The 57671-nt window shown below is 64.5% G+C and carries 50 protein-coding genes (2 of these 50 cut by a window edge); 28 read left to right on the plus strand and 22 right to left on the minus strand.

The window, feature by feature from the left end:
- On the minus strand, window positions 1-392 hold the 5' end (the start) of the coding sequence (ddaR, locus tag VQ067_RS20000; protein WP_033990235.1) for a transcriptional regulator DdaR. Its footprint begins 1009 nt before the window's first position; 392 of the gene's 1401 nt are visible here — the first part of the coding sequence; the start codon lies at window positions 390-392; its stop codon lies beyond the left edge, outside the window.
- 210 nt (window positions 393-602) lie between these two features.
- Between ddaR and ddaH the strand changes: the two genes are divergently transcribed.
- Both ddaH and VQ067_RS20010 read left to right on the plus strand, forming a co-directional pair.
- Entirely contained in the window at window positions 603-1367 is a 765-nt protein-coding gene (ddaH, locus tag VQ067_RS20005; protein ID WP_003162635.1) for a dimethylargininase, read from the plus strand.
- Window positions 1368-1471: 104 nt separating this feature from the next.
- Window positions 1472-2890: a basic amino acid/polyamine antiporter gene (locus VQ067_RS20010; RefSeq protein ID WP_003082465.1), complete on the plus strand. Its 1419-nt coding sequence runs from the start codon at window positions 1472-1474 to the stop codon at window positions 2888-2890.
- A gap of 1 nt (window position 2891) precedes the next feature.
- Here VQ067_RS20010 and VQ067_RS20015 read toward each other — a convergent pair whose 3' ends face one another.
- The gene (locus tag VQ067_RS20015; protein ID WP_033990238.1) at window positions 2892-3563 is read right to left on the minus strand and encodes a DNA-3-methyladenine glycosylase I; all 672 of its coding nucleotides are present in this window, start codon (window positions 3561-3563) and stop codon (window positions 2892-2894) included.
- Between the two features lie 46 nt (window positions 3564-3609).
- Window positions 3610-4434 (minus strand): tRNA 2-thiocytidine(32) synthetase TtcA, encoded by an 825-nt coding sequence (ttcA, locus tag VQ067_RS20020; protein WP_009315486.1) that lies wholly within the window; start codon window positions 4432-4434, stop codon window positions 3610-3612.
- A 102-nt stretch (window positions 4435-4536) separates the two neighbouring features.
- Here ttcA and VQ067_RS20025 point away from each other — a divergent pair, with 102 nt between their 5' ends.
- From VQ067_RS20025 to VQ067_RS20035, 3 genes are all read left to right on the plus strand, one after another.
- Window positions 4537-5130: a DNA-J related domain-containing protein gene (locus VQ067_RS20025; RefSeq protein ID WP_023103342.1), complete on the plus strand. Its 594-nt coding sequence runs from the start codon at window positions 4537-4539 to the stop codon at window positions 5128-5130.
- A gap of 158 nt (window positions 5131-5288) precedes the next feature.
- Entirely contained in the window at window positions 5289-5888 is a 600-nt protein-coding gene (locus tag VQ067_RS20030; RefSeq protein ID WP_003082455.1) for a Yip1 family protein, read from the plus strand.
- A gap of 167 nt (window positions 5889-6055) precedes the next feature.
- Window positions 6056-6553 (plus strand): SprT family zinc-dependent metalloprotease, encoded by a 498-nt coding sequence (locus tag VQ067_RS20035; protein WP_003140522.1) that lies wholly within the window; start codon window positions 6056-6058, stop codon window positions 6551-6553.
- A 1-nt stretch (window position 6554) separates the two neighbouring features.
- Here the strand turns inward: VQ067_RS20035 and VQ067_RS20040 are convergent, their stop codons facing one another.
- The 4 genes from VQ067_RS20040 to VQ067_RS20055 form a co-directional block, all read right to left on the minus strand.
- The gene (locus VQ067_RS20040) at window positions 6555-7736 is read right to left on the minus strand and encodes a CaiB/BaiF CoA transferase family protein (RefSeq protein ID WP_003082450.1); all 1182 of its coding nucleotides are present in this window, start codon (window positions 7734-7736) and stop codon (window positions 6555-6557) included.
- An 88-nt stretch (window positions 7737-7824) separates the two neighbouring features.
- Window positions 7825-8964 (minus strand): acyl-CoA dehydrogenase family protein, encoded by a 1140-nt coding sequence (locus VQ067_RS20045; RefSeq protein ID WP_003082447.1) that lies wholly within the window; start codon window positions 8962-8964, stop codon window positions 7825-7827.
- A 101-nt stretch (window positions 8965-9065) separates the two neighbouring features.
- Window positions 9066-10085 carry an LLM class oxidoreductase gene (locus VQ067_RS20050; protein WP_003116343.1) on the minus strand — a complete coding sequence of 340 codons (1020 nt, stop codon included), beginning with the start codon at window positions 10083-10085 and terminating at the stop codon, window positions 9066-9068.
- The gene (locus tag VQ067_RS20055) at window positions 10082-10711 is read right to left on the minus strand and encodes a glutathione S-transferase family protein (RefSeq protein WP_033940665.1); all 630 of its coding nucleotides are present in this window, start codon (window positions 10709-10711) and stop codon (window positions 10082-10084) included. Before VQ067_RS20055 ends, VQ067_RS20050 begins: the two co-directional genes overlap by 4 nt.
- A 201-nt stretch (window positions 10712-10912) precedes the next feature.
- Here VQ067_RS20055 and VQ067_RS20060 point away from each other — a divergent pair, with 201 nt between their 5' ends.
- Window positions 10913-11803, plus strand: a complete 891-nt coding sequence (locus VQ067_RS20060) for a LysR substrate-binding domain-containing protein (RefSeq protein ID WP_003140526.1) — start codon at window positions 10913-10915, stop codon at window positions 11801-11803.
- 74 nt (window positions 11804-11877) lie between these two features.
- Here VQ067_RS20060 and dctA read toward each other — a convergent pair whose 3' ends face one another.
- On the minus strand, window positions 11878-13188 hold the full coding sequence (gene dctA, locus VQ067_RS20065) for a C4-dicarboxylate transporter DctC (RefSeq protein ID WP_003133810.1): 1311 nt from the start codon (window positions 13186-13188) through the stop codon (window positions 11878-11880).
- Between the two features lie 335 nt (window positions 13189-13523).
- On the opposite strand from dctA, the gene VQ067_RS20070 reads away from it, so the two are divergent.
- Complete coding sequence (locus VQ067_RS20070) at window positions 13524-14525, plus strand: AraC family transcriptional regulator (RefSeq protein ID WP_015503315.1); 1002 nt, start codon at window positions 13524-13526, stop codon at window positions 14523-14525.
- Between the two features lie 3 nt (window positions 14526-14528).
- Here VQ067_RS20070 and VQ067_RS20075 read toward each other — a convergent pair whose 3' ends face one another.
- The 4 genes from VQ067_RS20075 to VQ067_RS20090 all read right to left on the minus strand — a co-directional run bounded on the left by VQ067_RS20075 (window position 14529) and on the right by VQ067_RS20090 (window position 20695).
- Entirely contained in the window at window positions 14529-17891 is a 3363-nt protein-coding gene (locus tag VQ067_RS20075) for a diguanylate cyclase (RefSeq protein WP_033990240.1), read from the minus strand.
- Window positions 17892-17992: 101 nt separating this feature from the next.
- Window positions 17993-19339 carry a two-component system sensor histidine kinase PhoQ gene (phoQ, locus tag VQ067_RS20080; protein ID WP_003082438.1) on the minus strand — a complete coding sequence of 449 codons (1347 nt, stop codon included), beginning with the start codon at window positions 19337-19339 and terminating at the stop codon, window positions 17993-17995.
- Window positions 19336-20013, minus strand: coding sequence for a two-component system response regulator PhoP (gene phoP / locus VQ067_RS20085; protein ID WP_003082436.1), 678 nt, complete (start codon window positions 20011-20013; stop codon window positions 19336-19338). The genes phoQ and phoP overlap by 4 nt, the downstream gene beginning before the upstream one ends.
- Window positions 20014-20092: 79 nt before the next feature.
- Window positions 20093-20695 (minus strand): outer membrane protein, encoded by a 603-nt coding sequence (locus VQ067_RS20090; RefSeq protein WP_003082431.1) that lies wholly within the window; start codon window positions 20693-20695, stop codon window positions 20093-20095.
- A 221-nt stretch (window positions 20696-20916) separates the two neighbouring features.
- Between VQ067_RS20090 and napE the strand changes: the two genes are divergently transcribed.
- Genes napE through VQ067_RS20120 form a run of 6 tightly spaced genes read left to right on the plus strand, consistent with a single transcriptional unit; the run spans window position 20917 to window position 25500 of the window.
- Entirely contained in the window at window positions 20917-21084 is a 168-nt protein-coding gene (gene napE / locus VQ067_RS20095; protein WP_033940667.1) for a periplasmic nitrate reductase, NapE protein, read from the plus strand.
- 8 nt (window positions 21085-21092) lie between these two features.
- On the plus strand, window positions 21093-21584 hold the full coding sequence (gene napF / locus VQ067_RS20100; protein WP_003116340.1) for a ferredoxin-type protein NapF: 492 nt from the start codon (window positions 21093-21095) through the stop codon (window positions 21582-21584).
- A complete protein-coding gene (locus VQ067_RS20105; protein ID WP_033990241.1) occupies window positions 21577-21906 on the plus strand; it encodes a chaperone NapD in 330 nt (109 codons plus the stop codon). The genes napF and VQ067_RS20105 overlap by 8 nt, the downstream gene beginning before the upstream one ends.
- Window positions 21887-24391 carry a nitrate reductase catalytic subunit NapA gene (gene napA, locus VQ067_RS20110; protein WP_033940668.1) on the plus strand — a complete coding sequence of 835 codons (2505 nt, stop codon included), beginning with the start codon at window positions 21887-21889 and terminating at the stop codon, window positions 24389-24391. Before VQ067_RS20105 ends, napA begins: the two co-directional genes overlap by 20 nt.
- A 10-nt stretch (window positions 24392-24401) precedes the next feature.
- Window positions 24402-24893, plus strand: coding sequence for a nitrate reductase cytochrome c-type subunit (locus VQ067_RS20115; protein WP_003082414.1), 492 nt, complete (start codon window positions 24402-24404; stop codon window positions 24891-24893).
- Window positions 24894-24903: 10 nt separating this feature from the next.
- Entirely contained in the window at window positions 24904-25500 is a 597-nt protein-coding gene (locus tag VQ067_RS20120; RefSeq protein WP_003082412.1) for a cytochrome c3 family protein, read from the plus strand.
- 31 nt (window positions 25501-25531) lie between these two features.
- Here the strand turns inward: VQ067_RS20120 and VQ067_RS20125 are convergent, their stop codons facing one another.
- A complete protein-coding gene (locus tag VQ067_RS20125) occupies window positions 25532-26728 on the minus strand; it encodes a lytic murein transglycosylase (RefSeq protein ID WP_003133821.1) in 1197 nt (398 codons plus the stop codon).
- A gap of 456 nt (window positions 26729-27184) precedes the next feature.
- Here VQ067_RS20125 and VQ067_RS20130 point away from each other — a divergent pair, with 456 nt between their 5' ends.
- Entirely contained in the window at window positions 27185-27919 is a 735-nt protein-coding gene (locus VQ067_RS20130; protein WP_003086563.1) for a TerC family protein, read from the plus strand.
- Window positions 27920-27962: 43 nt separating this feature from the next.
- On the opposite strand, the gene loxA is transcribed toward VQ067_RS20130, so the two are convergent.
- From loxA to VQ067_RS20145, 3 genes are all read right to left on the minus strand, one after another.
- Window positions 27963-30020, minus strand: coding sequence for a lipoxygenase LoxA (gene loxA, locus VQ067_RS20135; protein ID WP_033990243.1), 2058 nt, complete (start codon window positions 30018-30020; stop codon window positions 27963-27965).
- Window positions 30021-30097: 77 nt separating this feature from the next.
- On the minus strand, window positions 30098-30418 hold the full coding sequence (locus VQ067_RS20140) for a hypothetical protein (RefSeq protein WP_003082401.1): 321 nt from the start codon (window positions 30416-30418) through the stop codon (window positions 30098-30100).
- 499 nt (window positions 30419-30917) lie between these two features.
- Window positions 30918-31589 carry a polysaccharide lyase family 7 protein gene (locus tag VQ067_RS20145; protein ID WP_019486594.1) on the minus strand — a complete coding sequence of 224 codons (672 nt, stop codon included), beginning with the start codon at window positions 31587-31589 and terminating at the stop codon, window positions 30918-30920.
- Window positions 31590-31764: 175 nt separating this feature from the next.
- Here VQ067_RS20145 and VQ067_RS20150 point away from each other — a divergent pair, with 175 nt between their 5' ends.
- Both VQ067_RS20150 and VQ067_RS20155 read left to right on the plus strand, forming a co-directional pair.
- Complete coding sequence (locus tag VQ067_RS20150) at window positions 31765-32553, plus strand: dienelactone hydrolase family protein (protein WP_017001461.1); 789 nt, start codon at window positions 31765-31767, stop codon at window positions 32551-32553.
- A 227-nt stretch (window positions 32554-32780) separates the two neighbouring features.
- Window positions 32781-33509, plus strand: a complete 729-nt coding sequence (locus VQ067_RS20155) for a 4'-phosphopantetheinyl transferase family protein (protein ID WP_033990245.1) — start codon at window positions 32781-32783, stop codon at window positions 33507-33509.
- Here VQ067_RS20155 and tcdA read toward each other — a convergent pair whose 3' ends face one another.
- A complete protein-coding gene (gene tcdA, locus VQ067_RS20160; RefSeq protein WP_003086553.1) occupies window positions 33510-34322 on the minus strand; it encodes a tRNA cyclic N6-threonylcarbamoyladenosine(37) synthase TcdA in 813 nt (270 codons plus the stop codon).
- Window positions 34323-34533: 211 nt separating this feature from the next.
- On the opposite strand from tcdA, the gene ndvB reads away from it, so the two are divergent.
- The 4 genes from ndvB (at window position 34534) to VQ067_RS20180 (ending at window position 39613) form a co-directional block, all read left to right on the plus strand.
- Window positions 34534-37143 carry a glycosyltransferase NdvB gene (gene ndvB / locus VQ067_RS20165; protein WP_019486584.1) on the plus strand — a complete coding sequence of 870 codons (2610 nt, stop codon included), beginning with the start codon at window positions 34534-34536 and terminating at the stop codon, window positions 37141-37143.
- A gap of 114 nt (window positions 37144-37257) precedes the next feature.
- Entirely contained in the window at window positions 37258-38409 is a 1152-nt protein-coding gene (gene dapE / locus VQ067_RS20170) for a succinyl-diaminopimelate desuccinylase (RefSeq protein ID WP_003082377.1), read from the plus strand.
- Window positions 38409-39212, plus strand: a complete 804-nt coding sequence (locus VQ067_RS20175; protein WP_015503323.1) for a putative RNA methyltransferase — start codon at window positions 38409-38411, stop codon at window positions 39210-39212. Before dapE ends, VQ067_RS20175 begins: the two co-directional genes overlap by 1 nt.
- A gap of 17 nt (window positions 39213-39229) precedes the next feature.
- Entirely contained in the window at window positions 39230-39613 is a 384-nt protein-coding gene (locus VQ067_RS20180; RefSeq protein WP_003082373.1) for a hypothetical protein, read from the plus strand.
- Between the two features lie 105 nt (window positions 39614-39718).
- Here VQ067_RS20180 and VQ067_RS20185 read toward each other — a convergent pair whose 3' ends face one another.
- From VQ067_RS20185 to VQ067_RS20195, 3 genes are all read right to left on the minus strand, one after another.
- Window positions 39719-39928, minus strand: a complete 210-nt coding sequence (locus VQ067_RS20185) for a cold-shock protein (RefSeq protein WP_003082372.1) — start codon at window positions 39926-39928, stop codon at window positions 39719-39721.
- A 319-nt stretch (window positions 39929-40247) separates the two neighbouring features.
- Window positions 40248-41864: an ATP-binding protein gene (locus tag VQ067_RS20190; protein ID WP_003109067.1), complete on the minus strand. Its 1617-nt coding sequence runs from the start codon at window positions 41862-41864 to the stop codon at window positions 40248-40250.
- A gap of 83 nt (window positions 41865-41947) precedes the next feature.
- Window positions 41948-42658, minus strand: coding sequence for a winged helix-turn-helix domain-containing protein (locus VQ067_RS20195; RefSeq protein ID WP_003082360.1), 711 nt, complete (start codon window positions 42656-42658; stop codon window positions 41948-41950).
- A gap of 732 nt (window positions 42659-43390) precedes the next feature.
- On the opposite strand from VQ067_RS20195, the gene VQ067_RS20200 reads away from it, so the two are divergent.
- The 8 genes from VQ067_RS20200 to VQ067_RS20235 all read left to right on the plus strand — a co-directional run bounded on the left by VQ067_RS20200 (window position 43391) and on the right by VQ067_RS20235 (window position 55406).
- The gene (locus VQ067_RS20200; RefSeq protein WP_033990246.1) at window positions 43391-46282 is read left to right on the plus strand and encodes a ribonucleoside-diphosphate reductase subunit alpha; all 2892 of its coding nucleotides are present in this window, start codon (window positions 43391-43393) and stop codon (window positions 46280-46282) included.
- Between the two features lie 191 nt (window positions 46283-46473).
- Window positions 46474-47670 carry a tyrosine-type recombinase/integrase gene (locus VQ067_RS20205; RefSeq protein ID WP_164713983.1) on the plus strand — a complete coding sequence of 399 codons (1197 nt, stop codon included), beginning with the start codon at window positions 46474-46476 and terminating at the stop codon, window positions 47668-47670.
- Complete coding sequence (locus VQ067_RS20210) at window positions 47667-49121, plus strand: tyrosine-type recombinase/integrase (protein WP_103518203.1); 1455 nt, start codon at window positions 47667-47669, stop codon at window positions 49119-49121. The genes VQ067_RS20205 and VQ067_RS20210 overlap by 4 nt, the downstream gene beginning before the upstream one ends.
- 5 nt (window positions 49122-49126) lie before the next feature.
- Window positions 49127-51256, plus strand: coding sequence for a hypothetical protein (locus VQ067_RS20215; RefSeq protein WP_103518202.1), 2130 nt, complete (start codon window positions 49127-49129; stop codon window positions 51254-51256).
- On the plus strand, window positions 51257-51670 hold the full coding sequence (locus VQ067_RS20220) for a hypothetical protein (RefSeq protein ID WP_103518201.1): 414 nt from the start codon (window positions 51257-51259) through the stop codon (window positions 51668-51670). It abuts the gene before it with no gap.
- 508 nt (window positions 51671-52178) lie between these two features.
- Window positions 52179-53426, plus strand: a complete 1248-nt coding sequence (locus VQ067_RS20225; protein ID WP_003086547.1) for a ribonucleotide-diphosphate reductase subunit beta — start codon at window positions 52179-52181, stop codon at window positions 53424-53426.
- 359 nt (window positions 53427-53785) lie between these two features.
- Entirely contained in the window at window positions 53786-54319 is a 534-nt protein-coding gene (locus tag VQ067_RS20230; protein WP_033990247.1) for an REP-associated tyrosine transposase, read from the plus strand.
- 532 nt (window positions 54320-54851) lie between these two features.
- Window positions 54852-55406, plus strand: coding sequence for a BRO-N domain-containing protein (locus VQ067_RS20235; RefSeq protein WP_033990250.1), 555 nt, complete (start codon window positions 54852-54854; stop codon window positions 55404-55406).
- A 465-nt stretch (window positions 55407-55871) separates the two neighbouring features.
- Here VQ067_RS20235 and VQ067_RS20240 read toward each other — a convergent pair whose 3' ends face one another.
- Both VQ067_RS20240 and pys3 read right to left on the minus strand, forming a co-directional pair.
- On the minus strand, window positions 55872-56339 hold the full coding sequence (locus VQ067_RS20240; RefSeq protein WP_071534445.1) for a DUF6392 family protein: 468 nt from the start codon (window positions 56337-56339) through the stop codon (window positions 55872-55874).
- On the minus strand, window positions 56339-57671 hold the 3' portion of the coding sequence (gene pys3, locus VQ067_RS20245) for a pyocin-S3 (RefSeq protein WP_033990326.1). It continues 968 nt past the right edge of the window; only the last 1333 of its 2301 coding nucleotides appear in the window; its start codon lies beyond the right edge, outside the window; it ends in the stop codon at window positions 56339-56341. The genes VQ067_RS20240 and pys3 overlap by 1 nt, the downstream gene beginning before the upstream one ends.

The raw sequence follows: 57671 nt of genomic DNA on the forward strand, positions 1-57671 counted from the left end.
ACGACTTCGCCGAGCTCCATCGCGCCGAGCAGGGAACCGTCGCGCCCGCGCAGCGGGATCGCCCGGTGGCGATACTGCAACAGCTCGCCGCCGGCCCCCACGTAGGCCTGCAGCGTATCGATCGACGGCCGCCCTTCGGCCAGGCAACGCAACAGCGTGCTTTGCTCGGCCGCCAGCCAGGGAGCGCTCTGCAACAGGTGCATGCCCAGCGCCCGCTGCGGGTCGAGACCATCGAGCAGGCCGCTGGCACGGTTGTAGTAGACGAAGCGACCGGAGGGGTCGACCACCGTGACCGGTTGCCGCAGGCCGTCGAAAATCGGCGCCAGGCAGTCCACCAACCAGGCCAGTTCACCGCTTCGCGTGGAAATCGTCGGCTCCTCGACAAGCGCCATGCTCTCCCCCTCGGTTTCCCGGATGTCGAAATCTCGTCAGTTGTCCCATCTTCGACGCAGCGCGACCGAGCATCCTTGGCGTGGATCAACCAAGTCCTCGGAAAACCAGGAAAATCCTCCGATTTATCAAGGATTTCCAAGGCAATTCCCGGGCGTTGGCTGGCGCGTGGCTTGCAACGACCTCGTCGTCCCCACACGAGGAAAATCGTCATGTTCAAGCACATCATCGCTCGCACGCCCGCCCGCAGCCTGGTCGACGGCCTGACCTCCAGCCACCTCGGCAAGCCGGACTACGCCAAGGCCCTGGAGCAGCACAACGCCTACATCCGCGCCTTGCAGACCTGCGACGTGGACATCACCCTGCTGCCGCCGGACGAACGCTTCCCCGACTCGGTGTTCGTCGAGGACCCGGTGCTCTGCACCTCGCGCTGCGCCATCATCACCCGCCCCGGCGCCGAATCGCGGCGCGGCGAGACCGAGATCATCGAGGAAACCGTGCAGCGCTTCTATCCGGGCAAGGTCGAGCGCATCGAGGCACCCGGCACGGTGGAAGCCGGCGACATCATGATGGTCGGCGACCACTTCTACATCGGCGAATCGGCCCGCACCAACGCCGAGGGCGCTCGGCAGATGATCGCGATCCTGGAGAAACATGGCCTCAGCGGCTCGGTGGTGCGCCTGGAAAAGGTCCTGCACCTGAAGACCGGGCTCGCCTACCTGGAACACAACAACCTGCTGGCCGCCGGCGAGTTCGTCAGCAAGGCGGAGTTCCAGGACTTCAACATCATCGAGATCCCCGAAGAGGAGTCCTACGCAGCCAACTGCATCTGGGTCAACGAAAGGGTGATCATGCCCGCCGGCTATCCCCGGACCCGCGAGAAGATCGCCCGCCTCGGCTACCGGGTGATCGAAGTGGACACCTCCGAATATCGCAAGATCGACGGCGGCGTCAGTTGCATGTCGCTGCGCTTCTGAACCATGCCGCGGCGGACCGACCCGCCGCCTCCCGCCGTCGCACCCCGGCGCAGGCTCCGCCTGCGCCTGGCGCGACATACCGGATGCAGTTTCGGAGGTGCCACATGGCCGATTCGGACAAGGGAAAACTGGGGCTGCCGGCGCTGACCGCGCTGGTGGTGGGCGGCATCATCGGCAGCGGCATCTTCAGCCTGCCGCAGAACATGGCTGAAGGCGCAGGCGCCGGCGCGATCCTGATCGCCTGGGCGATCACCTTCGTCGGCATGCTGACCCTGACGCGGATATTCCAGTGGCTGTCGACCACCCGCCCCGAACTGGACGACGGCGTCTACGGCTACGCCCGCGAAGGCTTCGGCGAATACCTGGGGTTCAATGCCGCCTGGGGCTACTGGATTTCCGCCTGGGTCGGCAACGCCGGCTACCTAGTGGTGCTGTTCAGCGCCCTCGGCTCGTTCGGCGCGCTGGCCTTCTTCGGCGACGGAACCACCTGGCCGGCGCTGCTCGGCGAATTGACGGTGCTCTGGCTGATGCATGCCTTCGTCCTCCACGGCGTGCACAACGCGGCGATCACCAACGCCATCGTGACCCTCGCCAAGGTGGTGCCGATCGCCCTGTTCATCCTCTGCGTAGCCCTGGCCTTCCGCATCGAGACCTTTCACCTGGACTTCTGGGGCAGCCCGGCCCTGGGCAGCGTCACCCGCCAGGTGGAAACCACCATGCTCTACACCGTCTGGGTATTCCTCGGCATTGAGAGCGCCACGGTCTATGCCAGCCACGCGCGGCACGCGGCCGATGTCAGCCGTGCAACCCTGCTCGGCTTCGTGGTCACCCTGCTGTTGCTGGTCTGCGTCTCGGTGCTGTCGCTGGGCGTGGTGCCGCAGCACGAACTGGCGCAGATGAAGAACCCCTCGATGGCCCAGGTGATGGCCGCGGCGGTGGGCCCCTGGGGCGCCACGCTGATCAACGTCGGGCTGATCGTTTCGGTCGGCGGCGCGCTGCTGGCCTGGACCATGCTCGCGGTGGAAATGCTCTACCTGGCCAGCCGTGGCCCAACGCACACCGCGCCGGCACTGTTCGGCCGCACCAATGCGGTGGAAACCCCAGCGCCGGCACTGTGGCTGACCAGCACGCTGATCTCTGCGCTGCTGCTGGTGGCCTTCCTCAACGCCTCGGGCTACAACGCGCTGATCCAGTTGGCCACCTCGATGGCGCTGATCCCCTACCTGCTCTGCGCCGGCTTCTGCCTGAAGCTGGTGGCGCGCCGCCCGCACTCGGGCGCGATGCTGGCGCTGGCGCTGTTGGGGACGCTCTACGGGGTTTGGCTGATCTACGCCGCCGGGCTGAAATACCTGCTGCTGTCGATGATCCTCTACGCGCCGGGCCTCGGCTTCTTCCTGCATGCCCGTCGCCAGCGCGGCCTGCCGGCGTTCGGCAATCGCGCCGAAGGCAGCGTCGCGGCGCTGGTGCTGGTCCTCGCGCTGGCGGCGCTGTGGATGATCGGCAGCGGTCGGCTGAGCCTCTAGCTCAGTGATTGACCGTATGCGCCAGCATCACCGACAGCTGGCACAGCGGCCGACCGCTCTCCTCGCGCCACTGGTTGAAGGCTCCCTGGACGGCCGCCAGGTCCTTGAGGCTGGTGGGCGGTTTGTCGATGATCTCCTGGGCCTTCAGCGCGGCGACCATGTCGTCGCTGGAAATGAAGGTGTCCTTGCCGGCCATCCGCAGGAAACGCGGCGCCGACAAGCCGCCGAGCTGGTTGCCGCGCTTGCTCAGCAGCTTCCACAGGCCGACGATGTCGGTTTCCGGCCAATCCGCGAGGAAGTTGCCGAAGCTGCCATGCTCGCGGGCCAGGTCGAGCACCATCTGCGCATTGCGCGGCACGCTCTTGAGCTTGCCCAGGTGGCGGATCAGGCGGGCGTCCTGCATCAGCCGCTCGAGATGCTCGGCGCTCATGAGCACGACCTTCTGCGGATCGAAGCCGAAGAACACTTCCTCGAAGGCCGGCCACTTGGCGTCCACCAGGCTGTGCTTGAGGCCGGCGCGGAAGATCCGCAGGCTGATCAGCGACAGGTAGCGGTCGTCACCCACCGTGCGCAGCTCGGCGGCGCTCTTCGGCTGCGGCAGGCGCGCTTCCAGCGCCTCCCTGGAGCCGAAGCGGTTCAGGCAGTATTCGTACATCCAGGCGTAGTCGCGCATCGGGAATCCTTGCAGACCGTAGGGAAGAACTGACCGGCGGCGCGGCTCAGAGGTTCATCACGTCGAGGAAGCGCGGCGCGGCGTTCTCGTCGATGCGCAGGTTGGCGAAGTCGAACAGGTTGCGGTCGGCCAGTTGCGACGGCACCACGTTCTGCAGGGCGCGGAACATGATCTCGGTACGCCCCGGCGATTTGCGTTCCCATTCCAGCAGCATTTCCTTGACCACCTGGCGCTGCAGGTTCTCCTGCGAACCGCAGAGGTTGCAGGGGATGATCGGGAACTCCTTGAGCTGGGAATAGGCCTCGATGTCCTTCTCGCTGCAATAGGCCAGCGGCCGGATCACCACGTTGCGCCCGTCGTCGGCCAGCAGCTTCGGCGGCATGGCCTTCAGGGTGCCGCCGTAGAACATGTTGAGGAAGAAGGTCTCGAGGATGTCGTCGCGATGGTGACCGAGAGCCATCTTGGTCGCGCCGATCTCGTCGGCGAAGGTGTACAGCGTGCCGCGGCGCAGGCGCGAGCACAGCGAGCAGGTGGTCTTGCCTTCCGGGATCTTCTCCTTGACCACCGAGTAGGTGTCCTTCTCGACGATGTGGTACTCCACGCCGATCGACTTCAGGTACTCCGGCAGGACGTGCTCGGGAAAACCGGGCTGCTTCTGGTCCATGTTCACCGCGACGATCTCGAAGCGGATCGGCGCGACCTTCTGCAGGTAGAGCAGGATGTCGAGCATGGTGTAGCTGTCCTTGCCGCCGGACAGGCAGACCATGACCTTGTCGCCATCCTCGATCATGTTGAAGTCGGTGATGGCCTCGCCGGCCAGGCGGCGCAGGCGCTTCTGCAGTTTGTTCTGATTGACCGAAAGGGTGCCCATGGTGCTCTGGAATCCGGGTGTTCGAGGAGAAAAGCTGGCTATTTTACGCACAAAGCGACGCCGACCCCAGCCCCTCCCGACGCCCGATGCTAGTCTTGCCCCATGACTCCCGACCTCGACCACCGCCTCGACCTCGCCGAGCAGATCCTCTGCCTGCTGCGCGAGCATCCCGAGGGGCTTTCCGAATACCAGTTGATCCAGCTGCTGAAGGCCCGCCATTCGACGCATATCCCCCATCGCGAACTGGCCGACAAGCTGGTGCTGTTCCGCACCCATTTCCTCCTGTTCAACGCGCTCTACCACCTGCGCGACCACCTCTGGGCCGAGCGCGAGGCGCACCTGGAGATCAGCCCGCTGAGCCTGCGCCTGCATCCTTACGTGGATGGCACGCAGGCGCTGGAACAGGGCGATCCGCTGCGCGACTACTACCTCGACCTGCGCCACCTGGGAGAGACCAGCGAGGCCGACGTCGAGCGGCTGCTGCAGAGTTTCTGGACGCGCATGCAGGGCAGCGAGGAGAAGGCTGCCGCCCTCGCCCTGTTCGAGCTGGAGGGCGCGGTCGACTATCCCGCCATCAAGCTGCGCTACCGGCAACTGGTCAGCCAGCACCATCCCGACCGCGGCGGCAGCACTGCGCGCCTGCAATCGATCAACAAGGCGATGGAAATACTGCAACGCTATTACAGCCGGCCGTGAAGCTTCGATTTGCTCTAACCCCGCGAGCGACGCGGGGTCGGGCCGTTCCTATACTGCGACATAAGGTCGCATAGGTCGGCCGAGCACCGGGTGGCGCTGTCCATGCGCGCCCGGCGCTTCGCTGGGGGGCGACCACATAAGAACGAGGAGGAAACGGCATGATCCATCATGTATGGGGGCTCTTCACCCATCCCGATCAGGAATGGCAGGAAATCCGTGGCGAAGAAGAAAGCATCAGCCACATGTACCTGACCCACATCCTGATCCTGGCTGCCATTCCGGCGATTTCCGCCTATATCGGCACGACCCAGGTCGGCTGGGTGGTCGGCGGCGGCGATCCGGTCAAGCTGACCCAGGCCAGCGCGTTGCAGATGACGGTCCTCACCTACCTGGCGATGCTCGCCGGGGTGGCGGTGATGGGCGCGTTCATCCACTGGATGGCGCGGACCTACGACGCCAACCCGAGCCTGACCCAGTGCATCGTGTTCGCCGCCTACAACGCCACGCCGCTGTTCATCGCCGGGCTGGCGGCGCTGTATCCGCACCTCTGGCTGGGAATGATCGTCGGGGTGGCGGCGATCAGCTACACGGTCTACCTGCTCTACGTAGGGATTCCCACCTTCATGAACATCCACAAGGACGAAGGCTTCCTGTTCTCCAGCTCGGTGCTGGCGGTGGGCCTGGTGGTGCTGGTGGCGATGATCGCCCTGTCGGTGATCCTCTGGGGCAGCGGGGTCGGCCCGGAATACACCAGCTGACGTCCAGCGAACGCATCGTACGACCGGGCCGCGGGCAACCGCCGCCCGGTTTTTTCTTGCCCGCCGCCGCGCTTGCCTGATCCTGCACCCCGGACGAGCGGTCGTCCCGACGCCTGCGCCCGCCCTCCTGTCTCCGGCATAATCGCCCGCTGCTGGAGTCTTCCCGAATGCCCGAACACCTCAACGCCCGCGTCGAGGCCTGCTATCGGCAGGCCGAACACTTCTTCCAACGCAGCTTCCCCCGCCCGACCGTCAGCTTCCGCCTGCGCGGCCAGAAAGCCGGGGTCGCCCATCTCGACGAGAACCTGCTGCGCTTCAATCCCCAGCTGTACCGCGAGAACCGCGAGCACTTCCTGGAACAGACCGTGGCCCACGAAGTCGCGCACCTGATCGCGCACCAGTTGTTCGGCCCGCGCATCCGCCCCCACGGCGAGGAGTGGCAGTTGATCATGCGCGGCATCTACGGCCTGCCGCCGGACCGCTGCCACACCTACGCGGTCAAGCGCCGCGCCACCACCCGCTACCTGTACCGCTGCCATTGCCCGGAGCACAACGAGTTCCCGTTCTCCCCGCAACGCCACACCCTGGTGGCCAAGGGGCGCCGCTACTACTGCCGGCGCTGCAAGGCGACCCTGGTGTTCACCGGCGAAGTGCTCCGCGAGTGATTCAGGCGATGGCCCCGGCCGCCTTCAGCTCGGCGATCCGTTCGGCGGAGTAGCCCAGGCCTTCGAGCACCGCCACGGTGTCGGCGCCGAGCGCCGCGCCGATGTGGCGAGGCGCCGGCAGGCCGGCGGAAAACTTGATCGGACAGGCCATCTGCGCCTGGCTGCCGCCGTCCGCCAGCGGCACCCGGGCGACCAGCCCGCGCGCCTGCAACTGCGGGTGTTCCAGCGCCTCGGAGAGCGGCAGCAGCGGCTCCACGCAGGCATCCAGGGCGGCGAACACCGCCTGCCATTCGGCGAAGTCGCGTTTCTCGAACTCCATCTCGATCTCGCGCTTCAGCGCCCGCTGCTCTTCCGGCTTCGGCGACAGGCCGCGGGCGGCCAGTTCCGGGCGGCCGATGGCGGCGCAGAACTGCTGCATGAACTGCGGTTCCAGGCTGCCCACCGAGAACCAGCGGCCATCGCGGGTGCGGTAGTAGTCGTAGAAGCTGCCGCCGTTCAGCGCCAGCGCCTCCATCTCCGGCTCGACCCCGGCCGCGAGATAGCCTGCACCGGCCATGCCGTTCAGGCTGAAGGCGCAGTCGGTCATGCTGATGTCGACGAACTGCCCCTCGCCGGTCTGCTGCCGGTGGATGACCGCCGCCAGCAGGCCCATCACGCCATGCAACGAACCGCCGGCGAGGTCCGCCAGTTGCACCCCCAGCGGCAACGGGCCACGCTCGCGGCGCCCGGTGTAGCTGGCGACGCCGGCCAGCGCCAGGTAGTTGATGTCATGCCCGGCGCGCTCGCGGTACGGCCCGGTCTGGCCGTAGCCGGTGATGGCCACGTAGATCAGCCGCGGGTTCGCCGCCTTCAGCGCCTCGTAGCCGACGCCGAGCTTGTCCATCACCCCCGGACGGAACTGTTCGAGGACGATGTCGTATTCGCGTACCAGCTCCAGCACCACCTCGCGTGCGCCCTGCCGCTTCAGGTCGAGGCCGATGGAACGCTTGTTGCGGTTCAGGTAGGCATGGCTGGCCGAGGTGCCATCGACGTGCGGCGGCAGCACCCGCACCAGGTCCATGCGCCCGGGCGACTCCACGCGCAGCACGTCGGCCCCCATGTCGGCCAGCAGCAGCGAGGCGAACGGCCCCGGCAACAGGGTCGAGAAATCCAGCACTTTCAACGATGACAACGGGCCTTTCATGCTCCCTCCTCTGGGTCGCCGGGCATTGGTCGGGATCGCCTGCGGAGCAGCCTATCCACCCGCCGCGCGGCGCGACATGGCCGTGGCGTCAGAGCTTCATGCCGCGGCTGATGATCTCTTTCATGATCTCCGAGGTACCGGCGAAGATCCGCTGGATGCGGGCGTTGGCGTACATCCTGCAAATCGGATACTCCCACATGTAGCCCCAGCCGCCATGCAGTTGCACGCCTTCGTCGACCACCTTGCCCAGCAGCTCGGTGGTGAACAGCTTGGCTTCGGCGGCGACCTCGGGGGACAGCTTCTTCTGGTTGTGGTCCATCACGCAGCGGTCGGTGAAGACCTGCGCCACGTCGATCTGGGTACGCATTTCGGCGAGCTTGAAGCGGGTGTTCTGGAAGTGCGCCACCGGCCGGCCGAAGGCCTGGCGCTCCTTCACGTAGTCGATGGTCGCCTGCAACGCCGCCTCGGCCCCGGCCACCGCGCCGCAGGCGTTGGTCAGGCGCTCCTGGGCGAGCATGTTCATCAGGTAGAAGAAGCCGCCCTTGGCGTCGCCCAGCAGGTTTTCCTTCGGCACCCGCACATTGTTGAAGAACAGCTCGGCGGTGTCCTGGCTCTTCATGCCGAGCTTCTTCAGGTTGCGCCCGCGCTCGAAGCCTTGCATGCCGCGCTCCACCAGGAACAGGCCCATGGCGTGCTTGTTCGCCGGATCGGTCTTCGCCGCGACGATCACCAGGTCGGCCAGCAGGCCGTTGGAGATGAACACCTTGGAGCCGTTGAGCAGCCAGTGGTCACCCTTGTCCACCGCGGTGCTGCGCATGCCGGCCAGGTCGGAGCCGGCGGACGGCTCGGTCATGGCCACGGCGAGGATGGTCTCGCCACGGACGATCCCCGGCAACAGGCGGGCCTTCTGCTCGGCGCTACCGTATTCGGCGATGTACGGCCCGCACAACGCCGAGTGCAGCGGGATCATGAAGCCCGGTTCGTTGATCCGCGCCAGCTCCTCGCACATGATCTGCTCGTAGCGGAAGTCCTTGAGCCCGGCGCCACCGTACTCCTCGTCCGCCCAGGGCAGCAGGAAGCCCATCTCCCCCGCCTTCCTCCAGACAGCGCGGTCGACCACCCCGGCCTCTTCCCAGGCGTCCTGGTGCGGTACCACCTCTTTGTCGAGAAAGGCGCGGAAGGCATCGCGGAACAGGTTGTGTTCGGTCTCGAAGATCTGCCGTTGCATGTACGGGGACTCCCTGCGGTCAGTGGTTCCGCAGGGTAGGCGGCGCCGGCCGGCGCCCTCAATGACGCGAGCGCTCAGGCTCGGTTGACCGAATCGGTCAGCTACCAGTCCATGCTCGCCGGCTGCACGCCCGGGTGGGACGGGAACAGCGGCAGCACCTCCTCGGCCAGTTCCTGGATGACTTCCGCTGCCGGCCTGGCGGAGAACTGGATGCCCAGGGCGGCATGGTTGACGCCCGCCGCACGCCATTCGCCGAGCAGCTCGATCAGGCCGTTGCGCCCGGTGCGCAGGACGTAGCCGCCGTGCAACGGCGTACGCGGATACGCCGGGTCGTCCACCAGGTCCAGCCATTCGTTGGTCATGTGCGGGCGGAACCCGCCGTCTGCGATGGACATCCTCCAGGCGCGGATCTTCCCGGCCAGGCGACGTGGTCCGGACGCATCGACAGTCGACTCCGGATAGGTCAGCCAGCCATCCGCCTGGCGTGCCAGCCAGTCCGCCGGCTGCCGCGCGGAGCCGGTGACGACCAGCGGGATGGCGCCGGCCGGCGGACGCGGCAACAGTTCGGCGTCGTCCAGCGTACCGAGCGGCGAGGCGACGTGCCGGCAGCCGTGCAGCAGCTGGCGCAGGTAGTCCAGGCCCTGGGCGAACCGCTCGCCGCGCTGCGCATGCTCCAACCCGTAGGCGGGGAACTCCACCGGCCGGTCGCCGGAGGCGAGGCCCAGCACCAGGCGTCCGCCGGACAACCGGTCGACGCTCGCCGCGGCCTTGGCCAGGTCGACCGGTTGGCGCAGGGAAAGCACCGCGCTGCCGGTGGCCAGGGCGATACGGCGGGTCCGCGCGGCCAGATAGCCAAGGTAGGTGAACGGGTCGAACACTTGTCCGGCATCGCCGAAGCGTGGGTCGAACAGCGGTACGTCGCGTACCCAGACGGCGGCGAATCCCAGTCGATCGATTTCTTCGACCAGCCGCGCCTGGCCCAGCAGCACCCGCATGTCGCCCTGGTAGAAACGCAACGGCAGGAACAGGCCCAGGGTCAGCGCGTCTGCGGCGAACATGCGCCGATAGCCAGGGTGCCCGACGAAGGCCGGCGCCGAGGCGCCTTGCAGCAGGGCGCTCATGGACCCACCGCCGGTTCCGGCAGGAGGATCCCGCGCTGCACCGCAGGCCGCAGGGCCATGCGCCGGTGCCAGTCGTCCAGGTGGCGATAATGGCTGAAGTCGAAGTCGACGATCCGCACCGTATGGGTCCAGCCGAAGGTGGCGATATCGGCGATGGAGTATTGCTCACCGGCCAGCCAGGGCCGTCCGGCCAGGCGCTGGTCGAGGGTGGCGAAAACCTCCTCGGAGAGCCGCTGATAGCGTTCGATGGCCGGCGGGTACCGCTCTTCGGCGAAGATCTCGAAATGCACGCGCTGGCCGAGGATGGGCCCCATGCTGGAAGCATGGAAAGTCAGCCAGGTCAGGGCCTCCCAGCGTTCCCGGGGGGCGTCGGGAAGCAACCGCCCGCTGGTCTCCGCCAGGTACTGCAGGATCGCCGCCGACTCGAACAGGGTGATGCCGGCGGCCCGGTCTACCAGCACCGGTATCCGGCCATGTGGATTCAGGCGCAGGAATTCCGGACGGCGTTGCTCGCCATGGTCGATGCGAACGTGGTGCAGTGCGTAGGGCAGCCCCAGTTCCTCGAGGGCGATGGTGATCTTGAATCCGTTGGGTGAACTGTCGCTGTAGAGCTGGAGGGAAGGCATGGCAAGTATCCTTGCAGCGCTGGACTATCCGGCGCCTGGGCGATGGGGGCGGCGCCGACCGGGGAAACCGCCTCGGCCGCTTCCCGCACACCGAAGAAAGCAGCTAGGCTAAAGTCTCTCGTTTCGCCACACATGCTGAAGCCCAGGTCGGCGGATGAAAAACGATCCTTTCTACAACCTGTTTATAGAAAAACTGAATTCATGGGTGCCGTCCTCCCGCTCCTCGCGCTACGCGCTTTCGTCGAAACCGCCCGCCATGGCAATCTCACCCGCGCGGCCGCGGCCATGGGCGTCACTCCCGGCGCGGTAAGCCAGCAGCTCAGGGCTCTGCAGGCGCGCACCGGCGTCGTCCTGTTCCAGCGCTTCAGCCATGGCATGCGCCTGACGCCGGAGGGCGAGCAGGTCTATCCCGGCCTCCGCCAGGCCTTCGAGCAGATCACCGCGAGCCTTGCCCAGCTGGAGGCGATCAATGCCCGCCAGACCATCACGGTCAGCACCGAGCCCTCCTTCGCCGCCACCTGGCTGGTGCCGCGCCTCGGTCAATTCAGCGCGTCGCACCCGCAGGTGGAAGTCCGCGTGGAGGCTACGGCACTGCTCGCCGACCTGCGCCGGGAACGAATCGACGTCGCCATCCGCCACGGGCTCGGCGACTACCCCGGACTCGACGTGCAGGCGCTGATGGCCCCGCCGCTGATCCCGGTGGCCAGCCCGCGCCTGCTGGCGGAAGGCCCTGAGATCCGCGAAGCGATCGATTGCCTGGCCTACCCGCTGTTGCAGGAGTCGGAGCGCAATGACTGGCGCCTGTGGCTGCGGGCGATGGGGGTGGAGGACGACCCGCGCAGCGAGAGAGGTCCGGCTTTCGCCGACGACCTGCTGCTGGTTCGCGCCGCCGAGGCCGGCCAGGGTATCGCGCTGGTACGGGAGATCCATGCCCGCGCCGAGATCGCCAGCGGCCGCCTGGCGGTCGCCCTCGAGCGGCCCTGGCCGAGCCGCTTCGCCTATTACGCGGTGAGCCTGCCAGGAGCGGCGCAACGAGCACCCCTCTCGCTGTTCCTCGCCTGGCTGCGCGAGCAGGCCGCTGCCGAGGCATAAAAAAACCCGCCACGAGGGCGGGTTCGAAGGGCGGCAGGGAGCTCTTCACTTCCCCCTGCCGAACAGGTTTGAGCTTAGACCGCTTCGCGGCCGCCCACCGGAATATCGCTGGCAGGCGACGAAGCGTTGCCCTCGCCGGCCAGTTCGCGCTGCAAGGTGCCCTCGTCGAGCTGCTTGCACCACTTGGAAACCACTACCGTGGCCACGCCGTTGCCGACCAGGTTGGTCAGCGCGCGGGCTTCGGACATGAAGCGGTCGATGCCGAGGATCAGCGCCAGGCCGGCGACCGGCAGGTGGCCGACGGCGGAAAGGGTCGCGGCGAGCACGATGAAGCCGCTGCCGGTGACGCCGGCGGCGCCCTTGGAAGCGATCAGCAGCACCAGCAGCAGGGTGATCTGGTGGGTGATGTCCATCGGCGTATCGGTGGCCTGGGCGATGAACACCGCGGCCATGGTCAGGTAGATCGAGGTGCCGTCGAGGTTGAAGGAGTAACCGGTGGGAATCACCAGGCCGACCACCGACTTGTTGCAGCCGAGCTTCTCCATCTTGTCGATCATCCGCGGCAGGGCCGACTCGGAAGACGAGGTGCCCAGCACGATCAGCAGTTCCTCGCGGATGTACTTGATGAAGCGCAGGATGCTGAAGCCGTGGGCGCGGGCGATGCCGCCGAGGACGATGAGCACGAACAGGATGCAGGTGATGTAGAAGCACAGCATCAGTTGGCCGAGCTGCACCAGCGAACCCACGCCGTAGGCGCCGATGGTGAAGGCCATGGCGCCGAACGCGCCGATCGGGGCGACCTTCATGATCACGTTGATGATGTTGAACATCACGTGGGAGACGCGCTCGATGAACTCGAACACCGGCTTGCCGTAGCTGCCCAGGCGATGCAGGGCGTAGCCGAAGAGCACGGAGAAGAACAGGACCTGGAGGATGTCGCCGTTGGCGAACGCGCCGACCACGGTGCCGGGGATCACGTTCATCAGGAAGTCGACAGTGCTCTGCTTCTCGCCGGCAGCGGCGTAGGCAGCGATCTTGCTGGTGTCGAGGGTGTTCGGGTCGACGTGCATGCCGGCGCCCGGCTGGACCACGTTGACCACTACCAGGCCGATGATCAGGGCCACGGTGGAGACGACCTCGAAGTACAGCAGCGCCATGCCGCCGGTCTTGCCGACCGACTTCATGCTCTGCATGCCGGCGATGCCGGTGACCACGGTGCAGAAGATGATCGGCGCGATGGCCATCTTGATCAGCTTGACGAAGCCGTCGCCGAACGGCTTCATCGCCACCGCCGTTTCCGGGTACCAGTGGCCGAGCGCGATACCGATGGCGATGGCGACCAGAACCTGCACGTACAGGCTCTTGTAGAAGGGTTGTTTGGTCATGGGCAGAGTCCTCACGGGGGCGCTTCGCCAGTTCCCTGGAACGCGCTCACCGGTAGCGTTACCCCCCTTGCTGGGGAGATTTTTTGTCGTGAACCGCCGCGGCGGAACCTTGCCCAGGCATTGCAGAGGCTGTGCCAGGATGCTCTTTATCTAAATAAAATCCTTATATATCAACAAGTTAAATAAAAAATGAAAATTGCATAGCGGGCTAAGCGTGGCGGATTACCGCCCGGCGGGCCGGCTGTGCCGCGCGAGCATGGCGGGAGTCCGCCACCACCCTTGTCGTCTTCCGGGTGGCGCCCTACCATCGCCGTTCCAACAACAAGGACGCCGCCATGCGTGAGCGCACCATCGCCAGCCATTTCGTCCGCGCCGCGTTGCGCGGGGCCACGCGCCAAGGCCTGGACGGCCCCGCCCTGCTGCGTCGCGCCGGCATCCAGCCGGCCCTGCTGGACGAACCGCGGGCACGCATCGCGCCGGAGCAGTTCACCCGCCTGATGCAGTTGCTCTGGGAAGTGCTGGACGACGAATACATGGGCTTCGGCGAAGTCCGCAGCAAGCGCGGCACCTTCGCCATGATGTGCCACACCCTGATTCATTGCCGGACCCTGGAAAAGGCCCTGCAGCGCGGCGAACTGTTCTACGGCCTGTTCCCCCAGGCTCCGCTGATCCACCTGCGGCGCGACGGCGAACTGGTGCGCCTGAGCCTCGAGGAACGCCACCTGTCGGACCCGGATCACTTTCTCGCCGAAAGCCTGCTGGTGATCTGGCACCGCCTCGCCAGTTGGCTGATCGGCCAGCGCATCCGCCTGGAGGAAGCCACCTTCAGCTACCCGGCGCCGGACCACCAGGCCGAGTACGACCTGCTGTTTCCCTGCCCCCGGCGGTTTTCCGCCGGCTGCACCAGCCTGCTGTTCGCCGCCCGCTACCTGGGCATGCCGCTGCTGCAGGACGAACGCACCCTCAAGCAGTTCCTCCAGCACTCTCCCGCCGACCTGCTGGCGCGCCCGGACGGCGGCGACAGCCTGACCAGCCAGATCCGCCGCCTGCTCGGCCGCGACTGCCGGCGCTGGCCGGACCTCGACCAGGTCGCCCGCCAGCTGCACATGAGTTCGCAGACCCTGCGACGCCACCTGCGCGAGGAAGGCGGCAGCTTCCAGCAACTCAAGGACCACCTGCGCCGCGACCTGGCGATCTACCACCTGGGTCGGGACGAGCTGTCGATCCAGGACATCGCCGAGCAGCTCGGCTTTTCCGAGCCCTCGGCCTTCCATCGCGCGTTCAAGAAGTGGACCGGCCTCACCCCCGGCGCGTACCGGCACCAGGCGGAAGCCTGAAGCTCAGCCCAACTCCTGGCGACGAAGCCCGCTGCGCAGTTGGTCGAGCACCGTGGCGAACGGCTGCGGCCGACCGACCGCGTAGCCCTGGGCGAAATCCACCCCGAGGCGCGCCAGGTGATCGAGGATTTCCCGGCTCTCGACGAACTCGGCCACGGTCACCGCGCCCAGGCGGTGGGCGATCTGGTTGATGGAGTCGACGATGGCCTGGTCCACTGGGCTCTTGTCCAGGTTGCGGACGAAGCTGCCGTCGATCTTGATCACGTCGACGACGAAATTCTTCAGGTAATTGAAGGAACTCAGGCCGGAGCCGAAGTCGTCCAGCGCCACCTTGCAGCCGAGGTCGCGCAGCTTGGCGACGATCCGCGAAGCCACCGACAACTGGTTCATCAACGCCGTCTCGGTCAGCTCGAAGTACAGGCGCTCCGGCCTCAGCGGCGAGTGTTCGATGCGATCCAGCAGGTAAGGCAGGAACAGCGGGTCGTTGAGCGAGTTGCCGGACAGGTTGATGCCGATGCTCAGGCCCTCCACCGCGGCGATCCGCGCGCCGAAGTTGATCAGCGCCTCGTTGATCACCCAGCGGTCGATGCTGGCCATCAGGTTGAAGCGCTCGGCGGCCGGGATGAAGGCGCCCGGCGGAGTCATCTGGCCATCCGGATCGTACAGTCGCAGCAGCAGCTCGTAGTGCCGGTCGCCGTCGCGGCGGGGGCCGACCGGGACGATCTCCTGCGCCTGCAACTGGAAGCGGTCGTTCTCCAGGGCCTCGCGCAGCCCGCTGGCGAGGAGTATGTCGCGGTGCTGGCGCTCCACTTCCTCATGGCCGAACTGGTACACCGAAACCCGGTTGCGCCCGGCATGCTTGGCCGCGTAGCAGGCCACGTCGGCCTGGCTCATCAGTTCGCTGGTGCTGCGCGAGGTGGCGGTAAGGGCGGTGATACCGATGCTCGCGCCCACGTCGTAGAGCCGCCCTTCCCAGGGGAAGCGCACCGAGCAGATCTGCTCGATGAGCTTGCTCGCCACCTGCTCCGCCTCCGCCAGGTCGCAATCGAACAGCAGCAGGCCGAACTCGTCGCCGCCCAGCCGCGCCAGGGTGTCGGAGGCGCGGGTGCGGTCGGCGAGAATCCGGCTCAGCTCGCGCAGCAGCATGTCGCCCGCCGCGTGCCCGGCGGAATCGTTGACCACCTTGAAGCGGTCGAGGTCGATGAAGCACAGCGCATGCTGGGTCGCCCGCTCCTGGGCGTTGGCCAGGGCGCGTTGCAGCTCCTCCTCGAACTTGGTGCGGTTGAACAGCCCGGTGAGGGCATCGTGGGAGGCGTGATAGCTCAGCTCGCGCTGCATCGCCCGGGCCTTGGTGACGTTCTGGAACACCAGCACGGTGCCGATGATCTCGCCATCGCGGGTGCGCACCGGCGCCGCGCAATTCTGGATATCGTGCTGCTCGCCCTTGCGGCTGATCAGCGTGGCGCCGTCCTCCAGGTAGAACACCCGGGTGTTCTGCAGGCAGCGTCGCACCGGGCTTTCCAGGGCCTCGCCGGTGTCGCTGTCGAGCACGTTGAAGACCAGTTCGTGGGGCGCGCCGATGGCGTCCTGCAGGGTCCAGCCGGTCATCGCCTCGGCCACCGGGTTCATGAAGGTCACGCGGCCGCCGGCGTCGGTGGTCAACACGGCATCGCCGATGGAATACAGGGTCACCTGCAGGCGTTCCTTTTCCTCGTGCAGGGTTTCCGCCAGGGTGCGGATCTCGGTGATGTCGCTGTTGATGCCGATCATCCGCACCGGACGGTTGTCCTCGTCGCGCGTCAGCGTGGCGATCGCCCGCAGGTGGCGAACCTCGCGGTTGGGGCGGACGATACGGAACTCGCAGTCGAATTTCTGCAACCCGCTGACGGCGCGCTCCAGCTCGCGCAGCACGCGGTCGTGATCCTCGGCATGCAGGCTCGTCTTCCACTGCTCCACCGTGGTCTCCCCGGGACCGCTGCGGATGCCGTACAGGTCGAACATGCGGAAATCCCAGTGCAGGCGGTTGCGCGCCAGGTCCCACTCCCAGATGCCGATCTGCCCGGCGTCGGTGGCCAGCTTGATCCGTTCGGCGAGGCGCTCGCGCTCCAGCTCGGCACGCTTGCGACTGTCGATATCCTCCACCTGGGTGACGAAGTACTGGGCGACTCCCTCCTCATCGCGCACCAGCGACACGCTGATGCGCGCCCAGAAGGTTTCGCCGTCCTGGCGCAGGTAGCGCTTCTCCATCTGGTAGGAGTTGATACGCCCGGCGAGCAGGTCGCGCACCAGGTCGAGGTCCAGTTCCAGGTCGTCCACATAGGTGATCTCCTGGAACGACAGCTCGCCCAAGCGTTCGGCGGAATAGCCGAGCATCCGGCACAGCGCCTCGTTGACCTTGAACAGCCGCCCCTCCAGCGACACCAGGGCCATGCCGATCGCCGAGAATTCCATGGCGCCGCGGAACTGCGCCTCGCCGATGGCCACCTGATGCTGCTCGCGGCGGCTGCGCTCCATGATCACCGAGACCAGGAAGGCGGGAATGAGGGTCAAGGCCATCGGCAGGTACAGCAGCGGCTCGCCGAAACGCTGCTGGGACGACTCGGGGACGAACACGCCGAGGGCGATCAGCACGGCGATGAAACAGGTGTTCAGGCAGCCGATCAGCGCGGTGCCGAACACGCTGGTGCTGGCGGCGGCCACCAGCAGCGGCAGGAGCACGTAGATGAAGGCGTAGGGCAGGCGCGTCAGGGCCACGAAGCTGATCACCAGGGTCACCAGCAGGAGCATCGCGTTGTCCACTCCCGCCCGCCCCGACAGAGCGTGACGCCAGGCCGCCAGGTTGCTGGCCATGCACAACGGCAGCAGCGCGAGCATGCCCATCGCATCGCCCACGTACCAGCGCGCCCACATTTCCGGGAAACGCCCCATGCCGAAGACGCTGACCAGCACCGCGCCCACCGAGGCACCGAGCAAGGGCGGGATCAGCGCGCCGGCCCAGAGCACGCGAACCGCCGAATGCAGGTTGAACTCGAAGTCCTCGCGCACCCGGTTGATGCGTAACAGCATCGCGGCGAAGATCGCTTCGCTCAGGTTGGCCGGCAGGAACGCCGCGCTCATCCACAGGCTGTCGCCATACAGGCGGTTGGCCGCCAGGTTGGCCACGGCGGAGCAGAGCAGGATCGCCGGCCACTGGCGCAGCGGCGCGCGCAGCAGGGCGGCGGTGAGGATCGCGTTGGGCAGCCAGATCGCCGCGATGGTGGCAGGCTGGCGCGACAGGTAGATGCAGGCCAGGGCGGCGAGAAAGAACAGCACACCGGCCTGGATGCCCGCCCACAAGCCCCTGTCGTCGGTTTTGCCACTGAACATCCGCTCGAATCCCCGGTACCTGCGTCAAAGGAACTGCGCCAGCCGAACAGACTTCAGCGTAGCGCGGAAACACCTCAGACGTAGGTAACGGCCGCCAAGTCTCAGACTGTAGCGAAACGTATGCGGAAGCAGGCGCCGCCCAGCTCGGAATCGTCCAGGCTCAGTTCGCCGTCGTAGCTCTCGATGATGTCCAGCGCCACGGCCAGGCCGATGCCCTGCCCCGGGTGCTGGGTATCGGCGCGCTCGCCGCGGCGGATGATTCGTGCGCGCTGTTCGGCAGGCACTCCGGGACCATCGTCCTCGACCCACAGCTCCGAGTAACCCGGCCCCAGCCGGGCGCCCACGCGGACCCGGCCCAGGCACAGGCGATAGGCGTTCTCCAGCAGGTTGCCGAGCAGTTCCAGCAGCGCGCCGCGCTCCACCGGCACGCTGAAGGACGGCGAGAAGTCCCGCTGCAGGCTCACCCGCTTGTCGCGATAGACCTTGTCCAGCGCGTCGCACAGGGTCTCCACCAGCGGCGCCAGTTGCTCGCGATGGCGTACCAGGCCGCTCTTGCGCAGGCTGGCGCGCTGCAACTGATAGCCTATCTGCTGGCTCATGCGCTCGATCTGGCCCTGTAGCACCCGCACCTGCTCGCGGTTGCCGGGCTCCTCGGCGAGCTGGTCGCCGACCCCCTGCAAGACCGCCAGCGGCGTCTTCAGACTGTGCGCCAGGTCGCCGAGGGAGTGGCGGTAGCGCTCGCGCTGCTTGTGCTCGCTGCGCAACAGGCGGTTCAGCGAGTGGGTCAGGCGCAGCAGCTCGCGCGGATGCTCCTCGCTCAGGCTCTCGCGCTCGCCGGATTCGATCTGATCCAGCTCGGAACTCAACCCGCGCATCGCCCGGAAGCCCCAGGTCAGGCCCAGCCAGAGCAGCCCGAGCAAGACCAGCAGGGCGCCGCCGAGCCACAGGTAGAGCTGCTCGCGGAACCCCTTGAGCAGGCTCTCGAACTCGCTGACCGATTGCATGGTGACGATGCTGTAGGCCGCCTGCTTGCCGCGCAGCAGGTCGATCTCGACGTCGAACACGAAGAACTCCTCGCCCTTCGCGTCGCGGGTGGTGTGGAATTCATTGCCGCGGCCGTCGTAGCGCGGCGTGTAGTTGATCGACTCGTCGGCCGCCGAGGTGGAGCGCCAGAGCAGATCGCCATTCTGGTCGTAGATATAGCCGAGGACCTTGGCCTCCGGCAGGTTGAACTCCTCCACCGGCAGGTGCTCGGGCATCACCAGGCGGCCCTTCTCCACCCGCGCCGCCGAGACCAGGGTCGCCACGTCGGCGGCCAGGCGCTGCTCGATGGTGTTCTCCAGGGCGATGCCGAAGGCCCGCTGCAGGGCCGGCAGCAGCGCCAGCATGAACAGCACCGCCAGGGCGGCGGCGCCGAGCATCAGACGGATGCGCAGGGAACGGATCACCGGCAGCGCTCGGTGAACAGGTAGCCCTGGCCGCGCACCGTATCGATCGGCTTGAAGCCGCCGCAGGCCTCCAGCTTGCGCCGCAGGCGGCCGACCAGCACCTCGATGACGTTGGCGTCGCGCTCCTCGTCGTCGGGATAGAGCTGTTCCATCAGGCGTTCCTTGGCCACCACCTGCTGGTGATGCCGCATGAGGTATTCGAGGATGCGGTATTCGTAGGCGGTCAGCGCCACCGGTTGCTCCTCGACCAGCGCCTGCTTGCGGTTCAGGTCGAGGACCAGGGGGCCGGCCTCGATGGTCGACTGGACGAACCCCGAGGAGCGTCGCAGCAACGCGTTCAGGCGCGCTTCCAGTTCCTCGAACTGGAACGGCTTGACCACGTAGTCGTCGGCCCCGGCGGCCAGGCCTTCGACCTTGTCCTGCCAGTTGCCGCGGGCGGTGAGGATCAGGATCGGGAAGGACTTGCCCTGCGAACGCAGCTCGCGGATCAGGTCCAGGCCGCTCATGCCCGGCAGGCCGAGGTCGATCACCGCCAGGTCGTGGTGGTATTCGCTGACCCGGTAGAGGGCTTCCTCGGCATCCGGTACCGCGTCCACCACGTGCCCCTGTTCACCCAGGCGGGTATAGAGGTGGTGGCGCAACAGCGCCTCGTCTTCCACTACCAGCAGTTTCATGAGGTTCCTCCGGATGAGATGCGGCCGGACCTTCCGGCCCGGCCATCGAAGCATGCCCTCGCGGGCGCTGCGCGGTCATTTAGAACTTGTAGTTGGCGCCCAGGTAGAATTGCGAGCTGCTGTGCAGGTCCAGGGAGCCCAGCTTGTTGCCGCCATGCGGGGTCATCTCGGTGCTGGCGTTGGTGCGCAGGTAACGATAGCCGCCTTCGATCGAGGCATTCTTGCTCAGCTCCTGCAGGATACCGGCCTGCAGCCCGGCAGCGTAGCCGACATCGCTGTCGCGCTTGAAGCCCTTGCCGTCCTGTTCCAGTTTGACCAGGCCGAGGGTGGCACCGCCGAACAGCTTGGTGTTGTTGTCGCCGATCGGCAGGAAGGCGTCGTAGCTGCCGAGCAGGTTCTGCTGGCGCAGCTTGTTGCCGCTGCTGGTGTCGGAGATGTTCTCGTAGGTCGCGTAGTAGCGGCCCTGCTCGAACTGCTGGCCGGCGCGGATGCCCCAGGTGCCGGTGTTGTCGATCACCTTGTCGAGGTTCGGGCTGTTCAGGTTGCGGTTCAGCGACTTGGATTTCTGGATGTTGTTGCTGGTCTCGCCCCAGGTCAGGCCGACGAAGTTGTCGGCGGCCTGGACGCCGGCGGCGGAACCCAGCAGGGCGGTGGCGATGAAGAGAGTCTTGAGTGCTTTCATGGTGTTTCTCCGTTCTGCGAGAGTCGTGTCGTTCACGGCTTGCAGAGTACGGACAGGGTACTGAACCGCCCCTGAACGCTTGCTGAACCCGGGCTGAACGACTCGCGTTTGCCGGCGAACGCTCTGTTTCCAGGCTGCCGCGCGCCGGCTCGGCGAGGTTTTTGCCCGTACTGCAAGTAGGGTCTAGGCTTTCTACAGTCGCCTGCATAGAGGCTGGGCCAATGAACGAACAACCCGACCAGGGACGCGTCAAGAGCATGGAAGCCAGGCTCTTCCTGTTTCTCGTGATCTGCCTGTTCCCGCTGCTGTCCGTCGCCCTGGTCGGCGGCTTCGGTTTCTGCGTCTGGATGTACCAGCTACTGGCCGGCCCGCCCGGGCCGCCGGCCTGAGGTCGGGTATGAGCAGTCGCCGAGAGCTGTTCCGCCGCCTCGGCGGGCACCCGCCGACGCGTCGCCCGCCGTGGACCGCCGCCGACTTCGCCGCAGGCTGCACAGGCTGCGCCGCCTGCGTCGAGGCCTGCCCGGAAGGCGTGCTGAAGCTCGGCGCCGGTCGGCTCGTCGAACTCGACCTCTCCAGCGCCGGCTGCACGCTGTGCGGGGAATGCGCCAGCCGCTGCGAGGCCGGCCTGTTCGATGGCGCGCGCCCGGCCTTCCCCTGGATCGCCACGATCGGCGAAGCCTGCCTGGCCCTGGCCGGGATCCACTGCCGCAGTTGCCAGGACGCCTGCGAACCCGCCGCGATCCGCTTCCGCCCGGCCCCCGGCGGCGTCGCCCTGGCCGAGCTGGACAGCCAGCGCTGCAACGGCTGCGGCGCCTGCCTGGCGCCCTGTCCGAGCCAGGCCATCCAACTGCGCGCGCTATCCACCAAGGAGTCTCCACGACATGCCTGAAGCCCTGCAGATCGCCAGCCTCATCCTGCATTGCCGGCCCGAGCGACTGCCGGCGGTGAAGGCCAACCTGGCGCTGCTCGACGGCCTGGAGATCTACCAGGAAAGCCCGCAGGGCAAGTTGATCCTGGTGCTGGAAGCCGAACGCGAAGAACAGATTCTCGACACCCTGGGCCAGTTGCAGAACCTGCCAGGAGTGCTCAACGCCGTGCTGGTCTACCACGAGATCCTGCACGACGACGATAGCAACGACACGGCGGCCATGACCGACCGCGCGATACCGTGCTCGCCCGAGGAGACAATCGATGAACCTCACCCGTCGTGAATTCGCCAAGGCCAACGCCGCCGCCATCGCCGCGGCGGCGGCCGGCCTGCCGATCCTGGTCCGCGCCAGCAACCTGGTGACCGAGGCGGACGTCACCAGCCTGGTCTGGAACAAGGCACCCTGCCGCTTCTGCGGCACCGGTTGCAGCGTGATGGTCGCCACCCGCGACGGCCAGGTGGTGGCCACCCATGGCGACATCAAGGCCGAGGTCAACCGCGGGATCAACTGCGTGAAGGGCTACTTCCTGTCGAAGATCATGTACGGCAGCGACCGCCTGACCCGCCCGCTGCTGCGCATGAAGGACGGCAAGTTCGACAAGCAGGGCGAGTTCCAGCCGATCAGTTGGGAACAGGCCTTCGACATCATGGCCGAGAAGTTCAAGGCCGCGCTCAAGGCCAAGGGACCGGAGTCGGTCGGCATGTTCGGCTCCGGCCAGTGGACGGTCTGGGAAGGCTATGCGGCGAACAAGCTGTTCAAGGCCGGCCTGCGCAGCAACAACATCGACCCCAACGCCCGCCACTGCATGGCCTCGGCGGTGATGGGCTTCATGCGCAGCTTCGGCATGGACGAGCCGATGGGCTGCTACGACGACATCGAGGCCACCGACAGCTTCGTCCTCTGGGGCTCGAACATGGCCGAGATGCACCCGGTGCTCTGGTCGCGGGTCACCGACCGCCGGCTCAGCGCGCCGCAGGTCAAGGTCGCGGTGCTGTCCACCTTCGAGCACCGCAGCTTCGAGCTGGCCGACCTGCCCATGGTGTTCAAGCCGCAGACCGACCTGATCATCCTCAACTACATCGCCAACCACATCATCGAGAGCGGCGCGGTGAACCGCGACTTCGTCGAGCGCCACGTGCGCTTCGCCCATGGCGCCGAGGACATCGGCTACGGCCTGCGCCCGGACGACCCGCTGGAGAAGAAGGCGAAGAACGCCGACAAGGCCAACACCTGGAGCGACATCGACTTCAAGGCCTTCGCCGAGTTCGTCAAGCCCTATACCCTGGAGCGCACCGCGCGCGAAAGCGGCGTGCCCGCCGAGCGGCTGAAGGCCCTCGCCGAACTCTACGCCGACCCCAAGCGCAAGGTGGTGTCGTTCTGGACCATGGGCTTCAACCAGCACACCCGCGGGGTCTGGGCGAACAACCTGATCTACAACATCCACCTGCTCACCGGGAAGATCAGCGAACCGGGCAACAGCCCCTTCTCGCTCACCGGCCAGCCCTCGGCCTGCGGCACCGCGCGCGAGGTCGGCACCTTCTCCCACCGGCTCCCCGCCGACCTGGTGGTGACCAACCCGAAGCACCGGGAAACCGCGGAGAAGATCTGGAAGGTGCCGGCCGGGACCATCCAGGAGAAGGTCGGCTTCCACGCCGTGCAGCAGAGCCGGATGCTCAAGGACGGCGTGCTCAACGTCTACTGGACCCAGGTCAGCAACAACATGCAGGCCGGTCCCAACGTGATGCAGGAAGTGCTGCCCGGCTGGCGCAACCCGGACAACTTCGTGATCGTCTCCGACGTCTACCCCACCGTCTCGGCCCAGGCCGCCGACCTGATCCTGCCCAGCGCCATGTGGGTGGAGAAGGAAGGCGCCTTCGGCAATGCCGAGCGCCGCACGCAGTTCTGGCACCAGTTGGTGAAGGCACCGGGCGAGGCGAAGTCCGACCTCTGGCAACTGGTGGAATTCTCCAAGCGCTTCAACACCGACGAGGTCTGGCCCGCGGAACTTCTGGCGAAGGCCCCCGAGCTGAAGGGCAAGACCCTCTACGACGTGCTGTTCCGCAACGGCCAGGTCGACCGCTTCCCGGCCAGCGACCTGGCCAAGGGCTACGCCAACGACGAGGTCGACGCATTCGGCTTCTATATCCAGAAGGGCCTGTTCGAGGAATACGCCGCCTTCGGTCGCGGCCACGGCCACGACCTCGCCCCCTTCGACGCCTACCACGAGGCGCGCGGCCTGCGCTGGCCGGTGGTGGACGGCAAGGAGACCCGCTGGCGCTACCGCGAGGGCTACGACCCCTACGTGAGCAAGGGCAGCGGCGTGCAGTTCTACGGCTATCCGGACAAGAAGGCGATCGTCTTCGCCCTGCCCTACGAGCCGCCGGCCGAGGCGCCGGACCAGGACTACCCGTTCTGGCTCGCCACCGGCCGGGTGCTCGAACACTGGCACACCGGGAGCATGACCGCGCGGGTCCCGGAGCTGTACAAGGCGGTGCCCGACGCACTGGTCTACATGCACCCGGAGGATGCGCGCCAGCTCAAGCTGCGCCGCGGCAGCGAGGTCAAGGTGGTGAGCCGGCGCGGCGAGATCCGCGCGCGGGTCGAGACCCGCGGGCGCAACAAGCCGCCCCAGGGGCTGGTGTTCGTGCCGTTCTTCGACGCCAACAAGCTGATCAACAAGGTCACCCTGGACGCCACCGACCCGATTTCCAAGCAGACCGACTACAAGAAGTGCGCCGTTCGCATCGAACTGCTCAACCTGGCCTGAGGAGCGCGCCATGAAACCTCTGCTGACTGCCCTACTCCTCGTCCTGCTCGGCGCCCCCGCGGCCTTCGCCGCCGACCTCGGCTACCCGCTGGACGCGCCCGCCCCCGACGGCCGCCGCCCCGGCGGCACGCTGGCCGAAAGCCGCCCCGCGCCGCCGCTGGCGGCCGAGGAAAACAAGGACCTGAAACGCGAGCGCAACTACCCCGAGCAGCCGCCGACCATTCCCCACAGCATCGTCGGCTATCGCATCGACAAGGACAGCAACAAGTGCCTGTCCTGCCACAGCCGCGCCAACAGCGCGCGAACCCAGGCGGTGATGATCAGCATCACCCACTACATGGACCGCGACGGCCAGCCGCTGGCCGCCGTCTCGCCGCGCCGCTACTTCTGCGTGCAGTGCCATGTGCCGCAACAGGACGTAAAGCCGCTGGTCGACAACCGCTTCGAGAACATCGACCAGATCCTCGAGAAAGAAGCCGCCAATGCGGCGCGCAAACCCTGAGGGAGGCCGCATGAAAGCACTCATCGCCTGGCTGGCCGGTTACTGGCGGGTCCTGCGTCGTCCCAGCGTGCATTTCAGCCTGGGCTTCCTCACCCTCGGCGGCTTCATCGCCGGGATCGTCTTCTGGGGCGGCTTCAACACCGCCCTGGAGGCGACCAACACCGAGACCTTCTGCATTTCCTGCCACGAGATGCGCGACAACGTGTTCGTCGAACTCAAGGACACCATCCACTACAGCAACCGTTCCGGAGTCCGCGCCACCTGTCCCGACTGCCACGTGCCACACAAGTGGACCGACAAGATCGCGCGCAAGATGCAGGCCTCCAAGGAGGTCTGGGGCAAGATCTTCGGCACCATCAACACCCGCGAGAAATTCCTCGATCACCGCCGCGAGCTGGCCGAGCACGAATGGGCACGGCTCAAGGCCAACGATTCGCTGGAATGCCGCAACTGCCACAACTTCGAGTTCATGGACTTCACCCGGCAGAGCGTGCGCGCGCGGCAGATGCACTCCACCGCCCTGGCCAGCGGCGAAGCCACCTGCATCGACTGCCACAAGGGGATCGCCCACCACCTGCCGGACATGACCGGGGTGAAGGGCTGGTAGCGCCGCCCGCGGACCGGGCGGCGCTACGGGATCAGGGCTGGGCGCCCTTCAGCGCCTCGAGGATCTTGCGCCCGGCGCGACCGTCGGCCGGGGTCAGGCCGAGGCGCTTCTGCTCGGCCTGGATCGCCTTGCGCGTGCTGGTGCCGATCAGCCCGTCGGCCTCGCCGATGTCGTAGCCGCGCGCCAGCAACGCCTTCTGCAATTGCTTGCGCTCGAGCCGGCTGATGCCCGGGTCGTCGGTCGGCCAGGACGCCACCAGGCCGCTGCCGCCGCGCAGGCGGTCGGAAAGCAGGGCGATGGCCAGCGCGTAGCTTTCCGCGGCGTTGTAGGAATAGATCGCATCGTAGTTGCGATAGACCAGGAAGGCCGGGCCCTGGGCCCCGGTCGGCAGGAGGATCGCGGCCTTCTCGTCGCCGCCCGGCAGCGGCTGGCCGTCGGCCCGCTTCACCCCACGGGCGACCCAGGCCGACAGCGGCTGGCGCTTGCCGCGCCCGGCCAGGCTGGCGGGGAAGTCGGCCGGCACCTTCACTTCATAGCCCCACGGCTGTCCCGTGCGCCAGCCAGCCTTCTTCAGGTAGTTGGCGGTGGAACCGAGGGCATCCGGCACGCTGCCTACCAGGTCGCGACGACCGTCGCCGTCGAAGTCCACGGCGATCCGCGCGTAGGTCGATGGCATGAACTGGGTATGGCCGAAGGCCCCGGCCCAGGAGCCGGTGATGCCGGCGTCGCGGATGTCGCCGGCCTGCAACAGCTTCAGGGTGGCGAGGAACTCGCCCTGGAAGAACGACTGGCGGCGCCCGTAGCAGGACAGGGTCGACAGCGAGGTCAGCAGCGGACGCTTGCCGAAGATCCGCCCGTAGTCGCTTTCCACGCCCCACACCGCCACCACCGTGTACTTGTCCACGCCGTAGCGCGCGGCCACTTGGTCGAGCAGCTTGTCGTGCTGGGCGAGCATCGCCTTGCCATCGCTGACCCGCTGCTCGTCCACCAGGCCGGCCAGGTAGTCCCACAGCGGGGTGGTGAACTCCGGCTGCGCGTCGAGCAGGTCGAGCACGCTGAGGTCGGCTTGCAGGCCGCTGGTGAAGCGCTCATAACTGTCGGCGGAAATGCCCTGCGCCTGGGCCTTCTTCTGCAGGCCGGCGAGGCAGGAAGGGAAGCTCGAGGCGTCGGGTTGCGCCAGGGCCAGGGCGGGTAGCAGGGCCAGCGAGGAGAGAAGAAGGCTGCGCATGGGGTTTCCTTGTACGGTGAACGGTCATCCATAGCACCGGCGGGCTTCCCCCGGCGCCGAAGGCCTGGTGGCCTGTACGGTTGACTCGGTGATCGGCGTTCGACTGGTCGAGTCAGCCACACGGGCCACTAGCCTACCGTCCCGCCGGGTGCGGCGCCATCTCCGCCCTGAAAGGCGGGTGAAACCTTGCTCGGGCAGACTGGCGACGGAATACGCATGCCGGGTGTCTCGCGGCCGATCCGCCGCGTCACATCCGTGCCCGAACGCGCTGCGCCACCCGCGCGTCCGTTTTCCGGGCACTGGCCGGGCGTTCGCCTGTCCAAGCAGTGTTCCCCGCCTCCGTCCACAAGCCGGAGCCGGCCCCGACGGTCCCAGACCACCGCAGGAAAGCCGGGCGGCCGCCACCCGCCACCGCCCCGGGCTTTCCACCCTCACTACACGTTTCGGAGTACAACCTTGATCCACTGGTTGAGCGACCCGACGTTCTGGACAGCCCTGCTGCAGATCGTCGCCATCGATATCCTCCTGGGCGGCGACAATGCCGTAGTCATCGCCCTCGCCTGCCGGCACCTGCCGGCGCACCGGCGCAAGCAGGCGATCTTCGGCGGCGTCGCCGGCGCCATCCTGATCCGCATCCTGCTGCTGTTCTTCGCCCTGCACCTGCTCGACCTGCCCTACCTCAAGGTGATCGGCGCGCTCCTGCTGCTGTGGATCGGCATCAAGCTGCTGCTGCCGGAGGAGGAGGACGGCGACGACATCAAGGGCAGCACCCACCTGCTCGGCGCGATCAAGACCATCATCATCGCCGACGCGGTGATGAGCCTGGACAACGTCATCGCCCTGTCCGCCGCCTCGGCCGGGGATTTCTTCCTGGTCTCCCTGGGCGTGCTGATCAGCATCCCGATCATCGTCTGGGGCAGCCAGCTGATCCTGCGCCTGATCGACCGCTTCCCGCTGATCATCCTCTTCGGCGGCGGCCTGCTCGGCTGGATCGCCGGCGGCATGCTGCTCACCGACAGCGCGCTGAAACCCTGGCTGGCGCCCTACGCGCAATGGGATTCCTACCTGCACTACGGTGCGGCGGCCTTCGGCGCGCTGTTCGTGATCCTCCTCGGCAGCCTCCTGGCGCGCCGCCAGTTGAAGCAGCGGCATGCCGCGCCGACGGCCGCCGCCGAAAGCGAAGGCCGCTAAGAGCAACGGGGCGCCCAGGGGCGCCCCGTCCTCTTTCTCCGTCTCAGATATTGGTGCTCGCCGGAATCCGGCTCGGCAACAGGTACTCGTAGGGCTTGCGGCGCGCCTGGTTGCGCGTGCGAATGGTCGCCTCGACCTCCTTCAGGCGTGCCTGGAAGCGCTCCAGCGGGCCGCCGCTGGCGGTCACCCGCCTGTCCGAGAACACCGGCGCGTAGGGGAACCCGGTCTGCCGGTAGTCGCCGAGGCGACCGTGGTAGACCGAACCGAGCAGGTGATAGATGTTCACCTTCTCCAGCGCCACCAGGGTCGGCGGCATCATCTTCAACCAGTCGGCCTCGCTCTTGCCGCTCGGCGAGTCCGGTGCCGGCGCCGCGCTCATGGCGCAGATCGCTGGCGCGTAGGTCATCATCGAAGGCTGGGGAAAATTGACCGCCGCATGCTGCGCGGAGGCGGTGAAGATCACCATGGTCAGCACCTCGACCAGTTGGCTGCGACCGGTGATCGGGCGGAACCCGGCCACCTTGCCGCTGCCGATCACTTCGCCGACCCAGGCCGCCAGTTCGACGTCACCGGTGACGTCGCCGTCGCTGGCGTAGTACACCGCCACGTAGTCGGCCGCCCACTGGCGGATCGCATTCCACACCAGCAGGCCGTCGTCGCGGTAGGGGTAGTCCGGTAACGCGGCCGGGTCGTCGACGTTCCGCGCCTTCAGGCTCTCCGGCAACATGCCGCGGTAGAAGTCGAACCCCAGCCGGTTGCCGCCGGCGGTGGCCTGGGTGTCCTGGATCGGCGCGGCGAACATCACGTCGATGAAGCCCGCGCTGGGCAACAGGATCCGCGCCGCCCCCTCGTTGATGAACAGGGTGCCCTCGAAGTGCGGGGCGAGCAGGACGTGCAGCGGATGGCTGGGCGCCAGGGTGCGCTGGGTGGCCAGGCAGAACGCCTCGCTCACCAGGTGGGTCTGGGCCAGGTGGACGAACATCTCGTGGTAGTTCTCCTCGGCGACCTGGACCACCGTCTTGGCCATCTGCCAACCCCAGTACAGATCACTCTCCGACTCGGCGGGACGCACGAACATCGGATGGGTAACGGGGTCCTGGCCGCACTGGATGGCCACCGGCAATAGCCTCGCCCGATCCTTGCCAAGGGCGAACAGGGCGATCGGCGCATAGGCGAAGCCCGTCCCGGTGAGCAGTTTGTCCACCGCTCCCGACGGCGCCAGCTTGCCCAGCTCGGCGTAGTCCAGCAGGTACAGGCGGCGGCTGGCGGCGGCCTCCAGCAAGCTGTCGTCGGCGCCCATCACCCGGCGGAACTGCTCTTCGCCCAGCGGAAAGTTGGCCGGCAGCGCATCGACGCGGCGGATCAGCAGCGGATTAGGCCCGGCCACCCGCCAGTAGGCGAACGCTTCGTCGTCACGGAAGCTGTCGGCGACCTCCGGCAGGCGCAGGGTGCCGAACACCGCGCGGAAGCGATTCAGGCCGTCGCCCTGTCCACCCTGGGTAACCAGGTTGCTGGCGCTCTTGAGGATGTCGTCGACCAGCAGGCCGACCCGCGTCAGCAAGGCGATCACCCGCGTCTGCAATTCCGTGAAGCGCAGCAGCAGGCTGCCGGCCGCGGCCGGATCGTTCTTCGCCTCCTCCAGCAACGCCTCGTGGACCTGGCGCGCCGCTTCCAGATCGCCGCTGAGCCCGGCGGCGATCCGCTCGAACTGCGCGGCGGCCGACGCCGGCAACGAGGCGACGAAATTGACGATCAGCTCGACGATCACCCCGGCGGTCTTCAACAGCCAGTCGACATTCGGCAACTCGCCCAGCGGCACCGAGCGGGCCATCGGCACGCCTTTGACATTGGCGAAGTTCTCGGTCCAGACATATACCAGTTTCTTGCTGGTCAATACCGCACGCCGCGCCAACTTTCCGGCCAGGTTGTCATATTGCGGCAAACTCGGCGGAATCAGGTTGTCCAGCAAACTTCGCGAGGCATCGATAGATCGCTGTTGTTCCGCCCCGAGGTATTTCAAGGGCGAAAAGAATATCGAGTCATTGGCCAGTGCGGTTCCACTCAGGGCGACACCCGACAAGAGCACACTCCTGCGTTTCATATCATCGACTCCATCAATGCATTAACCAGGAACGACTCGATGCCCGAGCATCGAATCGCTCTTTCAACAGGTTGCGATCAGCTGTAAAGCCCTTCGCCGCTTTCCTTGTTGTAATGCAACGGAACATTGTGGTTGTCGGTCCCGCCGAGAATCTTGCCGACGGTGATCGCCGCCACCGAAGGCACCTGGAAGGCCAGCAGGTCGACCAGCTCGTGGGTACGGTTGAGGCCGATGGCGCTGGCCGCGTTGCCGATGCTGGAGAACAGCGGCGAGTTCAGGAAGGAGTTGGCCGCGTAGACGCCATTGATGATGGCATCGCCCAGGAAAGTCCCGGCGCCAGAAACTTGTTCGATTTCACCCACACTTAGAACCGCCAGGGCATTCACCTGATTTTTCATGTCTGAATCTCCACGTATTCAAATGATCGAAACGAATGGTTCTCGCTGAAAACAGCAAAGAAACCTGTACGTCCGAACCTCTTCGGAACGTGGAGAAAGCAATAGCGAGAGGGAAAATCGGCAATAAGCTGACGCTTCGCACAGTTGACAGGAAAAGCCTGAAACAATAGTTATCCACAATAATTATTGACGGCAAACTTTTGACTTGCAAAGAACTACGCCGGACAACGGCAATAGCCGATTTTATCCCGCAAGGCCTCGACCCATTGTGCAAACCCGGCAGGGCGTTGCGCAGAACGTGGCATTTATTCGGGGCGATCCGCCAAGGCGATTTCATGTACTGAAGTACCAGAATCAGCGGATCGTGAGACCTATTTCCCCTTGGAACGATACGGATATTTTTTCCCGCGCCCGGTTTCCTCTCTTCCGCGCCTGCCAGATCTGGCAGTTGCAAAATGCCACGGCAACGCGCAGTCCGCGGCGCAGACGCCTCGACCGCTCATTGATGGCTAACGCGCAGCTCGCTGAACGTCGCCCGCCCGCCCTCGCTGGACGGCCCGCGGTTGTCCTGTAGATAGAGTCCGGCCTTGAAATAGAGGCCCTGGTAGGCCCACTGCGGGTCCAGTTGCTGCTCCAGGGCGCTGCCATTCACCGACACGCTGAGCAATCCGCTGCGAGACACGCCGATGCGGTAGCTGAACGACTGGCCGAGAGGAATCCCGTCCATCAGCGTGTAGGCCCTGGTCCCGCCATCGTCCGGCCGCTCGCGGACCAGCGCCTGGACCCGCCCCTGGTCGAGCCGCAACTGGTAGAGCAGCTTCACCAGAGGCGCGGCCTGGCCGCTATTGCTGCCATCGCTGTGGATCTGGCCGATGATCATGCGCCGGGTCGAGGGCACCGCCTCGATGCTCAGGGTCGCCTCCAGCCAGTTGTCGGCCCTGGCGTAACGCCAGTTGTAGGGCCTGCCGCTGGACAAGGTCTCGCGCAACTCGCTGCGCGGAAACTCGCTGTTGCGCGTGTGGCTGCCGTTGACCGGCACCCAGAAGCGAATGCCGTCGGCGGTGCGCTGGAAATAGTCGCTGCGGTAGTCGCGCTGCAATTGGCTGGTGGAGATGGTGATGGCCGGGCGGCCCTGGGGAATGGTCAGGTTCCAGGTACTCAGGTCAGGCATCCAGACGGTGTCCTAGCGAGGGGAAGGGACTCGCCCATAGGGTAGATGAGCGGCGCACCCTTTGCCTGGCCGAATGGCCCACGTTTGAGCGGCGCAAGGCCGGCACCAAGGGTTTTCCCCGCGTCCCGCGCACAAGCGTCTATCTTGATCGGGGACCCTTTCACGGAGAGATGCCATGCGCCTGCTCTGCGCCCTGCTGCTCATCGCCTGCGCCGCCAGCGCCCAGGCCGCTATCCAGACCCGCGAGATGCCTTACCGGAGCGCAGATGGCACGCGCATGGTCGGCTATTTCGCCTACGACGACAGCAAGCCGGGGATCCGCCCTGGGGTCATCGTGGTCCACGAATGGTGGGGGCTCAACGACTATGCCAAGCGCCGCGCCCGCGACCTCGCCGAACTCGGCTACAGCGCCCTGGCCATCGACATGTACGGCGAAGGCAAGCACACCGAGCACCCGCAGGACGCGATGGCCTTCATGCAGGCCGCGACCCGGGATGCCGACGCCGCCAAGGCGCGCTTCCTCGCCGGCCTGGAACTGCTGAAGCGGCAACCGCAGACCGATCCCAGCCAGATCGCCGCGATCGGCTACTGCTTCGGCGGCAAGATCGTCCTCGACATGGCCCGCCAGGGCCTGCCGCTGGCCGGCGTGGCGAGCTTCCACGGCGCCCTCGGCACCGCCACCCCGGCCAGCAAGGGCAGCGTCAAGGCGAAGATCCTGGTGGAGCACGGCAGCGCCGACAGCCTGGTCCCGGCCAAGGACCTCGACGCCCTGAAACAGGAACTGAACGCCGCCGGCGCCGACTACCGGGTGGTGATCCAGGACGGCGCCAAACACGGCTTCACCAACCCCGACGCCGATGCGCACAAGGGCCACGGCCTGGACATCGGCTACGACCGCCAGGCCGACCGACGCTCCTGGGCAGACCTGCAGGCATTCCTCAAGGACATCTTCGGGCAGGGTTGAACCCTGCGCCGACGCATAAAAAAACGGGAGTCCCCGAAGGGACTCCCGTCTTGAAAGGTCGAGACAGGACAGTATCCCGTCATCAACAAACAACCTCACCTGCATTCCACTGGAATGCGCGGCGCAGTCTGTCAAAACCGGGCCTTGCGGTCCGTTTTCCTTTGTTGCGCTTTTGCAATCTTGTGTAAGCGTCGCGTGACTGGTGGGCCACGTCGGGAACCGGCACAATGCGCGCCATGAACGACCGTCTCCCCTCCTTCTGCACCCCGCTGGACGACCGCTGGCCGCTGCCCGTCGCGCTGCCCGGCGTGCAACTGCGCAGCACCCGCTTCGACCCGGCGCTGCTGCAACCCGGCGACTTCGCCCTGGCCGGCATCCAGCCGCCGGCGAACATCCTCCGCGCGGTGGCCAAGCGCCAGGCCGAGTTCCTCGCCGGACGCCTCTGCGCACGCGCCGCCCTGTTCGCCCTCGATGGCCGCGCCCAGACCCCGGCCGTCGGCGAGGACCGCGCACCGGTCTGGCCGGCCGCGATCAGCGGCTCGATCACCCATGGCGACCGCTGGGCCGCCGCCCTGGTGGCGGCGCGCGGCGACTGGCGCGGGCTCGGCCTGGACGTGGAGACCCTGCTCGAAGCCGAGCGGGCGCGCTACCTGCATGGCGAGATCCTCACCGAAGGCGAGCGCCTGCGCTTCGCCGACGACCTGGAGCGACGCGCCGGCCTGCTGGTGACCCTGGCGTTCTCGCTGAAGGAAAGCCTGTTCAAGGCGCTCTATCCGCTGGTGGGCAAGCGCTTCTACTTCGAACATGCGGAACTGCTGGAATGGCGCGCCGACGGCCAGGCCCGGCTGCGCCTGCTCACCGACCTGTCGCCGGAGTGGCGCCACGGCAGCGAGCTGGATGCCCAGTTCGCCGTGCTCGACGAACGCCTGCTCAGCCTGGTGGCGGTCGGCGCCTGATCAGGCGTTCCCCGGCGTGCGCCGCGACGGTCGCAGCGCGCGGCCTTCCGCCAGGCGCTCGACGGCGCGGGCGGCGGCGACCATGCCGAAGGTGGCGGTGACCATCATCACCGCGCCGAAGCCGCCGGCGCAGTCCAGCTTCACCCCTTCGCCGACGAAACTCTTCGACTGGCACACCGTGCCGTCCGGCTTCGGGTAGCGCAGCTGCTCGCTGGAGAACACGCAGGGCACGCTGTAGGTGCGCCCCGGCGTGCGCGAGAAGTTGTAGTCGCGGCGCAGGGTGGAACGCACCTTGGCCGCCAGCGGGTCGTTGAAGGTCTTGTTCAGGTCGGCGACCTGGATCTGCGTCGGGTCGACCTGGCCACCGGCGCCGCCGGTGGTGATCACCGGGATCTTGCGCCGCTTGCACCAGGCGATCAGCGCGGCCTTGGCGGCCACGCTGTCGATGCAGTCGATCAGGTAGTCGAAGTCGACGATGTACTCGGCCATGGTCTCGCGGGTGACGAAATCGGCCACCGCGTGGACCCGGCAGGCCGGGTTGATGGCCCGGATGCGCGCCGCCATCACCTCGACCTTGGCCTTGCCCACCGAGCCTTCGATGGCATGCACCTGGCGGTTGGTGTTGGTCACGCAGACATCGTCGAGGTCGAACAGGGAAATCTCGCCGACGCCGCTGCGGGCCAGCGCTTCCGCCGCCCAGGAACCGACCCCGCCGATGCCGACCACCGCGACGTGGCTATCGGCCAGGCGTTGCAGCCCCTCGCGACCGTACAACCGGCCGATACCGCCGAAGCGCTGTTCATCCACCTGCATCACCAACCACCTCTGAAACCGAATCGCGGATTGCCGCGCGCATTATAAAAAGCCGCGGCCGCCGCGTCGCCTGCGTTCTTACGGTTCGTCGCGCAGGCCGGACTAGACTTGCAACAGACCCGCCAGCCCGGCGCCTGTACACCCCGGGGGGTGCGGGGTAGCATCCGCCGCCCCGTGTTCAGCGAAACATCCGGAACCTGGTTTCATCTCTATGTCTTCACGCAAGATCGGGCTCAACCTGGTGGTCATCGTCGCCCTGGCCGCCCTCTTCACCGGCATCTGGGCCCTGTACAACCGTCCGGTCAGCGTACCGGACTGGCCGGAACGCATCTCCGGCTTCTCCTTCTCGCCGTTCCGCCTCAACCAGAATCCGCAGAGCGGCCGCTACCCCAGCGCCGAACAGATGCGCGCCGACCTGGAACTGGTCGCCCGGCACACCCACAGCATCCGCACCTATTCGGTCCAGGGCGCGCTCGGTGACATCCCGGCGCTGGCCGAGGCGTTCGGCCTGCGCGTCAGCCTGGGCATCTGGCTCGGCCCGGACCTGGCCGGCAACGAGGCCGAGATCGCCCGCGCCATCCGCATCGCCAACGAGTCGCCGAGCGTGGTGCGGGTGATAGTCGGCAACGAGGCGCTGTTCCGCCGCGAGGTGACGGCGGAACAGTTGATCGCCTACCTCGACCGGGTCCGCGCGGCGGTCAAGGTTCCGGTGACCACCGCCGAACAGTGGCACGTCTACCGCGAACACCCGGAACTGGCGCAACACGTCGACCTGATCGCCGCCCACGTCCTGCCCTACTGGGAGGCCACGCCGGTGGCCGACGCGGTGGACTTCGTGCTCGAACGCGCACGCGAACTCAAGGCCGCCTTCCCGAGGAAGCCGCTGCTGCTCGCCGAGGTCGGCTGGCCGAGCAACGGGCGCATGCGCGGCAGCGCCGAGGCGACGCCCGCGGACCAGGCCATCTACCTCCGGCGCCTGACCAACGCGCTCAACGGCGAAGGCTACAGCTACTTCGTCATCGAAGCCTTCGACCAGCCCTGGAAGGTCAGCGCCGAAGGCTCGGTGGGCGCCTACTGGGGCGTCTACAACGCCGACCGCAAGGCCAAGTTCAACTTCACCGGGCCGGTGGTGCCGATTCCCAAGTGGCGCGCCCTGGCCATCGCCTCGGCGGTACTCGCGGTACTCGCCTTCACCCTGCTGCTGATCGACAGTTCCTCGCTGCGCCAGCGCGGGCGGACCTTCCTCGCCGTGGTCTCGTTCGCCTGCGCCTCGGTGCTGGTGTGGATCGCCTACGACTACAGCCAGCAGTACAGCACCTGGTTCAGCCTGACCGTCGGCGCGTTGCTGGGCGTCGGCGCGCTGGGGGTGGTCATCGTGCTGTTCACCGAGGCCCACGAGCTGGCCGAGGCGGTCTGGACGCGCAAGCGGCGCCGGCCATTCCTGCCGATCACTGCCGCGCAGGCCTATCGGCCCAAGGTGTCGATCCACGTGCCCTGCTACAACGAGCCGCCGGAACTGCTGAAGCAGACCCTCGACGCCCTTGCCCGCCTCGACTACCCGGACTACGAAGTCCTGGTGATCGACAACAACACCCGCGACCCGGCCGTCTGGCAGCCGGTCGAGGCGCACTGCGCGCGCCTGGGCGAGCGCTTCCGCTTCTTCCACGTCGCCCCGCTGGAAGGCTTCAAGGCCGGCGCGCTGAACTTCGCCCTGGGCCACGTGGCGGCGGACGTCGAGGTGGTCGCGGTGATCGACGCCGACTACTGCGTCGACCCCGACTGGCTCAGGCACATGGTGCCGCACTTCGGCGACCCGCGGATCGCCGTGGTGCAGTCGCCGCAGGACTACCGCGACCAGCACGAGAGCGCCTTCAAGCGGCTCTGCTACGCCGAGTACAAGGGCTTCTTCCACATCGGCATGGTCACCCGCAACGACCGCGACGCGATCATCGAGCACGGCACCATGACCATGATCCGGCGCAGCGTGCTGGACGAGCTGAGATGGCCGGAATGGTGCATCACCGAAGACGCCGAGCTGGGCCTGCGGGTGTTCGAGAAGGGCCTGTCGGCCGCCTACTTCGAGCGCAGCTACGGCAAGGGGGTGATGCCCGATACCTTCATCGACTTCAAGAAGCAGCGCTTCCGCTGGGCCTACGGCGCGATCCAGATCATGAAGCGGCATACCGACGCCCTGCTGCGCGGCCGCGGTCCCGACGGCAGCCGCCTGACCCGCGGCCAGCGCTACCACTTCGTGGCCGGCTGGCTGCCGTGGATCGCCGACGGCCTGAACATCTTCTTCACCCTCGGCGCGCTGCTCTGGTCGGCGGCGATGATCATCGTGCCCAAGCGCGTCGACCCGCCGCTGCTGATCTTCGCTATCCTGCCGCTGGCCCTGTTCGTCTTCAAGGTCGGCAAGATCCTCTTCCTCTACCGGCGCACCGTCGGCGTCGACCTGCGCGACTCGTTCTTCGCCGCCCTCGCCGGCCTGTCGCTCTCGCACACCATCGCCAAGGCGGTGCTGTACGGCTTCGTCACCCGCGGCATCCCGTTCTTCCGCACGCCGAAGATGCGCTCCAGCCACGGCCTGCTGGTGGCCCTGGCGGAGGCCCGCGAGGAAGTCTTCGTGATGCTCCTGCTGTGGGGCGCGGCGGCCGGCATCGTGGCGGTTCAGGGCGTGCCGAGCCGCGACCTGCTGATCTGGGTCGCCATGCTCCTGGTGCAATCGTTGCCCTACCTGGCGGCGCTGGTCATGGCCTTGCTCTCGTCGCTGCCGAAACCGCGCGAGGAACTGGCCGGCGGCGCCGAGCAGATCGGCGGTTGAGGTCGGGCGAGGCGTCGGGACGGCCGGCCCCGCTCGCCTAAACGGCGTCCCTTCGCCCACGTTTATGCTTTAAGATTCCCCCTTTCCGCTCGACCCGCTCAGGATGCCCTCCCCATGACCGCCTCTTCGCCGAGTCTCTCGCCGACCCTCGAACTCGCCTGCGAGTTGATCCGCCGCCCCTCCGTCACGCCCCTCGACGCCGACTGCCAGGCCCTGATGATGCGCCGCCTGGAAGCCGCCGGCTTCGCCCTGGAGCCGATGCGCATTGAGGAGGTGGACAACTTCTGGGCACGGCGCGGCGGCGACGGCCCGGTACTGTGCTTCGCCGGGCACACCGACGTGGTCCCCACCGGCCCGCTGCAGGCCTGGCAGCACCAACCCTTCGACGCCCTGATCGACGACCAGGGCATGCTCTGCGGGCGCGGCGCGGCGGACATGAAAGGCAGCCTGGCGTCGATGATCGTCGCCGTCGAGCGCTTCGTCGCCGACCACCCGGAGCACAAGGGTGCCATCGCCTTCCTCATCACCAGCGACGAGGAAGGCCCGGCCCACCACGGCACCAAGGCGGTGGTCGAACGCCTCGCCGCACGCGGCGAGCGCCTGGACTGGTGCATCGTCGGCGAACCGTCGAGCACCAGCCTGGTCGGCGACGTGGTGAAGAACGGCCGCCGCGGCTCCCTTGGCGCCAAGCTGACCATCCGCGGCGTACAGGGCCATGTGGCCTACCCGCACCTGGCGAAGAACCCGATCCACCTGGCCGCCCCGGCGCTGGCCGAACTGGCGGCGGAACACTGGGACGACGGCAATGCCTTCTTCCCGCCGACCAGCTTCCAGGTTTCCAACCTGAACTCCGGCACCGGCGCCACCAACGTCATCCCCGGTGAACTGACCGCGCTGTTCAACTTCCGCTTCTCCACCGAATCCACCGTCGAAGGCCTGCAGAAACGCGTCGAGGCGATCCTCGACAAGCACGGCCTGGACTGGCACGTCGAATGGGCGCTGTCCGGCCTGCCGTTCCTCACCGAGCCGGGCGAACTGCTCGATGCGGTGGCCGCCAGCATCAGGGCGGTCACCGGCCGCGAGACCCAGCCCTCGACCAGCGGCGGCACCTCCGACGGACGCTTCATCGCCACCATGGGCACCCAGGTGGTCGAACTCGGCCCGGTCAACGCCACCATCCACCAGGTCAACGAGCGGGTCCTGGCCAGCGACCTGGAGCTGCTCACCGAAATCTACTACCAGACCCTGGTGAGGCTGCTCGCCTGATGCTGATCTGCCCGCTCTGCTCCGCCGCCCTGGGCGAGGTCGACAACGGCGTCGCCTGCCCCGCCGGGCACCGCTTCGACCGCGCCCGCCAGGGCTACCTGAACCTGCTGCCGGTGCAGCACAAGAAAAGCCTCGATCCGGGCGACAACGCCGCCATGGTCGAGGCCCGTCGCCAGTTCCTCGGCGCCGGCCACTACGCGCCGCTGGCCCGGCGCCTGGCCGAACTGGCCGTCGAACGCGCGCCGCGACGCTGGCTGGATATCGGCTGCGGCGAGGGCTACTACAGCGCCCGGCTCGGCGAAGCCCTGGCCGGCGCCGAAGGCTACGCCCTGGACATCTCCCGCGAGGCGGTGAAACGCGCCTGCCGCCGCGCGCCGCAGTTGTCCTGGCTGGTGGCGAGCATGGCCCGGCTGCCGCTGGCCGACGCCAGTTGCGAGCTGATCGCCAGCGTGTTCAGCCCGATCGACTGGAACGAGGCCGTGCGCGTGCTCGCCCCCGGCGGCGGCGTACTGCGCCTGGGCCCGGCCAGCGCGCACCTGCTGGAACTGCGCCAGCGGCTCTATGACGACGTGCGCGACTACGCCGACGACAAGCACCTCGCCGGCCTGCCCGCGCAACTGCGCCTGCGCCACACCGAGACCCTCGAGTTCCGCCTGGCGCTGGACAGCTACGACGCGCGGGAAAACCTCCTGGCCATGACCCCGCACGGCTGGCGGGTCAACCCCGAGCGCCGCGCGCGAATCCTGGCCGAACCCTTCGAAGTCAGCGTGGCGGTGCGCTACGATTGGCTGCAACGCGACTGACCGTCCCCGAGGACCCCATGCGCCAACCGGATATCGAGATCTACCTGAAAGACGCCGAGCACGCGGCCGTCGCCGCCTGGCTGGAACAGGCGCTGGGGCCCTGCGGCCCATGGCAGGAGCACGGCCAGACCCTCAAGTGCACCGCCCGCGGCGAGCACGGCGCGGTGCGCGTCACCTGGCTGCCGAAGGCGGTGGGCAAGTGGCACAGCCTGTTCTTGGAGAGCGACAGCACGCCCTGGGACGACGACCTCGCCTGCGCCAGGGCCGCGCATGCCGCGCTCGGCGTGGAGATCCGCTGCGCGCCGGGCGGCTGGGAGGAAAACCAGGGCGAAGAGGACGCCGACCGCTGGCTGCGGGTCGACGCCGGGGGCGTCGAGGAAATTACCTGGCGCACCGCCTGAACGACGAAAACCCCGCGCTGCGAGGGGCCACCCAACGGGGGCCTGGCGGGGTGGATGCGCTGGATGACAAAAGCCCGTCTCGCGACGGGCTTTTGCTTGCGGGAATCAGACCTTGGAGACGTCTTCCGCTTGCAGGCCTTTCTGGCCCTGGATCACCGAGAATTCCACTTTCTGGCCTTCCACCAGGGAGCGGTGACCCTCGCCGCGGATGGCGCGGTAGTGAACGAACACGTCCGGACCGCTATCGCGTTGAATGAATCCATAACCTTTGGCGTCATTGAACCACTTGACGGTTCCGACCTCACGATCAGCCATTACCACACTCTCCAACTTGCAATTTTTTATAAGTGGCCTTCCCAATCCGGGAAGACTTCGACGGTTCGGCTGCGCAACGCTGTTCTTGTTATCCGACCCCGGCAAAATGCCGTTGGAGCGGGCATTTCGAATGGCGTTCCACTAGCCACCGCGTCCCGGAGTATAAACAAACGAGTCCAACTGAAAAGGACTTTTTTAGCCCCTGGCGGAATACCCGCCACGCCCGGCGGGACTGGCCTTTCGATATGTTTTCGCTACGCCTGGAATACGTCTGCGCAAGCACTTGCAGATAGCTAGCCGCCATATTTCCGTCAACTTTTCAGCGGTCGCGCAGACCTGCCTTGCGCGGCCAGGCCAGGGTGAAGCAGGCGCCGCCCAGAGTCTCGCTGCGGCCGATGGAGGCCCGGCCGCCATGCCAGTAGACGATCCGCCGGACGATGGACAGTCCCAGGCCATGCCCGCCAGAAGCACGGGTCCGGCTGTCGTCCAGGCGTAGGAATGGCGTAAAGAGCCGCTCCCATTGCGCCTCCGGCACCCCCGGCCCGTCGTCCTCGACATCCACCCGGCAACGCTCCAGGCTGACCCGGTAGCTGATCCTGACCCGACGATCGGCATGCCGCAGCGCATTGGTCAGCAGGTTCTGCAAGGCCCGATGCAGGTAGCGCGGCTCGGCCTCGATCCAACTGCCCAGCTCCTCAGGCACCAGCGCGCCCTCCTCGCAACTGACCAGCACCTCGCGGCGCAGCGGAGCGATCTCCTCCACCACCTGGCGCACCAGCACGCCCAGCTCCAGGCGCTGGTAGGTCAGCGGCGGCGAGCCCTGTTCCAGGCGCGCGTAGGTGAGCATCTCGTCGACCAGCTTGTCGAGGTCCTGGATATCGTTGTCCATGCCCTCCAGGTACTTCAGGCGGGCGCCGTCGGTCTCGGCGGTCTCGATCATCTCCAGGCCGAAGCGCAACCGCGCCACCGGCGTGCGCAGCTCGTGGGACACCGCGCGAACCATCTCGCGCTGCACCGTCAGCAGCCGGTGGATGTGCTCGGCCATATGGTTGAAGGCCGCGCCCAGGCGTCCCACCGAGTCGCCGCCGCGCACCTCGACGCGGGTATCCAGACTGCCACGGGCGATCCGCGTGGCGGCCGCCTCCAGGCTGCGCAGGCGCTGCTCCAGACGACGCACCAGCAGGTAGGTGATCAGGCCGATGAAGCTCAGGCACAGCGCGCCGAGCAGCAACAGCAGCTGCGGCGGATAGAGGTTCATCTGGAACAGCGGGCCCAGCTCCAGCACCCAGGGCGTGTCGAGGATGCCGGCGAAGATGCGGATCGAGTCGCCGTCCTTGCCCAGCGCCATCACCGTGTCGCCCTCCACCACTCGCCGGCGCTGGTCGTCGTCGAGGTCCAGTTCCTTGACCTGGAGCAGGTGCACCGGGAAGCCGAAGCGCTTGTCGCGGACGATCCGCGCCAGGTGGTAAGGCTGTTCGCTGGCCGGGTAGCGCACCAGTTCGTCCATCAGCAGATAGACCGTGGCCCGCGCCAGTTGCTCGCTGACCTGCTGCACCTCGCCGCTGAGCACCAGGTTCTCGGCGGCGCTGGCCTGGGTATAGACGGTGACGGCGTGCTCGGCGGTCTGCTTCACCAGCACCTGGCCGTTCATCAGGCGCGCGCGGCTGCGTCCGTCCATCCGCAGCTCGTCCAGCCCGCGCAGTTGCAGGGGAATCCCCAGCAAGCGGCTCCACTGCGCCAGGGCGCGCTTGCGCTCGGTGGCGGTCATCGGTTGCAGGTTGTCGGCCATCAGGCGGAAGGTGCCGCGCGCCAGCTCCTCGCGGTAGTGCTCGCCACGCACCTCGTTGATCCAGTGCAGGCCGAGCAGGCCCAGGCCGCTGACCAGCAGCAGGGCCAGGAGCATGCCGCCATAGATGCGCAGGAAGATGGATTTCATCGGCGAGCCCCCGGCCGCTGTCCGCTGCTGTTGATTCTGGCCGACCGGGACGCCCGCGCCCCGGCCCGCAGGAAAAAAGCGCCTCAGCCCTCGCCGACGAACAGGTAGCCCTTGCTGCGCACGGTCTTGATCAGCCGCGGGTGCATCGGGTCGTCGCCGATCTTCGGGCGAATCCGCGAGATGCGCACGTCGATGGAGCGGTCCTGGCCGTCGTACTCGATGCCGCGCAGGGCGTTGAAGATCTCCTCGCGGGAGAGAATCCGCCCGGCGTTCGCCGCCAGCAGCCAGAGCAGGTCGAACTCGGCGCTGGTCAGCTCGATGGTGGTCCCGTCCAGCCAGGCCTCGCGCATCGCGTTGTCGATCACCAGGCGACCGAACGCCAGGCGTTTGCTGTCCGCCGCCGGGGCGCCCGCTTCCGGCGCCTCGCTGCGCCGCAACAGGGCACGGATGCGCGCCAGCAGCACACGCGGGCGCACCGGCTTGCACACGTAGTCGTCGGCGCCCATCTCCAGGCCGAGCACCTCGTCCATGTCGTCGGTGCGCGCGGTGAGCATCAGGATCGGACCGTCGAACTGCGGACGCACCTGGCGGCAGATGGACAGACCGTCCTCGCCCGGCAGCATCAGGTCGAGCACCACCAGGTCCGGGCGTTCGGCGAGGATACGCGCCGCCGCCAGTGCGCCGTTGGCTTCGATGTCGACCTTCAGGCCGTTGCCTTCCAGGTATTCCCGGGTCAGCTCGGCCAGGCGTCGATCGTCCTCGACGATCAGGATGCGCCAGGCTTCTTGCTCCACACAGCCTCCTCGTATCGCGGTCCCGGAGCCGCCGCGCGGCCCCCTCAGAGCGGCCCGCATTGTAGCCAATACGGGGGCCGCGCGGCAGCACGCGAGGAACATCTTGCAAACACTACATATTGTGGGTAGGGTGCGCGCCCCGAAAGGTTGGGGAGTAGGTCTGCGCCGGTGCTTTCCGAGGGCGACGAATGGCATTCTCCAGCGCTGCCGCGGCCTACGGACGCTTCCTAGGACTCACGCACAGAAGACCCACACTTTATCCACAGGTTTCCCCCAGACTGTCACCTTGCAAACACCCCATTAGCGCATTATCTTGTATCCCCATCGTCGCCACCCCCTATATCTTGGGTTTCGAGCGCACGAACGGCTACAACGGAACCAACCGCGCACGGACCACTCTGATGGCTCCGGCGGCTCCGCAAAAAAGCATTTTCCAGACGTACTGAAAGCATCGACGGCGCTCACCGCAAGGAGCCCTTCATGACGATGGAAAAGCGGTACGGGTGTTGCAACGGACGCTGTAAACAGACAGTCAACACCACTAGGTATTGTGTTCGACGGCAAAACGCCACGAACCCGCCAGGGCCAGGGAGGCACGCACAGTCCCCACCCTCAGCATTCGAATGAAGCAGCCGCCGCGAGGCCGGCTGCCCGGCTCTTTATCGATTCAAGGGAATGGGCGCCCCGGCGCCCGCTAGCAAAACCATTACGAGAACGTGGAGATACCCACCCATGCATACCGACACCACACGCGAGAACCCGCAGGCCAGCGCGCCGCAGGCCGCCGATTCGTCGCAGGATCTGGCCGCCACCGCGCCGGGCCAGCTGCGCGTGATCAAGCGCAACGGCACCGTAGTCCCCTACACCGATGACAAGATCACCGTGGCCATCACCAAGGCGTTCCTCGCCGTGGAAGGCGGCACCGCCGCCGCCTCGTCGCGTATCCATGACACCGTGCGCCGCCTGACCGAGCAGGTCACCGCCACCTTCAAGCGCCGCATGCCGTCCGGCGGCACCATCCACATCGAAGAGATCCAGGACCAGGTCGAACTGGCCCTGATGCGCGCCGGCGAGCAGAAGGTCGCCCGCGACTACGTGATCTACCGCGAAGCCCGCGCCGCCGAGCGCAAGAACGCCGGCGCCGCCAGCGATGTCGCCCAGCCGCACCCGAGCATCCGCATCACCCGCGCCGACGGCAGCCTGTCGCCGCTGGACATGGGCCGCCTGAACACCATCATCAGCGAAGCCTGCGAAGGCCTGGCCGAGGTGGACGGCGCGCTGATCGAGCGCGAGACCCTGAAGAACCTCTACGATGGCGTCGCCGAGAAGGACGTCAACACCGCCCTGGTGATGACCGCGCGCACCCTGGTCGAGCGCGAGCCGAACTACTCCTACGTCACCGCCCGCCTGCTGATGGACACCCTGCGCGCCGAAGCCCTGGGCTTCCTCGGCGTGGCCGAGAGCGCCACCCATCACGAAATGGCCGAGCTGTACGCCAAGGCCCTGCCGGCCTACATCGAGAAAGGCGCCGAGTTCGAGCTGGTCGATGCCAAGCTGAAGGAATTCGACCTGGAGAAACTGGGCAAGGCCATCGATCACGAGCGCGACCAGCAGTTCACCTACCTCGGCCTGCAGACCCTGTACGACCGCTACTTCATCCACAAGGACGGCATCCGCTTCGAACTGCCGCAGATCTTCTTCATGCGCGTGGCCATGGGCCTGGCCATCGAGGAGAAGGACCGCGAGGCACGCGCCATCGAGTTCTACAACCTGCTGTCGTCCTTCGACTACATGAGTTCCACCCCCACCCTGTTCAACGCCGGCACCCTGCGTCCGCAGCTCTCCAGCTGCTACCTGACCACCGTGCCGGACGACCTGTCGGGCATCTACGGCGCCATCCACGACAACGCCATGCTGTCGAAATTCGCCGGCGGCCTGGGCAACGACTGGACCCCGGTGCGCGCGCTGGGCTCCTACATCAAGGGTACCAACGGCAAGTCCCAGGGCGTCGTGCCCTTCCTGAAAGTGGTCAACGACACCGCGGTCGCGGTCAACCAGGGCGGCAAGCGCAAGGGCGCGGTCTGCGCCTACCTGGAGACCTGGCACCTGGACATCGAGGAATTCCTCGAGCTGCGCAAGAACACCGGTGACGACCGTCGTCGTACCCACGACATGAACACCGCCAACTGGATCCCCGACCTGTTCATGAAGCGCGTCTTCGACGACGGCTCCTGGACCCTCTTCTCGCCGTCCGACGTCCCCGACCTGCACGACCTCTACGGCAAGGCCTTCGAGGAGCGCTACGAGTACTACGAGGCCCTGGCCAGCTACGGCAAGCTGAAGCTGCACAAGGTCGTCCAGGCCAAGGACCTGTGGCGCAAGATGCTCTCCATGCTGTTCGAGACCGGCCACCCGTGGCTGACCTTCAAGGACCCGTGCAACCTGCGCAGCCCGCAGCAGCACGTGGGCGTGGTGCACAGCTCGAACCTCTGCACCGAGATCACCCTGAACACCAACAAGGACGAGATCGCCGTCTGCAACCTGGGCTCGATCAACCTGGTCAACCACATCGTCGACGGCAAGCTGGACACCGCCAAGCTGGAGAAGACCGTCAAGACCGCGGTACGCATGCTCGATAACGTCATCGACATCAACTACTACTCGGTCCCGCAGGCGCAGAACTCCAACTTCAAGCACCGTCCGGTCGGCCTGGGCATCATGGGCTTCCAGGACGCCCTGTACCTGCAGCACATCCCCTACGGTTCGGACGCGGCCATCGCCTTCGCCGACCAGTCCATGGAAGCCATCAGCTACTACGCGATCCAGGCTTCCTGCGACCTGGCCGACGAGCGCGGCGCCTACCAGACCTTCCAGGGCTCGCTGTGGTCGCAAGGCATCCTGCCGATCGACTCGGAGAAGAAGCTGATCGAAGAGCGCGGCGCCAAGTACATCGAAGTCGACCTGTCGGAAACCCTCGACTGGGCGCCGCTGCGCGAGCGCGTACAGAAAGGCATCCGCAACTCGAACATCATGGCCATCGCGCCGACCGCGACCATCGCCAACATCACCGGCGTCTCGCAGTCGATCGAGCCGACCTACCAGAACCTGTACGTGAAGTCGAACCTCTCCGGCGAGTTCACCGTGATCAACCCCTACCTGGTGCGCGACCTCAAGGCCCGCGGCCTGTGGGACCCGGTCATGGTCAACGACCTGAAGTACTACGACGGTTCCGTGCAGCAGATCGAGCGCATCCCGCAGGACCTCAAGGACCTCTACGCCACCGCGTTCGAAGTCGAGACCCGCTGGATCGTCGAAGCCGCCAGCCGTCGCCAGAAGTGGATCGACCAGGCCCAGTCGCTGAACCTGTACATCGCCGGCGCCTCGGGCAAGAAGCTCGACGTGACCTACCGCATGGCCTGGTTCCGCGGCCTGAAGACCACCTACTACCTCCGTGCCCTGGCCGCCACCAGCACCGAGAAGTCCACCATCAACACCGGCAAGCTCAACGCCGTGTCGGCCGGTGGCAACGACGGCCTGCAAGTCGCCCCGGCCGCCGAGCCGAAGCCGGCGCCGGTGCCGCAGGCATGCAGCATCGACAACCCCGACTGCGAAGCCTGCCAGTAGCGTTCATAAGATTTAGAACGTATACATTGTAGGTAATAAGACCCTCCAACCCCTTGTACCCTAAGGGGAAGGAGGGTTTACTTGTTGTATACCCAACCCTATACTCGCCGGCCAAAGTAGCTCACAGGCCGGAAGCGTATACATTGATCAGTTTCTCCATCAGATCCTTCACGGCCTCAGACGACCTGCCCATGGTGGTGCTGGTCGACCAAGAAGGCTCCCCCCTCTTCCTCCCCAACGTCTACGCCACGCTTCGCTACCGAGATGTAGGCTTCGCGGCAACCACTACTGAAAAAGTGCTTCGCTCGGTGGGGATGGCCTACCTGTGGGCGGCTTCCAGAAAAATCGATCTAGATCAGGCTCTTCGCTCAGAATCGTTTCTGTCCATTGAACAGTGCGAAGACCTGGCCTTTTTCCTCCGACTTGATCGTGCCGCCCAAGATCAGGCGGTGCAGGATTCGCTGGATCCCCCAGTTCGTAAGATCGTGCGACTGGAGCAGGTGCGCCGCATGCAGAGTCCAGCCGTGTCGATGACCATGATCTCTGCAGCAGAGGGTGGCTACCGTATTCGGGCAGTAGCGAAGTTCCTGGAGTTCAATCACGAGCGTATTAGACCGAAGACGTCGGCCAAGCTCGACAAAGAACTCACCAAGGCTCGAGAAAAGGCCATAGCGTGCCTGCGAGCCCTAGAGCCTAGGGCAGCCACCTCCGATGACGGAGACGCTCCAGAAGGGCTTGGAGAGGACGTAATGGCGGTTTTGGACGCAGCTTTCGAGCCCGGTGCTGAAAACAATCCATTCACGTCGGAATTCCACCAGTACCGGAACCACTTGATCTACAGGTTCTTTGTAGAAACGTCTATTCGCCGAAGTGAACTCAGGTTCATCCGGGTAGAAGATGTCAATCATGCAACACGCAGAGTAATGGTTAGGGTATCCAAAACTATTGCAAGGACGCTTCCAATCTCAGAGCAGACAGCCGACGAGTTCCATGAATTCGTGATGAAACGCTGGGCGAAGATTCCGCTATCTGCAAGGAAGCATGGATATCTCTTCACCACCGTGAAAGGAGATCACCTTTCCAATGAGGCAATCAACCTTCTGTTCAGAGAAATTCGCCGCAAAGCTGATCTGCCAAACAGTGTTGCTCCGCATGCACTTCGCCGCACTTGGAATGATCGCCTGAGTCGAAGTATTGATGCGCTCCCACCAGAAAGTCGGATGTCCCCTGAAAAAGAAAAACAGGTGCGCAATCGACTGAATGGTTGGTCGAAGAAATCAAACATGACCGAGCGGTATGCGCGGCGGCACATCAGAGAAAAAGCAGACCATCTGGCCGAAAAGCTTGCCAACAAACTGCGTGAAAAGAAAGAAGAAGATCCGCAATGAAATTTAAAGCTAGCCCCTTCAACCAACTGGGTGCAAACTCAGAGAGCAGAGTTGACAAAGTCATTTTGCTTGACGGTCGTATGATGGAAATCCAAATTGGAGCCCACATCCCTAGCGTTGATCGCGACGGAAACTCAAGGGCGCTCCGCCTAGATGGATTAACACCAGGCAATCCTTTGCACGAAAGCATGTACAAATGCATCAAATCCACGCTTTCAACCCACAGCCTCGCCTACAACCAAACGATATCTATCGCGGTTAAGAGATGGCTAGATTTGCCTGGAATGCAACAAAAAACCGAAATAGATATCCCTGAATTAAACCAGCTCAATGAAATTTCGGCCAACTACAGGCCTTTTGTCATCCCGCTTCTTCGCCGGATCTCAGCCCTTGAAATGGCTGGATTATCCGAGAGCACAATCGATTTCCTGAAGCACCCACATCGATGGGAGGAGAACGGTAAAGGAGCTTACTACAGCCTGATCACTAACGATCCGGAGAAAGGCGCCCTAACAGAACAGGAAATACATAACATCCACGCCAAGCTGCATGGCGCCTATGCGGCGGGCGTGATTTCACTAGCCGACTATACTCTTTGCTGGTTCTTCATAGGCACTGGCACGAGACCATCACAAGCCTACAGAATGAAGAAAAAGGATGTGGTAGTTCACAGCAAGGAAGGGATGGAAGTAACTCTCCGGATCCCGCTGGTGAAGGGTGAGCTTACCGTCTCCACTGAGTATTGGACACGAAGAGCACCCACTGTCCTAGCAGAATGCCTTATCAAATACTTGGATCAGCAATCGTATCAACATGAGACGGATGGTGACGACCCTCTGTTTGATGATGAATCTGCACAATACCTTGGTTTCAGAATGAGTTCCATTATCCGTAGGCTGGACACATTCTCAGAACGCCTTGGTGCTAAGATTCCAATCAACCCTTACCGCTTTCGGTACACTCTTGCCACCAGGGCTTTAGCGCAGGGTGCTTCTGACTATGAAGTTGCTCGGTTACTTACACACCGGAGCACCTCCTGCATTCAGTTTTACCGGGCGTCCATGCCAGAGCTTCAGAAGCCGATTCGTGATGCCCTGGGTAAAGAAATGGGGTACTTCGCCAAAGCGTTCCAGGGCAAGGCCATTACCGGGCTACATGAAGCAACCAGAGCAGGCGACCCTGACGCCGTAATTACTGACTTCTTGAGGCTTATGGGTAAGCCTGTGGGAGCATGCGGAACCCGTGCGGAGTGCTACCAGAATGCCCCAGTGGCCTGCCTTGCTGGCTGCTCTCACTTCGAGCCGTTGCTGGACGCCCCCTGGGAGAGCCTGATGGAGTCACTCATTGCTGATCAAGACCTGGAAACAGAACTTAGGATCCGCCAGATCAACCACAATGCAATGTCCGCCATCCAGCAAATCATTGCACTGCGCGACAACTCGGAAAAATAAAACCAATGGGCGAGATAATACACTTTGTCGGCAAAGAACAACTAAGCGCCAAGCAAAACTTGGAGCAATATATTTCTCATGCCAAGACAAATTTCCCATTCACCGACGTTGACTGGACTAGCAATAGCTGGGACATTACTTCATTTAACATTGGCAGAAGCCAGGGCAAGATCAAGAAAGTCGCTCATTTCAAGTCACTTCGCGATGAGTCCGGCAGCAAGTCGGCAGTCCAAGTCCCATTTGAGGGGGACTTCTTGAATTTCGCAAAGGCCGCTTTTAGCGAGACCATGCGCCGCTTAAAGCTCTCTGAATTCAAGCGACACCTCTACGCATTACAGGCAATCGAGCAAGCATTGCTTAACTCCAGATTGAAGCCCTGCATCACCAACGTTACGCCAATTGTATTGGATAATGCTGCGGATCTTTTGAAGGGGCGATTCAAAGATCCATGGCATACATCAAGGGTACTTGAACGACTTGTAACTGAAATTATCAATCCAGCACGACTGACTCCAAACCACCTTGAATGGAGTAGTCCGATTGCATACTCCCCTCCAGTGAGGAACGACCGGATATCGCCGAAGCAAACTGAAAAAGTTGCTGCACGACTGCCATCTCTGGAATCCATTCTGGCTCTTGCGGACATTCACCACACAAGCAAACATGTGCCTGACAGAGTTATTACTTCGTTTGTAACCTTGGCCATGTACGCTCCAAGCAGGTCAAGTGAGATCCTAAGCCTGCCAGTAAACTGCCTTCGTAATGTTGATTCTGAGGAAGGCACCGTTCTGGGTATTGCATGGGCCCCTGCGAAGGGTGCGCAGCCGATGACCAAATTTGCAGCTTCGGATGAGTTTGAGGTGGTAATTCAGAAGACGGTGGATTATCTCGTCGAGCTTGGCGCCACGGCCAGAACAGCTGCTGCCTGGTATGCAAATAACCCTACCAAAATCTACTTACCACCGGGTACTGAGCACTTACGAAACCTGCCGATAACTTTGCATGAAGCCTCTAAGATTCTTGGAAAAGCGACTGCAATCGTGAACTCTCACGCTTTTCGGGGTTATGGGCTGATTGCCACTGGCGAAAGCACAAATGATAAAGGCCGCATGGCAAATGGAGCACACACCAACCAAGCACCACTATTCGAATTCGACTCACTAGAAAAATACGTATTAGGGAAGTTACCTTCAATCTTCCCGATACTGGATGGACATACCGGTATTAAATGGCATGAAGCGCTTTTTATATTCCCAATGAATACCCTCAGGCCGGACGGTGAGTCGTTACTTTATCTTCCCGCGCCTATCACCACGAATCAGATCAACAATCAGCTCGGCGCTAACCCAAAAGGGGTAACGATCTTCAGCAGGAACGGCAAAGCTAATCAGGACGGAAGCTCAATTGCCATCACAACACATAACTTCCGCCACCTGTTGAATACGCTGGCTCAAAGCAAGCATCTGAGCGAAGCCCTTATCGCATTTTGGTCTGGACGTAAGAACGTCTCCCAAAATGAATGGTATGACCATATCCCCCAGGAAGCCTTCATTGAGGCCTACCTGAAGATGGGCGTTCAAACCAGGGCACTCAACGTTCACGGTCATCTGGATAAGAAAGTGACCTCAATCTCAGTCGCTCACGGTCTATCCCGTGAAGAAGCCCTTCGCATGGAGCTAGGCGCGACTCATCGCACGCGGTACGGGATCTGTCGTCACGACCACGCGCTCACCCCATGCCCCAAGGACAAGGACTGTGTCAGCTGCTCCGAGCACACCTTTGTGAAGGGCGACAAGCGTCACAAGGACGAAGCTGAGTTTCAGTTCAAGCTCCATGAAAAAGCCGTCTCAGACGCTCAGGGCGCTGTAGAACGAGGGGAGCCAGGGGCATCAAGATGGCTAAGGCTCCATGTACCGAAGTTCAATGCATGGCGTCAGGTGCTTGATCTGATGAATGACCCAAGCATCACAGACGGCACCTTGGTCACACTGCCTCCGCCGGAGAATGCTCAATCCAAGGCAGGCTTAGCTGAAGCTGTGCGGATCATCGGCGGCGTAACGCAATCAATCGAGAACAAAAGCACTCAGGCCGTGGACGAGGATGAGTCGCTGCTACTGGAAATGGGGTTCTTCTAAGTGGGCGCACCAAAGCTAACCGACAGTGGCATTGAGAAGGCTGTAAGGCTCCTTGATGGCTGGGCCGGAAAACTGACCTGGGATCGCTATCTGGCGATGCTGGAGGTTGAGATCGGCCACAAGTACACCAAGGCTGCGATGCTGAGGCACCCTCGCATCAAAGCCGCTTGGGATCATGCCAAGGAGCACGCCAGGGAGGAAGGCGCCGTTGGCGGCCCTCGTAGCGCTGTAGAGACTGAGAAGGCTCTCGAGCGAGTGCACCTCTTGGAACGCCGTGTAGAGCGGCTTACACGCGAGAACAACAGCCTGCTGGAGCAGTTTGTCCGCTGGAGTCACAACGCTGTGCGCAGCGGTCTGACCATAGAAGACCTAGATCGTCCCTTGCCCTATGCTAAACCCAAGGAGATCCGCTAGATCAAAAATTGATCGATGAGTGGGCCTGCGCAGGGCCTTACCCGTGCGATGATGACTCAGAAATATCAAATTTTTGGAGTCGTCATCTCGTCTTTTTAGCGTATACTTCCGCCACTCAAAAGCGAGCTAAGCCCCGCATAAGTATACGTTTTTGGCAAAGACCAACCTTAAATCTGGCAAAACCCCCTATGTGTAGGGCTCGGGATCGAAGTATACGCCCCAACCTATACATATTTTGCCAATGATCGCGCGTCGCTGAACGGCGTCCGTGTCGTGGCCGGGCAAGCCGGACTCCTCCCGTGAGTCCGGCTTGCCCGGCGCCTGACGGTCGCTCGTCCAGCGCCACGCTGGCAGCGCAAGGCCCCTCGCCAGGGCCAGGAACAATCCCCTTCTTCCCTCCGGGGGAGAAGAACGGCCCGGCCAGACCGTGCCGGACCACCGCTTTCGCGTGCACCTCACGCCCCATATCCAGGCCGCCGAGACGGCCGCCAGACCAGGAGAGAGCAAGATGCTGAGCTGGGACGAATTCGACAAAGAAGACCCGACCGAAGCCAAGGCCGCGCCCGCCGCCGCCCAGGCCGTTGCCCAGGGCCATGACAAGCTGGACGACGAAGCCGCCGGCTCGGTGGAAGAAGCGCGCGCCGTTTCCGCCGACGACTCCGACGCCGTCGCCCGCGCCAAGAAGGCCCTGAACGACCTCGACATCCAGGAAGGCCTGGACGATCTCGAAGGCTCCGCCGCGCGCGTGCAGGTCGGCGACAAGCAGATGATCAACGCCCGCGCCGACCTCAACCAGCTCGTTCCCTTCAAGTACGACTGGGCCTGGCAGAAGTATCTGGATGGTTGCGCCAACCACTGGATGCCGCAGGAAGTCAACATGAACGCCGACATCGCCCTGTGGAAGAGCAAGGACGGCCTCAGCGAAGACGAGCGGCGCATCGTCATGCGCAACCTCGGCTTCTTCTCCACCGCCGACTCGCTGGTTGCCAACAACCTGGTGCTGGCCGTGTACCGCCTGATCACCAACCCCGAGTGCCGCCAGTACATCCTGCGCCAGGCCTTCGAAGAGGCGATCCACACCCACGCCTACCAGTACTGCATCGAGTCGCTGGGCATGGACGAGGGCGAGATCTTCAACATGTACCACGAGATCCCCAGCGTAGCGAAGAAGGCCTCGTGGGGCCTGAAGTACACCCGCTCGATCTCCGACCCGATGTTCCAGACCGGCACCCCGGAAACCGACCGCCAGTTCCTGCGCAACCTGATCGCCTACTACTGCGTGCTGGAAGGCATCTTCTTCTACTGCGGCTTCACCCAGATCCTCTCCATGGGCCGCCGCAACAAGATGACCGGCACCGCCGAGCAGTTCCAGTACATCCTCCGCGACGAGTCGATGCACCTGAACTTCGGTATCGACGTGATCAACCAGATCAAGATCGAGAACCCGCACCTGTGGGACGCCCAGATGAAGGACGAGGCGACCCAGATGATCCTCCAGGGCACCCAGCTGGAGATCGAATACGCGCGCGACACCATGCCGCGCGGGGTGCTGGGCATGAACGCGGCGATGATGGAGGACTACCTGAAGTTCATCGCCAACCGGCGCCTGACCCAGATCGGCCTGAAGGAAGAGTATCCGGGGACCACCAACCCGTTCCCGTGGATGTCGGAGATCATGGATCTGAAGAAGGAGAAGAACTTCTTCGAGACGCGGGTTATCGAGTACCAGACGGGCGGAGCACTGAGCTGGGATTGAGATTGTCGATTTAGGTCAAGACCGTTAGACGCTGTCGCCGGAAAGGGATTTCGGGACAGTGGTAGAGATAAAGAGCCCCGCCTTGTGCGGGGTTCTTCATTAAAGAGAAATAAAAACCCAAGGTGTTCAGCAAGTTAATCCACCAAATCAAATAGAAGATATGTGCCAAGCTCACTATCCCCAAGACACCATCGACAGACTATTTGAGGACTGTCAAACAGCCCTAGAAAACAAGAAATAAAAACATGCCCAACCATTCGCTCAATCTGAAATCTCCGTAGGGCGAATAACGCGCAGCGTTATCCGCCGGCTGGCCACGGTACGCTCCGAAATCCTTCTGGATACACGGACGATCCCCAATGCCAAGCTACCGACGCACCTGGGTCCCCGGCGGCACCTATTTCTTCACAGTCACCCTGCATGACCGCCGCTCCAACCTGCTGACCCGCGAAATCGACCTGCTCCGCCGCGTGATCGCCCAGACCAGGCGCCGGCACCCCTTCCGCATCGATGCCTGGGTCGTGCTGCCGGAGCACATGCATTGCCTCTGGACCCTGCCGCCCGACGACGCCGATTTCTCCACCCGCTGGAAGGTCATCAAGTCCGGCTTCGCCCGACGCATCTCCTGCCACGAATCACGTACCCTCGCGCAACGGCGGCGAGGACAACGCGCCATCTGGCAACAGCGCTACTGGGAACACCTGATTCGCAATGACACGGACTACCGGCGCCATTTCGACTACATCCATCTCAACCCTGTGAAACACGGGCTGGTTACGGCGGTCAAGGATTGGCCCTTCTCCACCTTCCACCGGGCCGTGGCTGAAGGGCTTTATCCCGAGGATTGGGCCGGTGATCCTTCCTTGGAGGTCCGGGCGGCCGAGCGGGTTTGAGTCTGCTGGCGAATAACGGCTATGCCGTTATTCGCCCTACCCCGGCTACCAAGTCTTTTTCTCGGCCTCGCAGGATGGCCGGCCCCGAGAAAGTAACCAAAGCGCTTGCCCCTGCATTCGGCCTCCTACACGACAATTCCGCTCGGCCTCCTGATGGGGCGGACCGGAGCGTCGGATGTTTCTCTGGAAGAGGTAGGGCGAATAACGCGAAGCGTTATCCGCAGCTACACAGGATTTTCCTGTAACGCCCGAGCATCGGGGGATTGAAAGAACTTCGTCAAGTCGATGTACAAGCAATGGCTTCAGAGAATCGGCGGATAACTGCTTTGCAGTTATTCGCCCTACCGTTGACCGCTATCGGTGCGCTCCATAATCATTCTTCGGCGCTAAGAACGCATATCACCCAGCGGCAAACCGCTCCCGAAAGTAGCGGTGTATTCCATTGAGGAAATGCGTATGCCATTCGTTTTTCAACCCACCCCATTCATCCCCTCGCGGCACGACACCAATACCACCTCCCCGGAGGTGCGCCATGTCTGACACCCTCCTCCACCCCAGCCGTTTCACCCACCACCATCGGGTCCTGCACGCCGTGCTGCTGGATGAGGAAGGCTGGTTCGTGCTCTCCGACCTGGTACGGCTGCTGGGCCGTTACCTGGGCGGTCGGGCGCCGGCGGCGTTGTGTGACGAGGCGCCGTGGCCGCTGGCAACGGCGGAGCAGCGCGAGCGCTTGTTCGCCCTCTGCCATGCACTGGAACGGCACCTGGATGCCGATCAGTGGCGGATCGCCTGGCTCCATGACGAACGCCACGGGCCACGCCAGGACTGCCTGGTCAGCGAGTCCGGGCTCTACGCTCTGCTCTGGCTCGCAGTGCCTGGCGCGGCACGGGGTTTGCGCCGTTGGGTCAGCGGCTCGGTGCTGCCACGCCTGCGCAGCCAGTCCCGCCCCAACGCCACGTCCCAGCGCGCCGTGCTGCACTGGAAAACCGCCGAGATCGACACCCTGCACTGGCAAGGCAAGACCTGGATCCCCCTCTCCGACTGCCCCCACCTCCTCGACCGCCCACGCCCGCTGATCCGGGCCTGACCCCGTCATACGCCCTGAAAGGAGTCAGGGCTTGAAACAGCGGAGTGACCTGCTTTTACATGACTACTTGTAGTGGCCTGCAATCAGCACCGGCCTGTAATCCATCGCGGCCAACCAGAATTATCTGCGACTGACGGATAGGCTGGGCTCAGATTAATTGCGAGCGAGCATGCAATCCATGCGCCGGGCTTGCAATCCATCACCGCGGGCTCACGCTCTTTGCGACTGACGCTCATACCGGTAGTCCGGCACTTTGCATCTTCTCCCGAAGCTCGGTCGCCCGCGCCGGATCCAGTGTATTGCTGAACAACGCACGAACCTCGGCAGGCTTGGCATCGAACTGCTCTGCCAGAGTAGGCTCCCGCTCTGGGTGAGCAGAGATGCAGACCGAGTAACTATCACATAAAAAGCAGAGGCTCCTTACAGAGAGCCTCTGTTTATATTCCTCAAAAAGTGACTACAAAATCAGTCATGATCAGGATTCATTAGTATGAAAGAAAGAGTGTCAACCTTCATTTCAGCGGTATAATTGAAAAACACCTTAATATCAGGTCGATCAGGATAAGCATAGTAGTCCCAACCTCCAACTAATCCGATCACAGGCATTGTAAAGGGCTCTTTGGTCTTCTCTGGAGTGCCAAGAATGGAACGAACACCTGTTTTATCCATACTCCTAGAAAAGGGAGGTGGCAGTTCACCTTGATAGGCTGGAATGTTGTCCATCGTTTTTATAAGAACTATATGGAGTTTCTCGGCAACTTTACTTTCCCCCCAAAACTCTAGATCAACACCAGTATCGACATCTAGAGTAAGCCATTCAGAATCTTCGTACTGCTTCTCAAGAGGGGTTTCCGGTATTAAATTTTTCTTTAACAAATCGCCATAGCTCTGTCCAAGAGCACCAACAATTTTCTTGATTGATTCAGAATTCATCAGTACCACCCCTGCTCTGTATTGATTTTGTGCAACCTTGAACGTGCATCTTCAACATCTTTCTCAGAAAAACCCTCTTCCAGCAAAGCACCCTTGACTGCGTCAAAGTTGCTATCTACTGCCTTTCTTAAATCTGCTGCATCCTTACGCTGTTTTTCCTTAGTATTACGCCCGCCGTAGGTTTCGCTGTACTTCTGGTGTATCCGCGCAGGAATAGCGATGCTAGCCCCTTTCTTCATCAACTCCCGAATTTTCTTATCCTGAATTCCCGGAATATTCGATCTCAAACTCGTCGCCAACGCACCTTGAGCCGGCATATGGTCAAGATGGTTTCCATCACGAGGTCTTCCTGCAAAATTACCATAAATGTCCACTTCCAGCGGCTTAACTGGCGGCTTGGAAAAGACCAGATAGAGCGGAGGAACGTCCGAGCCCGCCGGGAAGATCACGATCAGATCGTCCAGATCTAATGGCACTCCCGGATAGGACTCCGGTTCGGCCTGCACTGGGGTGATCGTTGCTCCCTCATACACCGGAACCGGCTGCGGTACGACCGGAGTGTTGCTTGAGGGGTTCTGGCTTCCTGGAGGGGTAGCAGGGGTCCAGGTCAAGATCAGTGGTGGTGTATTCGGCACGGTGGATTTTGCGGGAACCGTCACCTCATACCGGCCCGTCGCAGCATTGAGGGTCGCGGCACGAACAGGCACCCCCTTGGGGACAGTTGCCCCGTTGGTCAGCACCGCGGCAATCTGCGACTTACCACTCGGGCTCTCTTGTGCAGCACTCGTGAGTCGTACCGGCATATCAACCGTGCCGCCTGCCTTGGCGACGCTTTGCAAATCAGCCGTGCCAGGAAGCCCCAGAGCGGACGCCTCCAGTGCCAATGCATTGCGAACGCCGGCAGGAACCTTGTCACTGTCTTTACCAGCCTGGTCGGAGTAGAGCGATAGCACCGCGAAGGTGGCAACGTATGCGCCAGGTCCACTACCAGCAATCTGAATCAAGCGATTGACAGCATTCGTTAGGGAAGCCGCCAGGCGAGCCGTCTCCACTGCCGCACTACCAAACCCGGCCACCGAAACCAGCGGCGCAGAGGTGGCCGGCATCGCCAAGGTGTTCGCAGCCTGGATGATCTGACCTGGTACTACATCGGCTGTTTTTTGCAAATCGTTGGTCGCCGCACGCTGTGCTTCGGCTACCGCTGCTGAGACCTCTTTTGCCTTAGCCTGCAGCGCTGCTTCGGTCTGCAGGGCAAAGGTGTTCACCTTGGCATAGGTGCTTTCAGTGAATTGTCGAAGGGTTGCTTGTGCAGCTTGCGAAGCCGCCTTGGTG

The organism is Pseudomonas sp. KBN12P06040, from assembly GCF_037574965.1.
GTDB lineage: Bacteria > Pseudomonadota > Gammaproteobacteria > Pseudomonadales > Pseudomonadaceae > Pseudomonas > Pseudomonas aeruginosa.

Coding starts and splice junctions, on each gene's coding strand:
- VQ067_RS20090 (WP_003082431.1), bottom strand. CDS start 20,695: ATGAAAGCACTCAAGACTCTCTTCATCGCCACCGCCCTGCTGGGTTCC.
- VQ067_RS20190 (WP_003109067.1), bottom strand. CDS start 41,864: ATGAAATCCATCTTCCTGCGCATCTATGGCGGCATGCTCCTGGCCCTG.
- napA (WP_033940668.1), top strand. CDS start 21,887: ATGAACCTCACCCGTCGTGAATTCGCCAAGGCCAACGCCGCCGCCATC.
- VQ067_RS20180 (WP_003082373.1), top strand. CDS start 39,230: ATGCGCCAACCGGATATCGAGATCTACCTGAAAGACGCCGAGCACGCG.
- tcdA (WP_003086553.1), bottom strand. CDS start 34,322: ATGCAGGTGGATGAACAGCGCTTCGGCGGTATCGGCCGGTTGTACGGT.
- VQ067_RS20230 (WP_033990247.1), top strand. CDS start 53,786: ATGCCAAGCTACCGACGCACCTGGGTCCCCGGCGGCACCTATTTCTTC.
- dctA (WP_003133810.1), bottom strand. CDS start 13,188: ATGACCAAACAACCCTTCTACAAGAGCCTGTACGTGCAGGTTCTGGTC.
- VQ067_RS20050 (WP_003116343.1), bottom strand. CDS start 10,085: ATGAGCGCCCTGCTGCAAGGCGCCTCGGCGCCGGCCTTCGTCGGGCAC.
- VQ067_RS20140 (WP_003082401.1), bottom strand. CDS start 30,418: ATGAAAAATCAGGTGAATGCCCTGGCGGTTCTAAGTGTGGGTGAAATC.
- VQ067_RS20015 (WP_033990238.1), bottom strand. CDS start 3,563: ATGCGCGACTACGCCTGGATGTACGAATACTGCCTGAACCGCTTCGGC.
- VQ067_RS20045 (WP_003082447.1), bottom strand. CDS start 8,964: ATGCAACGGCAGATCTTCGAGACCGAACACAACCTGTTCCGCGATGCC.
- VQ067_RS20235 (WP_033990250.1), top strand. CDS start 54,852: ATGTCTGACACCCTCCTCCACCCCAGCCGTTTCACCCACCACCATCGG.
- VQ067_RS20125 (WP_003133821.1), bottom strand. CDS start 26,728: ATGCGCAGCCTTCTTCTCTCCTCGCTGGCCCTGCTACCCGCCCTGGCC.
- VQ067_RS20060 (WP_003140526.1), top strand. CDS start 10,913: ATGGGTGCCGTCCTCCCGCTCCTCGCGCTACGCGCTTTCGTCGAAACC.
- VQ067_RS20075 (WP_033990240.1), bottom strand. CDS start 17,891: ATGTTCAGTGGCAAAACCGACGACAGGGGCTTGTGGGCGGGCATCCAG.
- VQ067_RS20030 (WP_003082455.1), top strand. CDS start 5,289: ATGATCCATCATGTATGGGGGCTCTTCACCCATCCCGATCAGGAATGG.
- VQ067_RS20210 (WP_103518203.1), top strand. CDS start 47,667: ATGAAATTTAAAGCTAGCCCCTTCAACCAACTGGGTGCAAACTCAGAG.
- napE (WP_033940667.1), top strand. CDS start 20,917: ATGAACGAACAACCCGACCAGGGACGCGTCAAGAGCATGGAAGCCAGG.
- phoP (WP_003082436.1), bottom strand. CDS start 20,013: ATGAAACTGCTGGTAGTGGAAGACGAGGCGCTGTTGCGCCACCACCTC.
- VQ067_RS20150 (WP_017001461.1), top strand. CDS start 31,765: ATGCGCCTGCTCTGCGCCCTGCTGCTCATCGCCTGCGCCGCCAGCGCC.
- loxA (WP_033990243.1), bottom strand. CDS start 30,020: ATGAAACGCAGGAGTGTGCTCTTGTCGGGTGTCGCCCTGAGTGGAACC.
- VQ067_RS20200 (WP_033990246.1), top strand. CDS start 43,391: ATGCATACCGACACCACACGCGAGAACCCGCAGGCCAGCGCGCCGCAG.
- VQ067_RS20070 (WP_015503315.1), top strand. CDS start 13,524: ATGCGTGAGCGCACCATCGCCAGCCATTTCGTCCGCGCCGCGTTGCGC.
- dapE (WP_003082377.1), top strand. CDS start 37,258: ATGACCGCCTCTTCGCCGAGTCTCTCGCCGACCCTCGAACTCGCCTGC.
- VQ067_RS20055 (WP_033940665.1), bottom strand. CDS start 10,711: ATGCCTTCCCTCCAGCTCTACAGCGACAGTTCACCCAACGGATTCAAG.
- VQ067_RS20175 (WP_015503323.1), top strand. CDS start 38,409: ATGCTGATCTGCCCGCTCTGCTCCGCCGCCCTGGGCGAGGTCGACAAC.
- VQ067_RS20155 (WP_033990245.1), top strand. CDS start 32,781: ATGCGCGCCATGAACGACCGTCTCCCCTCCTTCTGCACCCCGCTGGAC.
- VQ067_RS20115 (WP_003082414.1), top strand. CDS start 24,402: ATGAAACCTCTGCTGACTGCCCTACTCCTCGTCCTGCTCGGCGCCCCC.
- VQ067_RS20010 (WP_003082465.1), top strand. CDS start 1,472: ATGGCCGATTCGGACAAGGGAAAACTGGGGCTGCCGGCGCTGACCGCG.
- VQ067_RS20205 (WP_164713983.1), top strand. CDS start 46,474: ATGGTGGTGCTGGTCGACCAAGAAGGCTCCCCCCTCTTCCTCCCCAAC.
- VQ067_RS20025 (WP_023103342.1), top strand. CDS start 4,537: ATGACTCCCGACCTCGACCACCGCCTCGACCTCGCCGAGCAGATCCTC.
- ndvB (WP_019486584.1), top strand. CDS start 34,534: ATGTCTTCACGCAAGATCGGGCTCAACCTGGTGGTCATCGTCGCCCTG.
- VQ067_RS20105 (WP_033990241.1), top strand. CDS start 21,577: ATGCCTGAAGCCCTGCAGATCGCCAGCCTCATCCTGCATTGCCGGCCC.
- ttcA (WP_009315486.1), bottom strand. CDS start 4,434: ATGGGCACCCTTTCGGTCAATCAGAACAAACTGCAGAAGCGCCTGCGC.
- napF (WP_003116340.1), top strand. CDS start 21,093: ATGAGCAGTCGCCGAGAGCTGTTCCGCCGCCTCGGCGGGCACCCGCCG.
- VQ067_RS20240 (WP_071534445.1), bottom strand. CDS start 56,339: ATGAATTCTGAATCAATCAAGAAAATTGTTGGTGCTCTTGGACAGAGC.
- VQ067_RS20145 (WP_019486594.1), bottom strand. CDS start 31,589: ATGCCTGACCTGAGTACCTGGAACCTGACCATTCCCCAGGGCCGCCCG.
- VQ067_RS20225 (WP_003086547.1), top strand. CDS start 52,179: ATGCTGAGCTGGGACGAATTCGACAAAGAAGACCCGACCGAAGCCAAG.
- VQ067_RS20035 (WP_003140522.1), top strand. CDS start 6,056: ATGCCCGAACACCTCAACGCCCGCGTCGAGGCCTGCTATCGGCAGGCC.
- VQ067_RS20040 (WP_003082450.1), bottom strand. CDS start 7,736: ATGAAAGGCCCGTTGTCATCGTTGAAAGTGCTGGATTTCTCGACCCTG.
- VQ067_RS20120 (WP_003082412.1), top strand. CDS start 24,904: ATGAAAGCACTCATCGCCTGGCTGGCCGGTTACTGGCGGGTCCTGCGT.
- VQ067_RS20215 (WP_103518202.1), top strand. CDS start 49,127: ATGGGCGAGATAATACACTTTGTCGGCAAAGAACAACTAAGCGCCAAG.
- ddaH (WP_003162635.1), top strand. CDS start 603: ATGTTCAAGCACATCATCGCTCGCACGCCCGCCCGCAGCCTGGTCGAC.
- VQ067_RS20185 (WP_003082372.1), bottom strand. CDS start 39,928: ATGGCTGATCGTGAGGTCGGAACCGTCAAGTGGTTCAATGACGCCAAA.